A 55,764-nucleotide genomic window follows, 5' to 3' on the forward strand; every position below is an offset into this window, starting at 1 on the left:
AAAACGGCACTGACGGCACCATTAAGGTGGCTATCGACGCCATCAACGCAGCGGGCGCGCCACACTGCTTCCTCTCCGTGACCAAATGGGGTCATTCCGCCATTGTGAACACCAGCGGTAACGGCGACTGCCATATCATTCTGCGAGGCGGCAAAGAGCCAAACTACAGCGCTAAACATGTCGCGGAAGTGAAGGTCGGGCTGGAAAAAGCCGGACTGTCGCCGCAGGTGATGATCGACTTCAGCCACGCCAACTCCAGCAAGCAGTTTAAAAAGCAGATGGAAGTGGGGGCAGACGTTTGCCAGCAGATCGCCAGCGGTGAGAAAGCGGTGATCGGGGTGATGATTGAAAGCCATCTGGTTGAAGGTAACCAGAATCTGGAAGGCAGTGAACCGCTGGTTTACGGTAAGAGCGTCACCGATGCCTGTATTGGCTGGGACGATACCGACGCCATCCTGCGTCAGCTGGCGAATGCGGTAAAAGCGCGTCGCGGCTGAGTCCTCAGGCACAAATAAAAAAGCGCGGAAGGCTCCGCGCTTTTTTTATGCCTTGCGAAAATTACTTCGCTTTACCCTGGTTCGCGACAGCCGCTGCTTTCGCTGCGATCTCATCCGCGTTACCCAGATAGTAATGTTTGATTGGCTTGAAGTTTTCGTCGAACTCATACACCAGCGGTACGCCAGTTGGGATGTTCAGCTCGAGGATTTCGTCTTCACCCATGTTGTCCAGATATTTCACCAGCGCACGCAGGGAGTTACCGTGAGCGGCGATGATCACGCGCTCACCGCTTTTCAGGCGTGGCAGAATGGTTTCATTCCAGTATGGCACAACGCGGTCGATGGTCAGCGCCAGGCTTTCAGTTTGTGGCAGTTCTGCGTCGGTCAGTTTAGCGTAACGTGGGTCGTGACCCGGGTAGCGCTCGTCATCTTTGGTCAGCTCAGGCGGGGTTACCGCGAAGCCGCGACGCCACTGTTTAACCTGCTCGTCGCCATATTTCTCAGCGGTTTCCGCTTTGTTCAGACCCTGCAGCGCACCGTAGTGACGCTCGTTCAGTTTCCAGGATTTCTCAACCGGCAGCCAGGCCTGATCCAGTTCGTCCAGCACGTTCCACAGGGTGTGGATGGCACGTTTCAGCACAGAGGTGTAAGCAAAATCAAAGGTGAAGCCTTCATCCTTCAGCAGTTTACCTGCCGCTTTGGCTTCGCTTACGCCTTTCTCAGACAGATCAACGTCGTACCAACCGGTGAAGCGGTTTTCGTTGTTCCACTGGCTTTCGCCGTGGCGCACCAGAACCAGCTTAGTTACAGCCATATCGTACTCCTCATAAGCTTTATTGAATGATAACAATTCTCATTATATTGCCGTGGACGTGCCAGCAGCAACGCTTAACCCTAACCATAGCGAAAATAGTCTCTGAGTGTAAGATGCTTGTGAATCCAGGGTTATGATTTTGTCTGCGATCGGCGGTATTTTCAGCAAGACGAGCAGAAAAAAGCCCTCGCTGTGAGGGCTGGCATTTTTTGCCGGATGGCGCTTCGCTTATCCTGCCTACCCGTAGGCCCGTGCAAGCGTAGCGCCGCCGGGCATTAAGCGCGCGGAATGAAATGATACTCTGTGACGCTCACGTACTCTTCGCCGGGGCGCAGCACGCAGTCCGGCTGCGGCCATTCCGGATGATTCGGGCTGTCGGGCAGGAACTCGCTTTCCAGCGCCAGCCCTTGCCAGTCGCTGTACTCCTCGTGCTCGCGCGCCGTCGTGCCGCCGAGGTAGTTGCCTGAATAGAACTGCAGGGCAGGGGCGGTGGTATAGACCGTCATCTGCAGCTTCTCATCCGCAGACCAGACCTGTGCAGCAGGTTGCTTCACATCACCTTTGGCCTGCAGCAGGAAAGCGTGGTCATAACCTTTCACCTTGCGCTGATCGTCATCGCTCAGGAAATCCTGGGCGATAGTTTTCACGCTGCGGAAGTCAAAGCTGGTCCCGCCCACCTCTTTCAGCCCCTGATAAGGAATACCCATCTCATCAACCGGCAGATATTCATCCGCCAGGATCTGTAGCCTGTGGTGACGCACGTCGCACTGGTTACCGTCCAGGTTGAAGTACGCATGGTTAGTCAGGTTGACCGGACACGGCTTGTCGATCGTCGCACGGTATTCAATGGCGATACGGTTGTCGTCGGTCAGCGTAAAGCGCGCAGAGGCGATAAGGTTCCCCGGGAAGCCCTGATCGCCATCAGGTGAATCCAGCGAGAGCAGCACTTCCCCGTCGTTTTGACGAACAATCTTCCAGCGGCGTTTATCAAACCCGTCCGGTCCGCCGTGCAGCTGGTTCTCACCCTGGCTTGGCAGCAGGGTGTACTGCACGCCGTCGAGTTCAAAACGGCTCTTCGCGATACGGTTAGCATAGCGCCCAACGGACGCGCCCAGATAGGCGGACTGATTAATATACTGCTCAGGCGAGGCGCAGCCGAGCAGAGTCTCGCGTACGCTGCCGTCCGGCATCGGTACGCGGGCAGAAAGAAGGGTGGCACCCCAGTCCATCAGCGTAACGACCATCCCCGCGCTGTTGCGCAGGGTTAACAGGCGATACGGCAGACCATCCGGTGCAAGGGTAGGTGTTTCGTTTAGCACTGTCCGGCTCCTTGTGATGCTTTACAAACATAGAAGGTTTCTTTGATACCCGTTTTTGCTTCGTACTGCTTCGCCACGGCGTCCTGTACGGCTGGGACCAGCTCTTCAGGCACCAGCGCAACGATGCAGCCGCCAAAACCGCCGCCCGTCATGCGCACGCCGCCTTTGTCGCCAATGGTGGCTTTGACGATGTCCACCAGGGTGTCGATCTGCGGAACGGTGATTTCAAAATCATCGCGCATGGAGGCGTGAGATTCCGCCATCAGCTCACCCATGCGTTTCAGATCGCCTTTCGCCAGTGCGGACGCGGCTTCAACGGTACGGGCATTTTCCGTCAGCACGTGACGAACGCGTTTGGCGACAATCGGATCCAGCTCATGCGCCACTTTGTTAAATTCATTGAGCGTGACGTCGCGCAGGGCAGGCTGCTGGAAGAAGCGGGCGCCGGTTTCGCACTGTTCGCGGCGGGTGTTGTACTCGCTGCCCACCAGCGTGCGTTTGAAGTTGCTGTTGATAATCACCACGGCCGCGCCTTTTGGCAGGGGAACGGCTTTGGTACCCAGGGAACGGCAATCAATTAACAGGGCATGCTCTTTTTTGCCCAGCGCGGAGATCAGCTGGTCCATAATGCCGCAGTTACAGCCCACGAACTGGTTTTCTGCTTCCTGACCGTTCAGGGCGATTTGCGCGCCATCCAGCGGCAGATGATAAAGCTGCTGGAACACGGTTCCCACGGCGACTTCCAGAGACGCAGAGGAGCTTAAGCCCGCACCCTGCGGCACGTTGCCGCTGATCACTAAATCCGCACCGCCAACGTTCTTGTTACGCTTCTGCAGATGCTTCACCACGCCGCGCACGTAATTAGACCACTGCTGGCTGTCGTGCGTCACAATCGGGGCATCGAGGGAAAATTCGTCCGTCTCATTACCGTAATCTGCCGCAATCACGCGGACTTTACGGTCGTCGCGCTTCGCGCAGCTGATGACGGTCTGGTAATCGATGGCGCACGGCAGCACGAAACCGTCGTTATAGTCGGTGTGTTCACCGATCAGGTTAACGCGGCCAGGCGCCTGGATAACGTGGGTGGCAGGGTAGCCAAATTTCTCAGCAAACAGGGATTGTGTTTTATCTTTCAGACTCATTTTTTAGACTCCTGATTCGCGATAATGGACGTCGCTAACGGCACGCAGACGTTCTGCCGCCTGTTCCGCCGTCAGGTCACGCTGGGTTTCCGCCAGCATTTCATAGCCCACCATAAATTTACGCACCGTCGCAGAGCGCAGCAGCGGCGGATAGAAATGGGCGTGCAGCTGCCAGTGTTGATTCTCTTCGCCGTTAAACGGGGCGCCGTGCCAGCCCATGGAGTACGGGAAGGAGCACTGGAAGAGGTTGTCGTAACGGCTGGTCAGCTTTTTCAGCGCCAGGGCAAGGTCGTCACGCTGCGCGTCGCTGAGATCGGTAATGCGCTTCACGTGCGCTTTCGGCAGCAGCAGCGTTTCAAACGGCCAGGCGGCCCAGTAAGGGACAACGGCCAGCCAGTGTTCGGTTTCCACCACGGTGCGGCTGCCGTCGGCCAGCTCGCGCTGCGTGTAATCCACCAGCATCGGCGAACCGTTTTCCGCGTAATACGCTTTCTGCAGACGGTCTTCACGCTCGGCTTCGTTGGGCAGGAAGCTGTTCGCCCAGATCTGGCCGTGCGGGTGCGGGTTAGAGCAGCCCATCGCCGCGCCTTTGTTTTCAAACACCTGCACCCACGGATAGCTCTGCCCCAGCTCTGCGGTTTGCGCCTGCCAGGTGCTGACCACCTCTTTCAACGCGTCCACGCTCAGCTCCGGCAGCGTTTTGCTGTGATCGGGCGAGAAGCAGATCACGCGGCTGGTCCCGCGCGCGCTTTCGCAGCGCATCAGCGAATCGTGGCTTTCCGGCGCGTCCGGGGTATCGGTCATCAGGGCGGCAAAATCGTTGGTGAACACGAAGGTGCCTTTGTAGTCCGGATTTTTATCCCCGGTGACGCGCGTGTTGCCCGGACAGAGGAAGCAGTCCGGGTCGTGCTGTGGCAGCGTCTGTTTTGCAGGCATCTCCTGCGCCCCCTGCCAGGGGCGCTTGGCGCGATGCGGAGAGACCAAAATCCACTGCCCGCTTAGCGGGTTAAAACGACGATGCGGGTGATCGACGGGATTAAATTGCGTCATGACGAATCCTTAGTCCGGATAGCCCTGCGGATGGCGTGACTGCCAGTGCCAGGTATCCTGTGCCATTTCATCAAGCGTGCGGGTAACACGCCAGTTAAGCTCTTTATCGGCTTTGGTGGCATCGGCCCAGTAAGCAGGCAGGTCGCCATCACGACGCGGGGCGAAGTGGTAGCTCACCGGCTTACCGCAGGCTTTGCTGAAGGCGTTAACCACGTCCAGCACGCTGCTGCCGACTCCGGCACCGAGGTTGTAAATATGCACGCCCGGTTTGTCAGCCAGCTGCTGCATCGCCGCCACGTGGCCGTCTGCCAGATCCATCACGTGGATGTAGTCACGCACGCCGGTGCCGTCTTCGGTAGGGTAATCATTGCCAAAAATCGCCAGCGAGTCGCGGCGGCCTACGGCGACCTGGGCGATGTACGGCATCAGGTTATTCGGGATGCCCTGTGGATCTTCACCCATATCTCCCGACGGATGCGCGCCGACCGGGTTGAAGTAACGCAGTAACGCGATGCTCCACTCCGGCTGTGCTTTTTGCAGGTCGGTCAGGATCTGCTCCACCATCAGCTTGCTTTTGCCGTACGGGCTTTGCGGGGTGCCGGTCGGGAAGCTTTCAACGTAAGGGATTTTGGGCTGATCGCCGTAGACGGTGGCGGAGGAGCTAAAGATAAAGTTTTTGACGTTCGCTGCGCGCATGGCTGAGATGAGACGCAGGGTACCGTTAACATTGTTATCGTAATACTCAAGCGGTTTCGCAACGGATTCACCGACGGCTTTCAGACCCGCGAAGTGGATCACTGCTTCGATGGCGTGGTCGTGAAGGATCTCGGTCATCAGCGCTTCGTTGCGGATGTCGCCTTCCACGAAGGTCGGCTGTTTTCCACCAAGACGTTCAATCACCGGCAGCACGCTGCGCTTACTATTGCACAGGTTATCGAGGACGATCACATCGTGACCATTTTGCAGCAGCTGCACACAGGTATGACTTCCGATGTAACCGCTACCACCTGTTACCAGAACTCGCATAATTCGCTCCATTGGGCTTATGGTATGTAATAACCATAGCATAACAGAGACGCGAAAAGTGTGACATGGGATAAAATAGTGGAATCGTTTACACTCGGTTTTACACTCGCTTTTTCAATGACTGATGACATTCTAGATCAAAGGGATAGCGATGTATTGATGCAAGTTATCTGAAAAAGCGGAGGGCAGTGCCCTCCACGATTAATCGATTTTGCTGAGAAGGTAGCGATAGCGCTCGCCGTCGGGGACAAACTCAAGGCGATGCGTGATGCAGGTGGGCGCATCTTCGGCATGGTGTGAAACGAACAGCAATTGCGTTTCGCCCTCACTAATGAGGATATCGACAAAGCGACGGACCAGCTGGCGGTTTAGCGGATCCAGCCCCTGAAGCGGTTCGTCGAGAATCAACAGCGTCGGGTGTTTTACCAGCGCGCGAACAATGAGTGCCAGGCGCTGCTGTCCCCACGAAAGGCTATGGAACGGCGTGTCAGCAACCCGGCTGTCCATGCCCAGAATATCCAGCCACTGCTGAACCAGCTTGTGCTGTCTGTCCGACACCGCCTGATAAATGCCGATGGAGTCAAAATACCCGGAGAGGATCGCGTTGCGCACCGTGGTACTGACGCGGTAATCCAGATGCAGGCTGCTGCTGACGTAGCCAATGTGCTTTTTGATATCCCAGATGGTTTCACCGCTGCCGCGACGTCGGCCAAACAGCGTCAGATCGTTGCTGTAGCCCTGCGGGTGATCGCCGGTGACCAGGCTCAGCAGCGTCGATTTCCCCGCGCCGTTAGGGCCGACAATCTGCCAGTGTTCGGCGGGATTAACCGTCCAGCTAAGGTGGTTCAGGATCGGTCGATCGTCATAGGAGACCACGCCGTCGCGCAGAACGATAAGTGGCTGGTGGGGATCGAGCCCGTGGCGCGCCGCCGGGGCGTCGGGCTCCGGAAGCGTGATACCGTCCAGTTTTTCGCTGTGTGCTAGCTGAGCAATCAGCGCCTGCCTGAGCAATGCGGATTTTTCCCCGGTTTCGGTCAGATTGCAGTCTGCCAGTACGCCCGCGTTCTGCACGAAATCCGGAATTTCATCAAAGCGGTTAAGCACCAGTACGATGGTGTAACCATCCTGATTAAGCGTTCCTAACAGGGCGGCCAGCTGGGCACGGGAGTGCACATCCAGCCCGTCGAACGGCTCATCCAGAATCAGCAGTTCCGGCTGGCTCATCAATGCCTGGCACAGCAGCGTTTTGCGCGTCTCGCCGGTGGAAAGGTATTTGAAGCGCCGGTTCAGCAGGGCGGAGATGCCAAACTGCTCCGCCAGCTGTTGGCAGCGGGCTGGGTTTTTGACCTCGTCCTGAATAATTTCTGCTGTGGTGCGACCGGTATCATCTTCACCGGGGCTGAGCAGGTCGGTGTTGTTGCGCTGCCACTCATCGCTCACCAGCTTCTGGAGCTGTTCAAACGACAGGCGCGTCAGGCGGGTGAAGGTGTTCTGGCGTTCGCCTTTAAGCGGGGTTAGCTCTCCGGCCAGAGCTCGCGCCAGCGCTGATTTTCCGCTGCCGTTGGTTCCCACAAACGCCCAGCTTTCGCCTGCGCGCAGCGTTAAATCAGGAAGGGTCAGCGTTCGGGTATCGCTAAGACGAAACGTGCCTTGCGAAATATGCAATGATGACATGAGGTATCCCATTTTTTGCAGCGATAGATGTCAGGGATACTGGCTGTCGGCGCGATTGTCAATGCACTCAGCACAATGTGGCGATAATCACCCGGTCAGCGTTGAAATATGCGGTAACGACAGCACCTTCTTCTAGATCGTTCGCCTCCGCAACGGGGAGCGTCGCGCAGAGAGGTTGCCCATCCGGCAGCGTCATCAGTACTTCGCACTGTTCTTCGCCGCGTTCGATATGGCTGATGGTGCCCTGCAGCTGGTTATCTGCACCACTGGCCTGCTCCGGGTTGCGCGTAATGCTGACCCACGGCGCTTTGAGCAGCACCAGTACCTCTTTGCCTTCGTCCAGACCAAGGCGCTGCCCGCTCTGCGCGGTGATCGCGGCTTTCAGACGAGTAGTCCCATCCGCAAGCAGGATGTCGATATGCTGCTGCACCTGAGCGTCGTCACGAGCCGTGACCTTGCCAAACCACTGATTGCGGGCGCTGGTCTGCAGTGAAAAACGTGAAATGGCGGCCAGCAGACTGTCCAGCGGGACGTTGTCATCATCGCTCAGTACATCGAAGGCTTTTTGCTGGATCTGCGCCAGGAGATCGTAGAGCTGGATCAGACGCTGACCGTAACGCGTCAGGACGGCTCCACCGCCGCCTTTGCCGCCTGTTGCACGGTCAACCAGCGTTTGCTCGCTCAGGGTGTTCATCTCATTGATGGCATCCCAGGCGCTTTTGTAGCTGATGCCCGCGTTTTTGGCACCCTGGCTAATCGAGCCTGTTTGTTCTATTTGTTTAAGCAGGGCGATACGTCGCGGGTCGGCAAAAAGCTTTTGCTGAAGTCGTAAGGTGAGGAGAATTTCGGCCTGCATAACAGTGTCCTGGCAAAAAGTGTATTGTGACCCAAATGGCGCAGGGCGCAAAGTGCACCGCACAAAAGGGGATGTTTTTCTCACTTGAAAGGGTAGAATAAGCCGTTCACAATAACTGGAGAAAACCATGTTAGAGTTGTTGAAAAGTCTGGTATTCGCGGTAATCATGGTACCAGTAGTGATGGCCATCATCCTCGGTGCCATCTACGGCCTGGGTGAAGTGTTCAACGTCTTTTCGAACATTGGTCACCGAGACCAGGCAAAAAAGCAGCATTGATTCCCTCCAAAACGCCCGGTTAACCCGGGCGTTTTGCTCTCAAGTATTTCTTTCCATCGCCGATATCTTTCTTAGCAACAGGCCGTTTACTCATTAATCGGTACCATTTAACGCTGGGATCTCCCTGACGATACCGTTATATTAATATGTATATAACGATGATGACAGGAGCTACAGATGGCACGTACATGGGTACGCCTTTTTGCAGGGGCAACGCTGACGCTTTCTCTTACCGGGCATGCGCTGGCTGAAGAGGGGAAAATTACGGTGTTTGCGGCCGCCTCGCTGACCAATGCGATGCAGGACATCGCCGCTGAGTATAAAAAAGAGAAGAACGTTGATGTGATCTCGTCGTTTGCTTCCTCTTCGACGCTGGCGCGCCAGATCGAAGCGGGTGCACCTGCCGATCTGTTCATCTCTGCCGACCAGAAGTGGATGGACTACGCGGCTGAGAAAAAATCGATTGATACAGCAACCCGCGAAACGCTGCTGGGGAATAGCCTGGTGGTCGTGGCGCCGAAAGCCAGCGCTCAGGGCGATCTCACCATCAACAAGGCGACCGACTGGACCCGCTTGCTGAACGGGGGGCGTCTGGCGGTGGGCGATCCGGAACATGTGCCTGCCGGGATTTACGCCAAAGAAGCGCTGCAAAAGCTGGGTGCGTGGGAAAGCCTGTCTCCGAAGCTGGCCCCGGCGGAGGATGTTCGCGGCGCGCTGGCGCTGGTAGAGCGTAACGAGGCCCCGCTGGGGATCGTTTATGGCTCTGATGCCGTTGCCAGCAAAGGGGTGAAAGTGGTTGGTACGTTCCCGGAAGACTCGCACAAGAAAGTGGAATATCCTGTTGCGATTGTTGATGGACATAAAAATGCGACCGTGACGGCCTTCTATGACTATCTGAAGGGGCCAGACGCGTCTGCGATCTTTAAACGTTATGGATTTACGACTCACTGATGATATTGACCGATCCTGAATGGCAGGCTGTGCTGCTGAGCCTTAAAGTCTCTTCCCTCGCGGTTGCGCTGAGTTTGCCCTTTGGGATCTTCTTTGCCTGGTTACTGGTTCGCACCCGGTTTCCGGGCAAAGCCCTGCTTGATAGCGTTCTTCATCTTCCCCTTGTGTTACCGCCCGTGGTGGTCGGTTATCTTCTGCTCGTCTCGATGGGGCGACGCGGTTTTATCGGCGAGAAGCTCTACGACTGGTTTGGGCTGACGTTTGCTTTTAGCTGGCGCGGCGCGGTGCTGGCGGCGGCGGTGATGTCATTCCCGCTGATGGTGAGGGCTATCCGCCTCGCGCTGGAAGGCGTGGACATGAAGCTCGAACAGGCGGCACGCACGCTGGGCGCCGGACGTTTACGCGTCTTCTTTACCATCACGCTTCCGCTCACGCTGCCGGGCATTATTGTCGGAACGGTGCTCGCATTTGCCCGCTCGCTCGGCGAGTTCGGCGCGACCATCACCTTTGTCTCGAACATTCCCGGCGAAACGCGAACCATCCCGTCCGCAATGTATACCCTGATTCAAACCCCTGGCGGTGAGGGAGCGGCGGCGCGTTTGTGCATCATCTCGATAGTTCTGGCGCTGGCTTCTCTACTGGTATCTGAATGGCTGGCCCGGCTTAGCCGCGAGCGAATGGGGAAATAAGCATGCTTGAACTCAATTTCACCCAGACGCTGGGAAACCATACCCTGACGCTTAACGAGACGCTACCGGCTAGCGGCATTACCGCCATCTTTGGCGTTTCCGGTGCGGGGAAAACGTCGCTGATTAATGCCATCAGCGGCCTGACGCGCCCGCAGTCCGGGCGTATAGTTCTGAATGACCGCGTCCTGAATGACGTGGAGAATAAGGTTTACCTCTCGCCGGATAAGCGCCGCATCGGCTATGTTTTCCAGGACGCGCGCTTATTCCCGCACTACAGCGTGCGCGGCAACCTGCGCTACGGCATGGCGAAAAGCATGGCCGGGCAGTTTGATAAGCTGGTGACGCTGTTAGGCATTGAACCTCTACTTGACAGGCTGCCATCCTCGCTCTCGGGCGGAGAGAAGCAGCGTGTGGCGATAGGGCGTGCCATTTTGACCGCGCCGGAGCTGCTGCTGCTGGACGAACCGCTGGCCTCGCTGGATATCCCACGCAAGCGTGAGCTGCTGCCGTATCTGCAACGTCTGGCGCGGGAAATCAATATTCCGATGCTCTACGTGAGCCATTCCCTGGATGAGATTTTGCATCTGGCAGACAAGGTGCTGGTGCTGGAAGAGGGCAGCGTGAAGGCCTTCGGCAGCCTGGAAGAGGTGTGGGGCAGCAGCGTGATGCACCCGTGGCTCCCGAAAGAGCAGCAGAGCAGCATCCTGAAAGTGAGCGTACTGGAACACCATCCGCACTACGCGATGACCGCGCTGGCGCTGGGCGATCAGCATCTTTGGGTCAATAAGATCGACAAACCGTTACAGTCCGCGCTGAGAATTCGCATCCAGGCGTCGGACGTCTCGCTGGTGCTGCAGCCGCCGCTGCAAACCAGTATCCGAAATATTCTGCGCGCCAAAGTGGCCGAGTGTTTTGACGATAACGGGCAGGTGGAAGTGAAGCTTGAGGTTGGCAGCAGGACGCTCTGGGCGCGCATCAGCCCGTGGGCCAGGGATGAGTTAGGCATCAAGCCCGGCCTGTGGCTTTACGCGCAAATCAAGAGCGTCTCGATCACCGCCTGATTACAGCAGGTGGGTATAAATGTACTGCGCGATGCTGTCGGTGGTGTTATCGCCGATCACCACGTTAGCGCGCGCTTTGACCGCGTCGTCGGCATTGCCCATCGCCACGCCCGTTCCTGCGGCTTCCAGCATGCTGATGTCGTTGTAGTTATCGCCAAAGGCGATCACATCCTGCATCGACCAGCCTTGAGATTCCACAAACTGCGTCAGGCGTTTGCCTTTGCTGTTACCTTTGCGGGCAATATCCACCTGATCGTGCCAGGACCATTCGCACTCCAGACCCAGCGTCTCCTCGACGTGCTTCGCGAATGCATTCAGTTTGGTGGTGTCTTCATCCGTCAGGGCGAATTTCCAGATAGCCTCAACGTCCTGTGCCGCCTGACGCAGAGAGGAAACCTGCGTAAAGACGGGGCGCTGCGCTTCCGGCAGGGAAAGCGCCCAGTTGCTGGTGCGTACCACATGGCCGGTCGGGCGCTCGTACATCATCGCGTTATCCACGTACATCAGGCCGTGAATGGCGTGCTCATCCAGCAGATCAATTAATTGCAGCGCCTGAGGAACCGGCAGCGGATCGGATGCCAAAACCTTTTTTGCATGATAATCATACAAATAGGTGCCGTTACAACAAATTGCAGGTGTATCTAACGCCAGTGCCTGATAAAAAGGATGAATGGCAACGTGATGTCGACCCGTTACGATAAGGAGTTGATATCCCACTTCCTGCGCGCGCTTAAGCGCTTCAAGAGAAGAGGGGAGCAGGGTTTTCTGAGGGGTAAGTAATGTTCCGTCTAAATCCAGTGCAATCACACGCGAGGTCATTTGTTCTTCCGGGTTAATGTTGAATTTTAGGTCTCAGGGGATGTTACACCGAGAGTAAATCGCTGCAAAATTCCTGGCTAAAATTCAGCATTCACCGTTAAAAATAATCACTTTCACGTGCAGTGAGGAAAGGAGTATTCATGAAACAAACCGTTTATACCGCCAGTCCTGAAAGTCAGCAGATCCACGTCTGGCGTTTGAATGCAGAAGGTTCGCTCACGCTGGTTCAGGTTGTTGATGTTCCGGGGCAAGTACAGCCAATGGTCGTCAGCCCGGATAAACGTTTTCTCTACGTTGGCGTGCGCCCCGAGTTCCGCGTGCTGGCGTACCGTATCTCCCCAGATGATGGCGCACTGACCTACACCGCCGAAGCACCGCTGCCGGGTAGTCCTACCCATATCTCTACCGATCGCAAAGGGCGCTTCATCTTCAGCGGTTCCTATAATGCGGGCTGCGTCAGCGTGACCCGTCTGGAGGATGGTATTCCGGTGGATACCGTTGAGGTGGTGGAAGGGCTGGAAGGTTGCCACTCGGCGAATATCTCCCCGGACAACCGTACGCTATGGGTGCCTGCCCTGAAGCAGGATCGCATCTGCCTGTTTACCCTGAGCGATGATGGGCATCTGGTGGCACAAAACCCTGCCGAAGTGACGACCGTAGAAGGCGCGGGTCCGCGCCATATGGTCTTCCACCCGAATCAGCAATATGCATATGTGGTTAACGAACTGAACAGCTCAGTAGACGTGTGGGAATTGAAAGATCCAAACGGTCAGATTGAGTGCGTGCAAACGCTGGATATGATGCCATCTGACTTCTCCGACACCCGCTGGGCGGCCGATATCCACATTACGCCGGATGGTCGTCATCTGTATGCGTGCGATCGTACCTCCAGTCTGATCACCGTCTTTAGCGTCTCTGAAGATGGCAGCGTGTTGGCGATTGAGGGCTTCCAGCCAACGGAAACCCAGCCGCGCGGCTTTAATATCGATCGCAGCGGCAAATACCTGATTGCGGCGGGGCAGAAATCCCACCATATCGCGCTGTATGAAATCAAAGGCGAGCAGGGGCTGCTGGAAGAGAAAGGGCGTTATGCCGTCGGGCAGGGGCCAATGTGGGTAGTGGTAAACGCTCACTAAGCGGCTAAAAACAAAAAACCTCGCGAATGCGAGGTTTTTTTATGCCCGGTGGTAGCCGGGTGAGCACATCAAAACATAACCAACCTGATCATCATAATATTGGCTTAAGGCGATGTAAATTCATCGTCAACAAAGAAAAGAGAATACCGAATGATCAGAAATTATTAATTATAGAATAATCATTTGCTTAGGTGATATTACTTTATAAATTCCTAAACTGATTTTATCTGTTTTTATGTACAGTGGTGATTTGATATCATTCTGTCCGTTGGTTTGATGTGCTGCAGTTCCGCAATTCAGGCTCCTTTTTAAGTCCTGGCTGTCGGGTGGTGCCGACGGTGCCTAAACTGCGGAGCACCTCAAAACATAACCAACGCACCTCTGGTGACAGGCAGCGGAAAGGTAAATCAGAGGAGAAGTGCTCTATACCAAAGGAGTGGCGTATGAGCGGTGTGGAATGGGCAATTCTGTTCCTGGAACTCATGGTTGCGATTATGCAACTATTGGATGCGTATCTTAAGTTTGGTGCCTGACGCATTCAGTCGCAGTAAAAAGGGGGATTAAAACTCCCCCTTTTACTCTCATCTTACTGCTTCTGTTCAGCAACCACTTTGCTACCCACACCGCGGTTGTTGTATTCCCACATGCGGTTGAAGCTAGCGTCGTTCAGATTGCGCTGCACGATGCCTTTATCGTCCACCGTCCCGGTGGTGCCGGAGAACGGACGTTTGGAGATGGCCGCGTCCGCCCACGGTTTGGCGATGTTGAAGCCTTCGTTGATCACGCTGTCACGGATAACAACCTGGCCGTTAGTGGCAGAGTCCACATCCAGAGAACGACCCAACTGTGCAACGTTGTCACCTGCAGCAGTGAAACGGCTGTTCACCGCCAGGAAGCCGTAGAAGAGGTTTGACTGTGTCGCTGGCGCAAACACATAACCTTCCTGCTGCGTACGCGAGTTCACCACGCGGAAGTCGGTGTTATCAAACACCACTGCGCCACGACCAGAGACCAGATCCACGTCGCCTTCAACGTAGCTGTTGGTCACCAGGGTACGGGTCAGGCGGTTATTTTGCAGGGTATTCTGCACACCGCTATTGGTAACGAAGAAGGTGTTCTGGCGACCCAGAATATTCACGTTGTTAATCTGTACCTTGTCGCCATCGCTGCGCAGAGCCACGGCCTGATGATTACCCGCGTCAACGCTGTCACCCAGGGTATTTTGAATAGTCAGGTTCTGCAATTGCAGACCGTTATTCTGCGACCAGACCACCGCTGAGCACATCACGCCAATGGTGGCGGCGCGCTTGCTCTGGCAGTTATCAAACATATACCACGCAGGTTTACCCGGCATGTATTTACCGGCCGGGTTCACAAGGTGACGCCAGGTGGTGGTGTCGATTTCGGAATCAATCGCCAGGCCAATTTTCACGTCGAGCGCTTTTTCGCCCAAACCATAAATCGTAATGCTGCCCGGCGCCGCTGGTACGTAAACGGTACCTTCATATTCACCTGGCAGGATCGCGATGTACTGACGCGATGCGCTGTGTTTAGTGATAGCCGCGTCAACTGCCGCCTGGATAGAGGTATGGGTCACGCCCTGCGCCCCAGCCGGACCCACAACGAAGTTTGGCTGTTTTGGCAGAGTAATAGAAGACGGCGTCCACGGTGCAGCATTGGGATCCATCGCCGTGAAGTAACGCGCCTGGGTGAAGTTTTTCGCTTCATCGGCGGACAGGATCGGGCGAGATGAGGTCCCCGGCGCAACCTGCTCAGAAGGTCGCTGATCCGGCGGGGTTGAGCTGCAAGCGGATAAAGTCACGCCAAAGGCAAGTGCTAACGCCAGACGGGAAATCCTGGAAATGTTCAAGGTGAAGCTCCTGGGTATGCAAGTCTTAACGGGATAGACGAAATAGCCTGCTTTTTTATACTAAGTTGAGCGAAACGGGAAGATAAAAAGGGTAAAAGTTGCGTTTTTATCCTCAGGGGGCGGGGAAGTCATCACAAATAAATAACATTTTCCATGAATGCGGTTGACACCAGACAGCAGATGAAAATAAATGTCTATACAACCCATGACAAGTGGAATCCCCATGCAGCAGCTTCATCCCGACGATGTGATATGGCGAAATGCGCGGCTGGCAACAATGGTTGCTGGCGAGCCGGAACCTTATGGCCTGAAAGAACAACACGCTCTGGTGGTCAGGGGCCAAACCCTTCTGGCCGTTGTTCCAGAGTCTGAACTGCCTTCCGGACACCGTCACAGCGTCGATCTTCAGGGACGTCTGGTCACGCCAGGCCTGATTGACTGCCATACCCATCTGGTGTTTGGCGGCGACCGCGCGGCGGAGTGGGAGCAGCGTCTGAACGGTGTGTCTTACCAGGCCATCAGCGCGCAGGGGGGCGGGATTAACGCCACCGTGACGGCGACGCGCAGCAGCTCGCCGGAAACCCTGCTAGAACTGGCGCAACAGCGGCTCCAGCGTCTGATGAATGAAGGTGTGACGACGGTTGAAATCAAATCGGGATACGGGCTAAACGCCGAGGCCGAAGAGAAGATGCTGCAGGTCGCGCGCCAGCTGAGCCTCAATAATCCAATTGATATCAGCCCAACGCTGCTGGCGGCCCATGCGGTTCCGGCGGAATACCGGCAGGATCCGGATGCGTATCTCACGCTAGTCTGCGAGCAGATCCTGCCCACGCTGTGGCAAAAAGAGTTATATGAAGCAGTCGATGTGTTTTGTGAAAACGTCGGCTTTACCCCGTCGCAAACCGAGCGCCTCTTCCAGGCTGCTACCGCGCTCGGTATCCCGGTGAAAGGGCACGTCGAGCAGCTGTCGAATCAGGGCGGCGCGGCGCTGGTCAGCCGATACAAGGGGCTTTCTGCCGATCACATTGAGTATCTCGATGACGCAGGCGTACAGGCGATGGCGGAAAGCGGCACGGTTGCCGTCCTGTTGCCGGGTGCGTTCTATTTCCTTCAGGAGCGTCAGCGTCCGCCGGTTGAACAGCTCAGAAAACAGGGTGTCCCGATGGCCGTCGCCACCGACTACAACCCCGGCACCAGCCCGTTTACCAGCCTGCATCTGGCGATGAACATGGCCTGCGTCCAGTTCGGCCTCACGCCGGAAGAGGCCTGGGCTGGCGTAACGCGACACGCGGCGCAGGCGCTGGGGCGCGGCGCCACGCACGGGCAATTAAAGGCCGGATACGTGGCGGATTTTGTCGTCTGGGATGCAAAAAATCCGGTAGAAATGGTTTATGAACCGGGACGTAATCCTTTGTATCAACGCGTCTTTCGGGGGAAAACGCTATGACACTGTGGCGGTCCACATCACCGCAGATCTGGCAGGGGCGCGACGACAGCGCTGAAGCCACTAATGCAAAACGCATTTTCCAGACTATTCAGCAACGTGAAGCGTTTTCACCTGCGCCTTCAGGCATTGGCCTGATAGGCTTTGAATGTGATGAAGGGGTAAAGCGCAATCACGGCAGACCCGGCGCGGTGCAGGCACCCGATACACTTCGCCGGGCGCTCGCGAACATGGCAAGCCATCAGGGACATGAGCGGCTTGTGGATATGGGCTCAATTTATCTCGAGGGCACAGATCTTGAAGCCGCGCAGCGGGCATTAAGCGATGCGGTGGTGCAATGCCAGCAGTCCGGGATGCGTACGCTGGTCTTTGGCGGCGGGCATGAAACCGCGTGGGCGCACGGCCGCGGCGTGCTGGACGCTTTCCCGAACGCGCGGGTTGCCATTATCAACCTTGATGCCCATCTCGATCTGCGCAAAGCCGATCGGGCCACGTCAGGCACGCCGTTTCGCCAGCTGGCGAATTACTGCGATGGGCGCGGGCGGCAATTTCAGTACGCCTGCTTTGGCGTGAGCCGGGCGGCGAACACGCTGGCGCTGTGGGATGAGGCGGAACGTCTTAACGTCACGCTGGTGGAGGATCTGCATTTCAGGCGTGATGCGCTCTCTTCACTGGAAAAGGTGCTGGCGCAGGCCGATCGCGTTTATCTCACGATTGACCTGGACGTTCTCCCTGCTGGAGAAATGCCCGCCGTCTCGGCCCCTGCGGCACTGGGCATACCGGCGCTGGATCTTATGCCGATCATCGAACGCATCTGCCGCAGTGGAAAACTGCAGGCCGCCGATCTGGTAGAATTTAACCCGCAGTACGACCGCGATGGGCAGGGCGCAAAGCTTGCCGCCCGTCTGGCCTGGCAAATTGCTCACTGGTGGGCATAACACTATTCAAGGAGTCACGATGTTTTCACGCTCACCTCTGCCGCCGTCGAGCCCTCCCGCGCCTTTCTACGAAAAGGTGAAGCAGGCCATTAGCGAAAAAATTGCCACCGGCGTCTGGCGGCCGCACGACCGCATTCCCTCGGAGGCCGATCTGGTGGCGCAGTTTGGTTTTAGCCGCATGACCGTCAACCGGGCGCTGCGTGAACTGACCGACGAAGGGCTTCTGGTACGCCTTCAGGGCGTGGGGACGTTTGTGGCGGAACCAAAAGGGCAGTCAGCCCTGTTTGAGATCCGCAGTATTGCCGATGAGATAACCTCGCGAAATCACCAGCACCGCTGTGAGGTGCTGGTGCTCGAGGAGACTCAGGCCAGCGCCGAGCAGGCCGTAGAGCTGAATGTGAAAGAGGGAAGCCGCATTTTCCATTCGGTGATGGTGCATTTTGAGAACGACATTCCGGTGCAGATTGAAGATCGCTGCGTGAACGCTGAACGGATCCCGGACTATCTGAATCAGGATTACACCCACACCACGCCGCATGCGTATCTCTCGCTCGTCGCCCCGCTGACGGAAGGGGAGCACATTGTGGAGGCGGTTCGCGCCACGCCGCAGGAGTGTGAGTTGTTGCGCATTAAAGAGCACGATCCTTGCCTGCTTATTCGCCGCCGCACCTGGTCATCCTCGCAGATTGTGTCGCATGCCAGACTGCTGTTTCCCGGTAACCGTTACCGGCTGCAGGGCCACTTTATGTCATAAGTTTTATAAGCGTGATCGCTAACGCAATATAACAAAATTGTATCTTTTTTGTTAAATCTGACCTTGTGTGTGCTTGTCTATACAAGTATATCTTAATGCATCATCTGTCCCGTATGAGGAGCACACAATGTCGTCAGGTAAATACCGCCAGCAGGACGTTCGCGCGCCGCGCGGCACCACGCTTACCGCCAAAAGCTGGCTCACCGAAGCACCGCTGCGCATGTTAATGAACAATCTTGATCCTGAGGTAGCGGAAAATCCCCACGAGCTGGTGGTCTACGGCGGCATTGGCCGCGCCGCGCGCAACTGGGAGTGCTATGACGCCATTGTCGAGTCCCTCACCAACCTTGAAACTGACGAAACTCTGCTGGTGCAGTCCGGCAAGCCGGTAGGCGTATTTAAAACGCACAAAAACGCGCCGCGCGTGCTGATCGCCAACTCTAACCTCGTGCCGCACTGGGCCACCTGGGAACACTTCAACGAGCTTGATGCGAAAGGGCTGGCGATGTATGGCCAGATGACCGCCGGGAGCTGGATCTACATCGGCAGCCAGGGGATTGTGCAGGGCACATACGAAACCTTCGTGGAAGCCGGTCGCCAGCACTATAACGGCTCGCTGAAAGGCCGCTGGGTGCTAACCGCCGGTCTCGGCGGCATGGGCGGCGCGCAGCCGCTGGCCGCCACGCTTGCCGGTGCGTGCTCGCTGAACATTGAGTGCCAGCAGAGCCGCATTGATTTCCGTCTGCGTACCCGTTACGTCGATGAACAGGCAGCCGATCTGGACGATGCGCTGGCGCGCATCAAAAAATACACGTCCGAAGGCAAAGCGGTGTCGATTGCCCTGTGCGGTAACGCGGCGGATATTCTCCCGCAGCTCGTCGCCCGCGGCGTGCGCCCGGATCTGGTCACCGACCAGACCAGCGCCCATGACCCGCTGCACGGCTATCTGCCAAAAGGCTGGACGTGGGAAGAATATCAGCAAAAAGCGGAAACCGACCCGGAAGGCACCGTGCTTGCCGCAAAACGCGCCATGGCGGAACACGTTTCCGCGATGCTGGCCTTTAGCCAGATGGGCATTCCGACCTTTGATTACGGCAACAACATCCGCCAGATGGCGAAAGAGATGGGCGTAAATAACGCTTTCGACTTCCCGGGATTCGTTCCGGCCTATATCCGCCCGCTGTTCTGCCGCGGCATCGGTCCGTTCCGTTGGGTTGCCCTGTCCGGCGACCCGGAGGACATCTACAAAACCGACGCCAAAGTGAAGGAGATCGTCGCCGATGACGAACACCTGCATCGCTGGCTGGACATGGCCCGCGAGCGCATTAACTTCCAGGGCTTACCAGCGCGAATCTGCTGGGTAGGGCTGGAGTGGCGTCAAAAACTCGGCCTGGCCTTCAACGAAATGGTGCGCAGCGGTGAAGTTTCCGCGCCGATCGTCATTGGCCGCGACCACCTGGACTCCGGCTCCGTTGCCAGCCCGAACCGAGAAACGGAAGCCATGCGCGACGGTTCGGATGCGGTCTCCGACTGGCCATTGCTGAACGCCCTGCTGAATACCGCCAGCGGCGCGACCTGGGTGTCGTTGCACCACGGCGGCGGTGTAGGGATGGGCTTCTCCCAGCATTCCGGGATGGTCATCGTCTGTGACGGAACCGACGAAGCCGCCGCGCGTATCGCTCGCGTGCTGCACAACGACCCGGCCACCGGCGTGATGCGTCACGCGGATGCGGGTTATGAGATTGCCATTGACTGTGCCAAAGAGCAGGGCCTTAACCTGCCGATGATCCCTGCCACACAAGGAAAGCATTAATGAACGCGTTAACACTCACTCCCGGCTCGCTGACCCTCAAACAGCTGCGTAACGTCTGGCGCAATCCTGTCACCCTTTCGCTGGATGAAAGCGCCCACGCCGCCATTAACGACAGCGTGGCCTGCGTCGAAGCCATCGTCGCCGAAGGGCGCACCGCCTACGGGATCAACACCGGCTTTGGCCTGCTGGCACAGACCCGCATCGCGACACAGGATCTGGAAAACTTACAGCGTTCGCTGGTGCTGTCGCATGCGGCGGGCGTCGGCCAGCCGCTGGACGATGAAATTGTCCGTCTGATGATGGTGCTCAAAATTAACAGCCTGGCGCGCGGTTTCTCCGGCATTCGCCTGAGCGTCATTCAGGCGCTGATGGCGCTGGTCAATGCGGAAGTCTATCCGTGGATCCCGGCGAAAGGCTCAGTTGGGGCATCTGGCGATCTCGCGCCGCTGGCGCACATGTCCCTGCTGCTGCTGGGTGAAGGCAAAGCGCGCTGGCAGGGCGAGTGGCTTCCTGCGAAAGAGGCGCTGAAAAAAGCCGGATTAACGCCCATTACGCTGGCGGCGAAAGAAGGACTGGCGCTGCTGAACGGCACCCAGGCATCGACCGCTTTCGCTCTGCGCGGCCTGTTTGAAGCGGAAGATTTGTTTGCCTCGGCGGTGGTGTGCGGTGCGCTGACCACTGAAGCCGTGCTGGGCTCGCGTCGTCCGTTCGATGCCCGCATCCACGAGGTGCGCGGTCAGCGCGGGCAGATTGATGCCGCCGCGATGTACCGTCACGTGCTTACCGACACCAGCGAAATTGCCGATTCACACCATAACTGCGAAAAGGTGCAGGATCCGTATTCCCTGCGCTGCCAGCCGCAGGTGATGGGCGCGTGCCTGACGCAGCTGCGCCAGGCGGCCGAGGTGCTGCTGGTCGAAGCCAACGCGGTGTCCGATAACCCGCTGGTGTTCGCCGAGGAAAACGAGGTTATTTCCGGAGGCAACTTCCACGCCGAGCCGGTGGCGATGGCGGCGGATAATCTCGCGCTGGCGATTGCCGAAGTCGGCGCGTTGTCCGAGCGTCGCATTGCGCTGATGATGGATAAACATATGTCCCAGCTGCCACCGTTCCTGGTGCGTAACGGCGGGGTCAACTCGGGCTTTATGATTGCCCAGGTGACCGCTGCGGCGCTGGCGAGCGAGAACAAAGCCCTGTCGCACCCGCACAGCGTGGACAGCCTGCCAACGTCAGCGAACCAGGAAGATCACGTTTCGATGGCACCGGCTGCCGGGCGTCGTCTGTGGGAAATGGCCGCCAACACCCGCGGCGTGCTGGCGGTGGAATGGCTGGCGGCAAGTCAGGGTATCGACCTGCGAGAAGGGCTTAAATCCAGTCCGCTGCTGGAGCAGGCGCGTCATGCGCTGCGTGAGTATGTATCGCACTACGATGACGACCGCTTCTTTGCGCCGGATATTGATAAGGCGATGCAGCTTCTGGAAGAAGGGCGGCTGGTGGGGTTGTTACCTTCGGTGCTGTGATTTTTTGCCCGGTGGCGCTGCGCTTACCGGGCCTACGAGTGCGAAATGTAGGCCGGGTAAGGCGTAGCCGCCACCCGGCTTTTTTTTATGAATACATCGCCGTAATCGACGCGCTCCCCAGCGAATGGAAATGCACGTTAAACCCGACCATCGCGCCGCTCGCCCCTTCATCCACCTCAATCTTGTCCACATCCAGCGCGTGCACAGTGAAGATATAGCGGTGAGTTTCCCCTTTTGGCGGCGCTGCGCCGCCGTAGCCCGCTTTACCAAAGTCGGTGCGCGTCTGAATGGCACCTTCAGGCAGGGCAACCAGGTCAGAGCCGGAGCCCTGCGGCAGGACGCGCGTGTCGGCAGGCAGGTTCGCCACGATCCAGTGCCACCAGCCGGAGCCGGTCGGCGCGTCCGGGTCGTAGCAGGTCACGACAAAGCTTTTGGTTCCGGCCGGAACCTCGTCCCACGCCAGGTGCGGGGAGATATTGTCTCCCTGATACCCCATGCCGTTGAATACGTGACGTTCCGGCAGCTTTTCACCGTCGCGCAGATCTTTACTGATGATTTTCATACGGTTTACCCTCGTTAATCACTCGTTCAGGAAGTGTAACGCATGGGGTCAAATCGTGAAATGCGCGGGAATGTTAACGGCTGTAACGACCGCGTCGGTTAATTTACGCAGCTGCTCTGGCGTGATGCTGTACGGCGGCATCAGATAGATAAGCTTGCCGAACGGGCGCACCCAGACGCCCTGCTCAACGAAGAAGCGCTGCAGCGCCGCCATATTCACCGGATGGGTGGTTTCAATCACGCCGATGGCACCCAGCACGCGCACGTCCGCCACGAAATTCGCGCCCGAGGCGGCGCTCAGATCCTCTTTCAGCTGCGCCTCAATTGCCGCAACCTGCTTCTGCCACTCGCCGCTCTCCAGAATGGCGAGACTTTCGCTTGCGACGGCGCAGGCCAGCGGGTTGCCCATAAACGTCGGGCCGTGCATAAAGCAGCCCGCCTCGCCGTCGCTGATGGTGTCGGCAACGTGACGGGTCGTGAGCGTGGCGGAGAGCGTCATGGTGCCGCCGGTCAGCGCTTTACCCAGACACAGAATATCCGGCGCAATGCCCGCATGCTCGCAGGCAAACAGCCTGCCGGTGCGGCCAAAGCCGGTGGCGATCTCATCGGCAATCAGCAGAATGCCTTCGCGGTCGCACATCTTGCGAATACGTTTTAGCCACTCCGGATGGTACATCCGCATTCCGCCTGCGCCCTGCACGATAGGTTCAAGAATGACGGCAGCAATCTCGTGACGATGCGCCGCCATCAGCCGCGCGAAGCCGACCATGTCCATCTCGTTCCACTCGCCGTCGAAGCGGCTCTGAGGGGCCGGGGCAAACAGGTTTTCCGGCAGATAGCCCTTCCACAGGCTGTGCATGGAGTTATCCGGATCGCACACCGACATCGCCCCGAAGGTATCCCCGTGATAGCCGTTGCGGAAGGTGAGGAACCGCTGGCGCGTTTCGCCCAACGCATGCCAGTACTGCAGCGCCATTTTCATCGCCACCTCCACCGCCACGGAGCCGGAATCGGCCAGGAACACGCACTCCAGCGATTCAGGCGTCATCGCCACCAGGCGACGGCATAAATCCACCGCGGGCTGATGGGTTATCCCGCCAAACATCACGTGCGACATCTGGTCAATCTGCGCCTTCATCGCCGCATTCAGGCGCGGGTGGTTGTACCCGTGAATGGCCGCCCACCAGGAGGACATCCCGTCAACGAGCCGTTCGCCGCTAGCGAGATGCAGCTCGCAGCCGTGGGCCGAGGCCACCGGATAGACGGGAAGAGGGCGGGTGGTGGAGGTGTAAGGGTGCCAGATATGCTGCTTGTCGAAGGCGAGATCGTCCTGGGTCATAATCGACTTGTAAACCATTTTGAAAAGTTTTAGGTTTACGAGTATAAACCGAACCGAAAATTAACAAAACCCTTTGGAGAAGCCCAATGGCTCACCACGCACGCTGGACGATGTCGCAAGTCACTGAATTATTCAACAAACCTTTCCTTGAGCTGATGTTCGAAGCGCAGCAGGTGCATCGTCAGCACTTCGATCCACGCCATGTTCAGGTCAGCACGCTGCTGTCGATCAAGACCGGTGCCTGTCCCGAAGACTGCAAATATTGCCCGCAGAGCGCGCGCTACAAAACTGGCCTGGAATCCGAACGGCTGATGGAAGTGGAGCAGGTGCTCGACTCGGCGCGCAAGGCGAAAAACGCTGGCTCGACCCGCTTCTGCATGGGCGCGGCGTGGAAGAACCCGCACGACCGCGACATGCCGTATCTGGAGCAGATGGTGAAGGGCGTGAAGGAGATGGGCCTCGAAGCCTGTATGACGCTCGGTACGCTGAACGACGAGCAGGCGCAGCGCCTTTCCGCGGCGGGGCTGGACTACTACAACCACAACCTCGACACCTCGCCGGAGTTTTACGGCAACGTCATCACCACCCGTACCTATCAGGAGCGTCTGGATACGCTGGATAAAGTGCGTGACGCGGGGATCAAGGTCTGCTCCGGCGGTATCGTGGGCTTAGGCGAAACGGTGAAAGACCGCGCGGGCCTGCTGCTGCAGCTGGCGAACCTGCCGACTCCGCCGGAAAGTGTGCCGATCAACATGCTGGTGAAGGTTAAGGGCACGCCGATGGCGGACAACGACGACGTGGATGCGTTTGATTTTATTCGCACCATCGCGGTGGCGCGCATCATGATGCCGACCTCTTTCGTGCGCCTCTCCGCCGGTCGCGAGCAGATGAGTGAGCAAACTCAGGCCATGTGCTTTATGGCCGGAGCCAACTCCATCTTCTACGGCTGCAAGCTGCTGACCACGCCGAACCCGGAAGAGGACAAAGACGTTCAGCTGTTCCGCAAGCTGGGGCTCAACCCGCACCAGACCGAGGTGCTGACGGGCGATAACGAGCAACAGCAGCAGCTGGAGCAGCAGATTTTTAACGCCGACACCGACCAGTTCTACAACGCGGCAGCCGTATGACCTGGCAGGCACGAATACATACCGCGCTGGACGAACGCCGGGCGGCAGAGGCGTTTCGCGTTCGCAGGGTGGTGGAAAACGGCGCGGGCCGTTTTCTTACCCGCGAGGGGCGGCAGTTTTGTAATTTCTCCAGCAACGACTATCTCGGGCTGAGCCAGCATCCGGCCATCATTCGCGCCTGGCAGCAGGGCGCGGAGCGGTTTGGCGTGGGCAGCGGCGGCTCGGGACACGTCAGCGGATACACCGCGGCGCATCAGACGCTGGAGGAAGAGCTTGCCGACTGGCTCGGCTACCCGCGCGCGCTGCTCTTTATCTCCGGCTTTGCCGCGAATCAGGCGGTTATTACCGCGCTGATGGAAAAAGAGGACCGCATTGTCGCTGACCGCCTGAGCCACGCCTCGCTGCTGGAGGCGGCAAATTTAAGCCCGGCACAGCTGCGCCGCTTTGCCCATAACGATGCGGGGCAGCTCGCCGCGCTGCTGGATAAACCCTGCGACGGACAGCTGCTGGCAGTCACGGAAGGGGTGTTCAGCATGGACGGCGACAGCGCGCCGCTTGCCGCGCTGCACGAGGCCGCAAAACGGCAAAACGCCTGGCTGCTGGTGGACGATGCCCACGGTATTGGCGTGATGGGCGACGAAGGGCGCGGCAGCGCGCATCAGCAAAACGTGAAGCCGGAACTGCTGATTGTCACCTTCGGCAAGGGCTTTGGCGTCAGCGGTGCCGCCGTGCTGTGCAGCGATTCGGTCGCTGACTATCTGCTGCAGTTTGCCCGACACCTGATCTACAGCACCAGCATGCCTCCGGCGCAGGCCGTGGCGCTGTCTGCGTCGCTGGCGGTGATCCGCAGCGCAGAAGGGGATGAACGTCGCCAGCGGCTGGCAGAGCATATCTCATGCTTCCGTCAGGGGTTAGCGGCGCTGCCCTTCCACAGTCCCGATTCGCAGAGCGCTATCCAGCCGGTGATTGTCGGCGAAAACGGCCGCGCGCTGGCGCTGGCACAGACGCTGCGCGAGCGCGGCATCTGGGTGACCGCCATCCGCCCGCCAACGGTCCCGCCGGGTACCGCGCGGCTGCGCTTAACCCTGACGGCGGCGCATGAAGCACGGGATATCCAGACGCTGCTGGAGGCGCTCCATGTTGCCGGTGAATAAACAGGCCGTTGCGGCGGCATTTGGCCGGGCCGCGCAGAGCTATTCGCAGCACGATGAGCTACAGCGTCAGAGCGCGCAGGGGCTTCTGGCCGCGCTTGGCGAGAACCGTTTTCCGCAGGTGCTGGACGCCGGCTGTGGTCCCGGCAGCAACAGCCGCTACTGGCGCGGGGCGGGAAGCCAGGTCACGGCTATCGACCTCTCAGACCTGATGCTCGACGAGGCGCGTCAGAGGCAGGCAGCGGATTGCTATCTGCTGGCCGATATCGAGGCGATTCCGCTGGCGGATGCGCAGTTCGATCTGGTCTGGAGTCATCTGGCGGTCCAGTGGTGCAGCAGCCTGCCACAGGCCTTACGCGAGCTTTATCGCATGGCGCGACCGGGCGGGAAGGTGGCCTTTACCACCTTGCTGGAAAGCTCGTTGCCTGAGCTGAACCAGGCGTGGAAAGCGGTGGATGAGCAGCCGCACGCTAACCGCTTTTTATCGCATGAACAGGTGACGCAGGCGCTGGCAGGCTGGCGCTATCGCAGCACGGTACAGACCATCACCCTCAATTTTAGCGATGCGTTCAGCGCCATGCGCTCGCTGAAGGGCATCGGGGCCACGCATCTGCATGCCGGGCGGGAGAGAAAACTGCTCACCCGGGGACAACTGCAGCGTCTGGAGCTGGCCTGGCCGCAGCAGCGGGGTCATTTCCCGCTCTCTTATCAACTTTTTCATGGGATTATCGAACGTGACTGAACGTTATTTTGTGACCGGCACGGACACGGAAGTGGGCAAAACGGTTGCCAGCTCGGCGCTACTGCAGGCGGCGCAAAAGCTTGGGAAAAACACCGCCGGATATAAACCCGTTGCTTCCGGCAGCGAGATGACGGCGGAAGGGTTACGCAACACTGACGCGCTGGCGCTCCAGCGCAACAGCACGCTTGAACTTGCCTATTCAGCGGTGAATCCGTACACCTTTGCCGAGCCGACCTCGCCGCACATAATCAGCGCCGATGAAGGCCGTCCGATTGATTTCGCCGTCCTGTCTACCGGATTACGGACGCTGGAAAGCCAGGCCGACTGGGTGCTGGTGGAGGGGGCTGGCGGCTGGTTTACGCCGCTTTCCGAAGAAAACACCTTTGCTGACTGGGTGCAGACCGAGCAGCTTCCGGTCATTCTGGTCGTCGGCGTCAAGCTGGGCTGCATCAATCACGCCATGTTGACGGCGCAGGCCGTACAGCAGGCCGGGCTGCGTCTGGCGGGCTGGATAGCCAACGACGTGGTTGCGCCGGGGAAACGACACCAGGAGTATCTGGCGACCCTCAAACGCGTGCTCCCCGCGCCGTGCCTCGGGGAAATCCCCTGGCTTGCTGACGGCGCGGAAAATGCCGACACCGGGTGTTATCTTGACCTCAGCGTCTTGCTTCCCGCGACATCCAGTGGGCGATAAGCTCGTCATCCAGTTCGTTAACGTGGCCCTGCGCCACGTTACGCCCGCGATAGAGCATGCAGAAACGCTCCGCAACCCGGCGGATAAACGACAGCTGTTGCTCCGCTAATAACACCGTCATACCCAACTCCCGATTTAAGCGCACCAGCAGCTGCCCCAGCTTCTGGGCGAAGCTGTGTCCTGCGCCGTGCAGGGGTTCATCGAGGATCAGCAGGCGCGGGCGGTTCACCAGCGCGTTGGCCAGCGCCAGCTGATACTGGTCGTCCGGAGAGAGCGTGTTGGCGCGGGCCTGCCGCAGCGCATAGAGTGCCGGAAACAGGTCGTAAACGTCTCTTTTCGCCTCAGGGTCGGGTTTCCCCACGGCCTGCATCGCAATATGCAAATTCTCATCAATGGTCAGCTGGGAAAAGATCCGTCTGTCCTGCGGCACATAGCCTATGCCCGGCATGGAACGGTGCTCTGACGCCTGGTTGAGCAAATCGCGCGGCGGCGCACCGGCTTCATGCCAGATAATGGTGCCGCTTTCGACGGGCACTTTTCCGGTAATGCAGTTCATCAGGGTCGTTTTGCCCATTCCCGGCAGGCCAACGACGCCTGTACACATGCCTTGCGGAAAATCTAAATCCAGGTTCCATAGCGTATGTTGGCTTCCGTAAAACTGATTCACAGCACGCAGACTCAACATCTTTCTCTCCTTAAAAATGTTTATTGATGACGCTCGTAGTCGACTGTGCAAAACGCCTGCCAGAAACCATAAAGTGATTAAAAAAGGGGCTTTTTTAGGAATAGGTCTCTGCGGATCGTCGTGCGGATCCTTGAATTGCACATCAACGGTGCCGGAAGCGGTGAATTATGGTGCAGGGCGTGAAATGGCGGATTTGTGAGCGAGATCGCATGCGTTGGTTATGAATGACTCAACTGTTTATCATCAAAAAATAGCTATAAAAATTTTTTGTTGCCGCCTCGTGGGAAAAACCGGGAATTTGCCGAGTGGCGGTCTGTACGGGCTGGACGCAGTTATCCACTATTCCTGTGGATAACCATGTGCATTAGAGTTAGAAAACACGCGATAAGCGAGAGAATACGCGGGTTACGCCCGAATTGATGCGAAACACGGCTTTAGAAAATATCGCTTAGTAATTAAATGGTTAGATAAAATCAATTGCCGTCATGAAACTGTCACCCGTTGCCACAAAACTATCATTACCTGGCTTGACAAATGTTAAAAAAGGAAAAGTTCTGGGGATAACCGAGTCAGGCTGGTGTTTTATTTTGTCACAGTCTACATTTCAACCGGGATCGCGCTCATTCCCCGGGCGCTACTCTAAATATCCTGCCACGCTACTGGTTTTTCATCCAGTGTTTTTTACTGGCATTCCTGGCAACAACGAGTAAAATTACTCACCTGCCGCTTATAACGTCATCAGGTTGTCGCCCATGAGTAAACCGTTCAAATTGAATTCTGCTTTCCGTCCTTCGGGGGATCAGCCCGAGGCCATCCGCCGTCTGGAAGAGGGGCTGGAAGATGGGCTGGCGCATCAGACGCTATTAGGTGTGACGGGGTCAGGTAAAACCTTCACCGTCGCCAACGTGATTGCAGATCTCCAGCGCCCAACGATGGTGCTGGCACCCAATAAAACCCTGGCGGCGCAGCTTTATGGTGAGATGAAAGAGTTCTTCCCGGACAACGCGGTGGAGTATTTCGTCTCCTACTACGATTATTACCAGCCAGAAGCCTATGTGCCGAGCTCTGACACCTTCATCGAGAAGGATGCCTCAGTGAACGAACACATTGAGCAGATGCGTCTGTCGGCCACTAAGGCGCTTCTGGAGCGTCGCGATGTTGTGGTTGTCGCATCGGTTTCCGCGATCTACGGCCTGGGCGATCCGGATCTCTATCTCAAGATGATGCTGCACCTGACGCAGGGGATGATCATCGACCAGCGCGCCATCGTCCGTCGTCTGGCGGAGCTGCAATATGCCCGTAACGATCAGGCCTTCCAGCGCGGGACGTTCCGCGTGCGCGGTGAGGTGATCGACATCTTCCCGGCGGAATCAGACGATATGGCGCTGCGCGTCGAGCTGTTTGACGAAGAGGTTGAACGCCTGTCGCTCTTCGACCCGCTGACCGGACACGTTGAGTCGGTGATCCAGCGTTTCACTATCTACCCTAAAACGCACTACGTGACGCCGCGCGAGCGTATCGTGCAGGCGATGGAAGAGATCAAAGTGGAGCTGGCCGAGCGCCGGAAGGTGCTGCTGGCGAACAATAAGCTGCTGGAAGAGCAGCGCCTGAGCCAGCGTACCCAGTTCGACCTTGAGATGATGAACGAGCTGGGCTACTGCTCCGGCATTGAAAACTACTCGCGCTATCTCTCCGGGCGCGGGCCGGGCGAGCCGCCGCCGACGCTGTTTGATTACCTTCCGGCAGACGGTTTGCTGGTGATCGACGAATCCCACGTGACGATCCCGCAGATCGGCGGGATGTACCGCGGTGACCGGGCGCGTAAAGAGACGCTGGTGGAGTATGGATTCCGACTGCCGTCAGCGCTGGATAACCGTCCGATGAAGTTTGAAGAGTTTGAGGCGCTCGCGCCGCAAACCATTTACGTCTCGGCCACGCCGGGCAACTACGAGCTGGAGAAATCCGGTGACGACGTTGTCGATCAGGTGGTGCGTCCAACGGGTCTGCTCGACCCGATTATTGAAGTTCGTCCGGTGGCGACTCAGGTGGACGATCTGCTCTCGGAAATTCGGGCCCGTTCCGCCATCAACGAGCGCGTGCTGGTGACCACGCTCACCAAACGCATGGCGGAAGACCTGACCGAGTATCTGGAAGAGCACGGCGAGAAGGTGCGTTATCTGCACTCGGATATCGACACCGTCGAGCGCATGGAAATTATTCGCGATCTGCGTCTGGGCGAGTTTGACGTGCTGGTGGGGATCAACCTGCTGCGAGAAGGTCTGGATATGCCGGAAGTCTCGCTGGTGGCGATTCTGGATGCGGATAAAGAGGGCTTCCTGCGTTCCGAGCGTTCGCTGATCCAGACCATTGGCCGCGCCGCGCGTAACGTCAACGGGAAAGCGATTCTGTACGGTGACAAAATCACCCCATCGATGGCGAAAGCGATTGGTGAAACGGAGCGCCGCCGCGAGAAACAGCAGCGCTACAACGAAGAGCACGGCATCACGCCGCAGGGTCTGAACAAGAAGGTGGTGGATATCCTGGCGCTGGGCCAGAACATTGCCAAAACCAAAGCGAAAGGTCGCGGCAAGGCGCGCTCAGTGGTGGAAGAAGATACCGTCGTGCTGACGCCGAAAGCGCTGCAGCAGAAAATCCACGAGCTGGAAGGACAGATGATGCAGCACGCGCAGAATCTGGAGTTCGAAGAAGCGGCGCAGATCCGCGACCAGCTTCATCAGCTGCGGGATCTTTTCATCGCGGCATCGTGAGTGGGTTTTGCCCGGTGGCGCTGCGCTTACCGGGCCTACGGGGTTAGCGTCTTTTGTAGCCCCGGTAAGCGCAGCGCCACCGGGGGGTTGCTAGCCCAGCGCCTGAATCGCCTTCTCCAGCGCCTCGCGCAGCAGGTGACGGTCATGGCGATACTTAATATCACTCGCTTCTAGCGGCTCCTGCACCACCACGCGGTCGCCAATACCCGATACGTCCACCTTCGGCCCCACCACGACACCGTCGATAATTTTTTTACCGACGTACTGCTCCATTAAATCAAGCTTGTCCGCCAGCGACAGGCTCGCCGCCGCCGGGCTCAGTTCACGTCCCAGGTTACCGATGTAGACCATCGGGGCGGGGGTGCGGCGCAGCGCCTGCGCCAGCTCTTTCACCAGCAGAATCGGCATCAGGCTGGTGTAAAAACTACCAGGGCCAATCAGGATCAGATCCGCTTCACCGATGGCTTCTACCGCTTCGCGCGTGGCGGGGACGCTTGGATAGGTCATTAGCTCCGTTGGCGGCAGGATAAGCTGATCAATATTCACCTCACCGTAAACTTCATGCCCTTCAGCGTCGATAGCCATTAAATCGACCGGTTGTTCAGACATGGGGATCAGAAATGCATCCACTTTAAGCAGATTACGGATCAGGTTGATGGCTTCGAGAGGCCGCACACTCAGGTGATCTAAGGCCTTTAACATCAGATTTCCGAGGTTATGCCCGGAAAGTTCGCCATTACCGCCAAAACGGTACTCAAACATCGCCGATGCGACGCTCGGTTCGGTAATTAACTGGTTCAGACAGTTGCGCATATCTCCCCAGGCAATCCCGCCTTCGGCACGTCGGATCCGCCCCGTTGAGCCGCCGTTATCGGTGGTGGTCACTATCCCTGTCAGCCTTGACCCGAGTGACGACAATGAGGACATGACGCGGCCCAGGCCGTGGCCTCCGCCAAGAGCGACCACTCGGTCAAGATCCGCAAAAGTGCGATTGCGCATAGGTATTCCTTATCACGTTCGATCGCGTAACAGTAACCTAACTACCCCTAAAAGACGATGCCTCAGCCGATGCAAAATGACGTATATCAATGTGAAAGTGTGGTTTTTGGGTATCCTGTAGCGAAAATGCACGATTAAGTCGCTATATATATAATTATATAGCGAAATGCGAGAATGGCGAAGTGATGATTTCCGCGTTACTATCGCTATAACCACGTTTTCATTTTTGAAAACATACACTCTAGCCTTGGCGCCTGTGTCGAACGATATGGCGCCCTGGCCGTGGCAAATTAGCCACCAGGGTACAGAAAGAAATGACTGTGCCTCCCGATTTGGAAAGGTGTACATGGCTTCACAACTTACTGATGCTTTCGCGCGTAAGTTTTATTACTTACGTCTGTCGATTACCGATGTGTGTAACTTCCGTTGCACCTATTGCCTGCCCGATGGCTACAAGCCGGGTAAGGTCACCAATAACGGCTTTCTCTCCGTGGATGAAGTGCGCCGCGTTACGCGCGCCTTCTCTGAGCTCGGCACCGAAAAGGTGCGTCTGACCGGAGGCGAACCCTCTTTACGTCGTGATTTTCCCGACATCATTGCCGCCGTACGTGAAAACGAACGTATCCGCCAGATTGCGGTGACCACTAACGGTTACCGCATGGCGCGCGACGTGGCGAACTGGCGCGATGCGGGCCTGACGGCGATCAACGTCAGCGTAGATAGCCTCGATGCCCGTCAGTTCCACGCCATTACCGGACAGGACAAATTCCATCAGGTGATGGAAGGCATCGACGCCGCATTCACTGCGGGGTTCGACAAAGTCAAAGTGAATACCGTGCTGATGCGTGATGTAAACCATCATCAGCTGGACACCTTCCTGGCGTGGATCAAACCACGCCGCATTCAACTGCGTTTTATTGAGCTGATGGAAACCGGCGAGGGCAGCGAGCTGTTCCGTCGTCATCACATCTCTGGCATGGTGCTGCGCGACGCGCTGCTGAGACGCGGCTGGATCCACCAGATCCGCCAGCGCAGCGACGGCCCGGCGCAGGTCTTCTGTCACCCGGATTACGAAGGTGAGATAGGCCTTATCATGCCCTATGAGAAGGACTTCTGCGCCAGCTGCAACCGCCTGCGCGTCTCCTCCGTTGGCAAGCTTCATCTCTGCCTGTTTGGCGACGGCGGCGTAGACCTTCGCGATTTGCTGGAAGACGATGCGCAGCAGGACGCGCTTGAAGCACGCATTTCTGAAGCGCTGACGCATAAAAAACAGACCCACTTCCTGCATCAGGGCAATACCGGCATTACTCAGAACCTGTCTTACATCGGCGGGTAATCAGTCTTAAGAAGGAATCAGAAGATGAGTCAGGTAAGCGCAGAATTTATCCCGACACGCATTGCTATCCTTACCGTTTCCGACCGCCGTGGCGAAGAGGATGATACCTCCGGCCACTGGCTGCGCGAGGCGGCCCATGAGGCGGGGCATAGCATCGTCGATAAAGCGATCGTAAAAGAGAACCGCTACGCCATTCGCGCTCAGGTCTCTCAGTGGATCGCCAGCGATGAGGTGCAGGTGGTGTTGATTACCGGCGGCACCGGTTTTACCGCAGGCGATCAGACTCCCGAAGCGCTGATCCCGCTGTTCGACCGCGAAGTGGAAGGCTTCGGCGAAGTGTTCCGCATGCTCTCCTTTGAAGAGATTGGTACCTCCACGCTCCAGTCACGCGCCGTGGCGGGCGTGGCAAACAACACGCTGATTTTCGCCATGCCGGGCTCGACCAAAGCCTGCCGTACCGCGTGGGAAAACATCATCGCCCCGCAGCTGGATGCTCGTACCCGTCCGTGTAATTTCCACCCCCATTTAAAGAAATAAGCTATGTCACAACTGACCCACATTAACGCCGCCGGTGAAGCGCATATGGTGGATGTTTCCGCCAAAGCGGAAACGGTGCGCGAGGCGCGCGCGGAAGCGTTCGTCACTATGCTGCCAGAAACCCTGGCGATGATTCTCGACGGCAGCCACCACAAAGGTGATGTCTTTGCGACCGCGCGCATCGCCGGTATTCAGGCCGCGAAACGCACCTGGGACTTAATTCCGCTGTGCCATCCGCTGATGCTGAGCAAGGTGGAAGTGAACCTGCAGGCGCAGCCGGAGCACAGCCGGGTGCGTATTGAGTCACTCTGCCGCTTAACCGGCAAAACCGGCGTGGAGATGGAGGCCCTGACGGCGGCCTCCGTCGCCGCGCTGACCATCTACGATATGTGTAAAGCAGTGCAGAAAGATATGGTCATTGGCCCGGTGCGCCTGCTGGCGAAAAGCGGCGGCAAATCCGGTGATTTTAAGGTGGACAGCCATGATTAAGGTGCTCTTTTTTGCCCAGGTGCGCGAGCTGGTCAATACCGACAGCCTGACGCTGGATGCGTCCTTCGAAAACGTCGCTGCCCTGCGCGCGCATCTGGCGGCACAAAGCGACCGCTGGGCGCTGGCGCTCGAGGAAGGCAAGCTGCTGGCCGCCGTGAATCAGACGCTGGTTGAATTCACCCATCCGCTGAACGCAGGGGATGAAGTGGCCTTCTTCCCGCCGGTGACAGGGGGCTAAGATGGCTGAAACACGAATTCTGGTGAGTCCCGAGCGTTTTAACGTGGGGACCGAATACAGCTGGCTGGCGGAACGCGATGAAGACGGCGCGGTCGTGACCTTCACCGGCAAAGTGCGCAACAACAACCTCGGCGACAGCGTGAAGGCGCTGACGCTGGAGCACTATCCGGGGATGACCGAGAAATCGCTGGCGGCGATTGTCGACGAGGCGCGGGGCCGCTGGCCGCTTGGCCGCATCACGGTTATTCACCGCATTGGCGAGATGTGGCCTGGCGAGGAGATTGTCTTCGTCGGGGTGACCAGCGCGCACCGCGGCAGTGCGTTTGCGGCAGGGGAGTTCATTATGGACTATCTCAAAACCAAAGCCCCGTTCTGGAAGCGTGAAGCCACGCCGGAAGGTGACCGCTGGGTGGAATCGCGCGACAGCGATAAACAAGCCGCCAGCCGTTGGTAGTCGGTTTACGTGGATGTGTTAATCTTAACGTGTGTGTCTACTTAATCTTAATCAGGAGTGAATCATGGACCGATTTCCGCGTTCCGATTCAATAGTACAGCAGACCCGTAGCGGCCTGCAGACGTATATGGCTCAGGTGTACGGCTGGATGACGGTCGGCCTGCTGCTTACCGCGTTTATCGCGTGGTATGCGGCGAACACGCCTGAACTGATGATGTTTATCTTTTCCAGCAAAATCACCTTCTTTGGGCTGATTATCGCGCAGCTGGCGCTGGTGTTTGTGCTTTCTGGCCTGGTGCAAAAGCTGAGTGCCGGAATGGCGACCACGCTGTTTATGCTCTATTCAGCGCTAACCGGACTGACGCTTTCCAGTATTTTCATCGTTTACACCTACTCCTCCATCGCCAGCACCTTTGTGGTGACCGGCGGGATGTTCGGCGTGATGAGCCTGTACGGTTACACCACCAAACGTGACCTGAGCGGCTTAGGCAACATGCTGTTTATGGGGCTGATTGGGATCGTGCTGGCGTCGCTGGTGAACCTGTGGCTCAAGAGTGACGCGCTGATGTGGGCTGTGACCTACATCGGGGTGGTGGTCTTCGTTGGCTTGACGGCCTACGACACCCAGAAGCTGAAAAACATCGGCGAGCAGATTGACGTGCGCGACAGTTCTAACCTGCGCAAATACTCGATTCTGGGGGCGTTGACGCTGTATCTGGACTTCATCAACCTGTTCCTGATGCTGCTGCGTATTTTCGGCAACCGTCGTTAAGGTTGCTTTGCCGGGTGGCGGCTTCGCCTTACCCGGCCTACGAAACGCGAACCGTAGGTCGGGTAAGGGGAAGCCGCCACCCGACTTGTTCACTTCGCTAACATCCTCTCGTTCTTCGCCCGCAGCTTCTTCGCCCGACTCTCCAGAACCAGATAGCAGACCGTTGCCAGCGCCAGCGGCAGGAAGTAATAGATCATGCGGTACGCCAGCAGGGCGGCGATAATCGTTCCCTGAGAGACATGCTCCCCCGCAAGCAGCGCGATAAACACCGCCTCCAGCACGCCGATGCCCGCCGGGATATGCACAATCACGCCTGCAATACTGCTCACCAGCAGCACGCCCAGCACGAAGAAGTAATTTACGTCCTCGCCAATCAACAGCCAGATAATCGCCCCCATCGCCATCCAGTTGGCGCTGGAGACCACCATTTGCAGCACCGCGAACTTCCATGAGGGCAACACCAGCTTTTGCCCCTTGATGGTCATATGGCGGCGTTTAGCAAAGGCGCAGGCCCACAGATACACGGCGATGATCAGCAGCAGCACGATGCCCAGAATGCGCAGCGTGGCCTCGTCGATATACCAGTGCGCGGGCAACTGCACCACGCCGATGGTGAAGATCACCCCGCCGAGCAGAATATAGCCCAGCCAGTTCGTGGTGATGCTTAACGAGAAAATGCGCGTGATGGTCCCGCCCGGCAGGCCAAGGCGCGAGTAAAGGCGATAGCGCATGCCAATGCCGCCGACCCAGGTGCTCAGCGTCAGGTTAAAGGCGTAGCAGATAAACGACACCAGCATCACCTGACGCTTTGCCAGCTTGTGTCCGCAGTAGGCGCGGCCCAGTAGGTCATAGCAGCCGTATATCAGGTAGCTGACGATGACCAGCCCAATGGCGCTCAGGAGCACCATCCGGTTATAGTTGCGGATGACCTTCCACACCTCTTCCCAGTCGACTTTTTGCGCGTACACCACCAGCAGTACCGCGACGGCGATGAAGAACAGCCAGGTGAGGATTTTCTTTGCCAGCTTCCAGCGAGGATGCGATTTCGACATCAGGTTTTCCCTCCGTCTTCCGCTTCAATGCGGTCCTGAGTTTCCATTTCGGGTTGAACCGGCGGGTCCACCTGCGCAAGCTTTGGCGTATGCGCGGGCAGCCAGCCGACCATCGCCGGGAAATGACGCAGGAAGTGGAACACCACCACGCCAATGCCAAGGTTCCACCAGGTGCGTTTCGGTACCATGGACTCATCTACGCGCACGCAATCATTGACGATCAGTCCCTGAAGGTTATCCCGCAGGGTTTGATTAAACTGCCGATCGTGAATGATCAGATTCGCTTCCAGATTCAGCGACAGGCTCAGCGGATCGAGATTGCTGGAGCCGACGGTTGCCCAGTGATCGTCCATCAGCGCCACTTTGCCGTGCAGCGGTCGGCGGCGATATTCGTAGATCTGCACGCCGCCTTTCACCAGATAGTTATAGAGCAGGCGTGCGCCCACTTTGACAATCGGCATATCCGGCTCGCCCTGCACAATCAGTTTCACCCGCACGCCGCGTCGGGCCGCATTGCGCATGGCATGCAGAATACGGTAGCCGGGGAAGAAGTAAGCGTTGGCGATAATCACCTCGCGCTTCGCGTTCGCCAGCATCTTCAGGTAATGACGTTCAATGTCATCCCGGTGCTCGCCGTTGTCGCGCCAGACGAAAAGCGCCTGCGCTTCGCCGGGCTGTCGGTTTTCCTCCGGGCGATGGCGACGCCGCCACCAGTGGCGAACGGCCGCTTTACCCGGCAGGTTCTCCAGCTCAAACAATAAAATGTCCTGAACCACCGGGCCCTCAATGCGGATCGCGTAATCCTGCTTGGCTTCTGGGCCATAGTCGGACATATGTTCAGCGGAGTAGTTAATGCCGCCGACGAACGCCACCGTCTCATCCACCACCACAATTTTGCGGTGCATCCGACGAAAAAGGTTCGTGCGCATGCCAAATAAGCGGGGACCGGGATCGTAGTAGCGGAAGACCACGCCTGCGGCGGTCAGTTCGTTGACGAACTCATCGCTCAGGTCCGGTGAGCCATAGCCGTCGAGCAGCGCTTCAATTTTGACCCCGCGCCGGGCAGCACGCAGCAGCACGCTGTGCAGCTGCTTGCCAACCTCATCTTCGAACCAGATAAAGGTTTCGAGGATCACTTTCTGCTGTGCGTTATCAATCGCTTTAAACACGGCCGGATAATATTGATCGCCATTCTCCAGCAGCGTAATGCGGTTTCCTTCCTGCCATGTACATTTCATAAGTGGATCTCCGCGCTGAGCGGGGCATGGTCTGATAAATGTCGCCAGTTGAGTAACGCCAGCGCGGTAGGGCTGCTGGCATGGGCGTTTTTGACGTAGATTCGATCAAGGCGCAGCAGGGGGAAGCGCACCGGGAACGTGCGTGCGGGGCGTCCGTTGGCGCGGGTGAAAATCTCCTCCAGCCCGGCGTTCACCTTAAGCGGATGGTTGGCGCGCTGCCGCCAGTCGTTGAAATCACCGGCGATGACCACGGGCTCGCCTTCCGGAAGCGCATTGCTCCATTCGGCGAGCATCTGCAGCTGTGCCTGACGGTGGGCTTCACGCAGGCCAAGATGCACGCAGCCAACGTGAACAGGAAATTCCAGATCGGGTGGCGCGATACGACAGTAAAGCAGGCCGCGTTTTTCACTTTCGCCCACCGACACGTCGCGGTTTTCATAGTGCTCAATCGGAAAACGCGACAGCACCGCATTACCGTGGTGCCCTTCGGGGTAAACTGCGTTGCGTCCGTAGGCGTAATCGCTCCACATGGTATCGGCCAGAAACTCGTAGTGAGGGGTATCCGGCCAGTTTTCGACATGCATTGGATGCACTTCGTGCGCGCCCATCACTTCCTGCAGGCAAACAATGTCCGCGCTGACGGTGCGAACGGCGTCGCGCAGCTCCGGTAAAATGAAGCGGCGGTTAAATGCTGTGAAGCCCTTATGAATGTTTATCGTCAGCACCTTAAGCGAGAAATGCTGCGTTTTAATGGTCATAAACACCTTCCTGGGTGACTATCCCGATGAAAATAAAGTGTAGTCGGCGTCACAAAAAGATGCGGCGTTACGGAATTTTCCGTAAAGTGCGGTAGTCTGAACTAGCAGAGAAAAATCCTTCAGGAGAGAAGCCATGAAGTGGCAACAACGTGTTCGTGTCGCAACGGGTTTGAGTTGCTGGCAGATAATGTTGCATTTACTGGTCGTGGCCGTACTGGTGATGGGCTGGATGAGCGGCACGCTGGTGCATGTTGGTCTGGGGCTATGCGTGCTTTACGGCGTCACCGTGCTGTCGATGCTGTTTTTACAGCGTCACCACGAGGCGCGCTGGCGTGAAGTGGGTGATTTGCTCGAAGAGCTCACCACCACCTGGTATTTTGGTGCCGCGATGATTGTGCTTTGGCTGCTGTCGCGCGTGCTGCAAAACAACCTGCTGCTGGCCCTGGCGGGTCTGGCAATCCTCGCAGGGCCTGCGGTTGTCTCTTTACTCACCAAAGAGAAAAAGCTACGCAATGTTGCGTCTAAACATCGCGTACGCCACTGATCCCGTCGTGGCCGCGATAACCAGTAGCGGCCACAAACTTCCCCATACAATGTCCAGACTCGCATCCTTCAGATAGATTTGCTTGGTGATATCCGTAAAGTGTCGAATCGGGTTTACCCACGTCAGATCCTGTAGCCACACCGGCATATTCTCGACGGGCGAAACATAACCCGAGAGCAAAATTGCGGGCATCATAAAGACGAATACCCCGATAAACGCCTGCTGCTGCGTCGAGCAGAGCGCCGAGATCAGCAGTCCAAACCCCACCAGCGACAGCCCGTAAATCACCATCGTGAAGTAAAACAGCGCCAGCGAACCGGCGAACGGGATCTGGTAGGCCCAAATACCTACTCCCAGCACGATGGTGGCCTGGAATGTCGCGACAATCAGCGCCGGAACCGCTTTGCCGACGAAAATCTGCCAGGTGGCGAGCGGGGAGACCAGCAGCTGGTCCAGCGTGCCCTGTTCGCGCTCGCGGGCGACGGACAGGGAGGTGACGATCATCACCCCGATGGTCGTGATCATGGCGATCAGCGACGGTACCACGAACCACTTATAGTCCAGATTCGGGTTGTACCAGTTGCGCACTACCAGCTCGCTGTTGTTAGGCTTCGGTTTGCCCTCCATCAGCTCCTGCTGGTAATCCTTCACCACCTGCTGCAGATAGTTCGCTGCGATCTGGGCGCTGTTGGAGTTACGCCCGTCGAGGATCAACTGCATCGGCGCGGTCTGGAAGGTATCCAGATTGCGGGAGAAATCCGCCGGGAACCGCACCAGCAGCAGCGCTTTTTGCGTGTCGATGGTGGGCTGGATCGCCTGCGGGCTTTTCAGCAGCAGGATGTGAGTAAAGGCCTTCGCGCGGGCAAAGCGCTGCGTTAACTCGACGGAATGTTTGCCGTTGTCTTCGTTATAAATCGCGATGGTGGCGTTGGTCACCTCAAGGGTGGCGGCAAACGGGAACAGTAAAACCTGGATCAGCACCGGCAAAACCAGAATGGCGCGGGTTTGCGGCTCGCGCAGCAGGGATTGCAGCTCTTTGCGGATCAATGTCCATAAACGGTGAAACATGCGCGCTCCTTAATCTAACCGCCGTTTGGTTTTCATCCACGTCAACCCTATAAACATCACCGCCGACGCCATCAAAAACAGGGTGTTGATAATCAGCACCACTGGAATATTACCCGCCAGGAACAGGCTTTGCAGCGTGCTCACAAAGTAGCGAGCCGGAATAACATAGGTCACGGCGCGGATCACCGCAGGCATACTGTCTATCTGAAAGATAAACCCGGAGAGCATAATCGACGGCAGGAAAGCGGCGTTGAGGGCCACCTGCGCGGCGTTAAACTGGTTGCGGGTGATGGTGGAGATGAGCAGCCCCATGCCCAGCGTGCTGAGTAAAAACAGGCTGGTGATAAAGAACAGCACGACCAGCGAGCCGCGATACGGCACGCCGAGGATAAAGACTGCGACAAGCATACAGAGCAGCATCGCCAGCATGCCGAGGAAGTAGTAGGGGATGAGCTTGCACAGTAGCAGCTCGACGCGCGTGACTTCGGTAGAGAGCAGCGCCTCCATGGTGCCGCGCTCCCACTCGCGGGCGATCACCAGCGAGGTCAGTATCGCGCCGATTACCGTCATGATGATGGTCACCGCGCCCGGAATAATAAAGTGCTGGCTGATGGCGGCGGGGTTAAACCAGTAGCGCGTCTGCACGTCGATCAGCGGTTCAAACGTCTCGCCCCGGTCTTCGGCGCGCTGCATCTGCCAGAGCTGCCAGATCCCCTCCGCGTAGCCCTGCACGAAGTTCGCGGTGTTCGGCTCGCTGCCGTCGGTGATCACCTGGATCGGCGCATCGGTTTCAGCGCGTGCCATATTGGCGGCGAAATCCACCGGAATGACGATCAGACCGCGAATTTTCCCGGCCTGCATTTTCTGGATCAATTCCTGCCGGTTGTCGCTGATGGTGGCGTCAATGTAGGGCGAGCCGGTCATGGCATGAGTGAAGTCCAGCGCCTCCTCGCTCTGCTGCTCCAGCAAAATCCCGACCCGCAGCTTGCTGGAGTCCAGGTTAATGCCGTAGCCAAAGATAAACAGCAGCAGCAGGGGGATCACCACCGCAATCAGCCAACTGCTGGGGTCACGCACGATCTGCCGCGTCTCTTTAATGCATAGCGCGCGCACCCTGCGCCACGAAATCGCATTACTGTGCATGGGCATTCTCCTTATCCCAGTCGTGGATGAGGGTGATAAACGCCTGCTCCATGGTCGGGTCTGGCTGTGCGTCGTCGGCGGCCTGGTTTTTCAGGTCGTCCGGCGTGCCGTGGGCAATCAGCTTGCCGCGATAGACCAGCCCGATGCGGTCGCAGTACTCCGCCTCGTCCATGAAGTGGGTGGTCACCATCACGGTGACCCCTTTTTCCACCATGCTGTTGATGTGCAGCCAGAACTCGCGGCGGGTAATGGGATCCACCCCGGATGTCGGTTCATCCAGAAACAGAATATCCGGCTCGTGCATCAGCGAGCAGGCCAGCGCCAGCCGCTGCTTAAAGCCGAGCGGCAGCTCGTCGGTGGCGTGGGACGCAATGTTGGTTAACGCGAAGGCGTCGCTCATGCGGCGGATTTTTTCGTTCTGCGCCCGCCCGCGCAGGCCGTACACGCCGGAGAAAAAGCGCAGATTCTGCTCGACCGTCAGGTTGCCATACAGCGAAAACTTCTGCGCCATATACCCGAGATGCTGGCGCGCCTTGCCGGAGCTGACCTTCAGATCCATATCCAGCACCAGCGCCTTGCCGGATGTCGGCACCAGCAGGCCGCACATCATCTTAAAGGTTGTCGATTTTCCCGCGCCGTTTGGTCCAAGCAGGCCAAAAATCTCGCCGCGTTTAACCGCGAAATTGACGTTATCGGTGGCGGCGAAATCCCCGAACTTTTTGGTGAGGGATTTGGCTTCAATGACCGTTTCGCCCGGCGTGCCTTCCACCGTATGCAGAATGGCGGCAAGCGGCGACTCTGATGTACCCGCGCCGCCCAGCAGGTCGATAAACGCGTCCTCAAAGCGCGGCGCGGTCTCTTCTATCTCGATCTCAGGCATGCCTTGCGCCTGGCGAATATCGTCGGCGGTGGCCTCTTTTTTGAGAATAATGCGCACCGAGCGGCCCTGGATCATCCCGTCGCTCACCTGCGGCAGCCTGAGAACCCGCTGCAGCAGCTTACGGTTGGACTCCTGCGGGCTATGCAGCAGGAAGCTGCGCCCGGCCATGCTCTGCGTCAGCGTCGTCGGCTCGCCCTGATAAAGCAGTTCACCTTCGTTCATCAGCAGCACGTCCCGGCACTGTTCCGCTTCGTCGAGGTAGGAGGTGCTCCAGAGGATCAGCATCCCGTCGCCCGCCAGTTCGTGCACCATCTGCCACAATTCACGGCGAGAAATCGGGTCAACGCCCACGCCGGGCTCATCCAGCAGCAGCACCTTTGGCTCGCCGACCAGCGTACAGGCCAGCCCCAGCTTCTGCTTCATCCCGCCGGAGAGCTTGCCGGCCAACCGGTCGGTGAACGGGCCGAGGGAGGTAAACTCCAGCAGGCGGGCGAAGGTTTTCTGCCGCGTTTCGCCGGTGACGCTGCGCAGATCGGCGTACAGGTTCAGGTTTTCCATCACCGTCAGGTCTTCATACAGGCCAAACTTCTGCGGCATATAGCCGAGCATGGCGTGGAGCGCACCGTCGTCTTTTATCGGGTCAAGACCGAGCACGCTGGCCGTACCTTCATCCGACTTGAGCAACCCCGCCAGCATCCGCATCAGCGTAGTTTTCCCCGCGCCGTCCGGACCGACCAGCCCGGTCACGTAGCCTTTCTGGATGGTGCAGTTCAGCGGCGCGACGGCCGGTTTGTCCATTCCCTTAAAGCGTTTGACCAGATTGTTGAGCTGGATAACCGCGTCATTCATGTCGTTCCCCGTCGCTGACTGTTACGGTTACGGGCATACCCTGACGCAGCGCGTCGTCCGCATCGGTGACGATGATGCGCAGGCGATACACCAGGTCGGTTCGCAGGTCCGGTGTTTCAACCGTTTTCGGGGTGAATTCGGCGGTAGGGGAGACAAAGCCCACTTTGCCGTGATACGGCTTGTCCGGGCGACCATCGGTATAGAGCAGCAATTCGCGGCCCGGCTGCATCTGCCCGAGGTTCGGCTCGTCAATGTAGGCGCGCACCCACACCGGGTGGGTCAGGGAGAGCGTTAAGACGGTGCTGCCCGCGCTGAGCATGCTGCCTGGCTCCACGGCGCGGGTCATCAGCGTGCCATCGGACGGGGCGATTAACGTGGTGTCGCGCAGGTCCAGCTCCGCCTGGGCCAGCTGCGCCTGTGCCTGTTCAAGGCTGGCTTTCGCCTGGGCAATATCCTGCGCGCGGTTACCGGTGCGGTACTGGCTTAATTTATCCTGTGCGGATTTCAGCGTCGCCTGCGCCTGGTCACGGGACGAGCGCGCATTTTCCAGATCGTTAGCGGAAATGGTGCGGCTTTTCCACAGCCCCTGCTGGCGCGCGTAGAAGTTCTGCGCGTAGTCATAGGCGGCTTTCGCCTGCTTAACGGCGGCGGCGGCCTGGGCGATCTCTTCATCGCGATAGCCTGCCAGCATCAGGTCATACTGCGCCTGAGCCACGGATACGCCCGCTTTGGCCTGCATCAGCGCGTTCTCGTAGGGCGCTTTATCCAGCATCCCCAGCGTCTGCCCGCTTTTGATGGCATCGCCTTCGTCAACGCTCAGCGAGGCGAGACGTCCGCCGACGCGGAAGCTCATGTTCACCGTGCGAATATCCACGTTACCGTACAGCGTCAGGCCTTTATCCTGCTGGCTCTGATACCACAGCCAGCCACCTATTCCAGCAGCAAGCAACACAACAACCACCAGAACGATGGCGACAGGTTTTTTCATGACTTCAGGCTCCTTTGCGTTAAGCCTTGCAGGATCAGATCGACGTGACAGGCGATCACCTTGCTAATCTGCTCGGCTTTATCCTCATCAAATTGTGTCCAGCCCGTGCGTAACAGGATGGTCTCCCGCCCCAGACGGAAGGCGAGTACTTCGCCCAACAGGGCATGGGTATGCAAAATCATTTCGGTGTCGCGTGCATCGCGTCCGGTATAGGCCGCGATAAGCCGGGTCAGGTGCGAGTGCATCGGCGCGATCACCCGATCGTGTACCCGCTGGTAGGCAGCCGTAGGGGAGAGCTGCTCGCGGGAAATAAACTTGCTCAGGTTCAGCGTATCGTCGTGCGTCAGCAGGCGGATCATATTATGGCAGGCGTTGAGAATAAGCTGGCGAACGGCGGCGCGATCGGGCGACGGCTGGCCGAGCAGCGCGGTGGCTTCCTCAACGTGCGGGTGAAACTGCGTGCCGATAAAATCGGCGATCCACTCGGCGCAGGCGAGGTATAAATCCTCTTTTGAGCCAAAATAGTAGGTAATCGCCGCAATGTTCTGCCCGGCCAGCGCGGCAATATCGCGCGTGGTCGCATGCAGCCCGTACTCGCCAAACTGCGCCAGCGCGGCGGCGATAAGCTGATTTTTGGCCTGTTCACCTTTGGTCGTTGTGGGTGTCGTATTCATGGCGGCATTAATAATTAATCAATCGATTGATTAAGATTATGTCTGATTCACTCTCCCGTCGAGGGAATGTTGAGGGATATTTTATGCGCCACGTCACAAAAGCTGCTACACTCCGCCCCTTCGCGACATTGTGGTTTTTGTCCTCCCCTATTCGTTATATCTCCCTGAAAACTACACCTGTGATGGTCGGGGCGGTTCGGAGTTTTTATGTCTTTTGATTCCCTTGGCCTGAACCCGGAAATTCTGCGCGCGATCGCAGAACAGGGCTACGTTGAGCCAACCCCAATCCAGCAGCAGGCGATCCCCGCCGTGCTTCAGGGTCGTGACCTGATGGCCAGCGCCCAGACCGGCACCGGCAAAACCGCGGGCTTTACCCTGCCGCTGCTGGAACTGCTGGTAAAAAACCAGCCGCACGCCAAAAGCCGTCGTCCGGTTCGTGCCCTGATCCTGACGCCTACTCGTGAGCTGGCCGCGCAGATTGGTGAGAACGTGCGTGACTACAGCCGCTATCTCAACATTCGCTCGCTGGTGGTTTTCGGTGGCGTCAGCATCAACCCACAGATGATGAAGCTGCGCGGCGGTGTGGACGTGCTGGTGGCAACGCCGGGCCGTCTGCTGGATCTGGAACACCAGAACGCGGTTAAGCTGGATCAGGTTGAAATTCTGGTACTGGACGAAGCCGACCGCATGCTCGACATGGGCTTCATCCACGATATTCGTCGCGTGCTGGCTAAGCTGCCTGCGCGCCGTCAGAACCTGCTCTTCTCCGCGACCTTCTCCGACGAGATCAAGGCGCTGGCGGAAAAGCTGCTGCATAACCCGCTGGAAGTGGAAGTGGCGCGTCGCAACACCGCCTCTGAACAGGTGACGCAGCACGTTCACTTTGTTGATAAAAAGCGCAAGCGGGAACTGCTCTCCCAGATGATCGGTCAGGGCAACTGGCAGCAGGTGCTGGTCTTTACCCGCACCAAACATGGTGCCAACCACCTGGCGGAACAGCTGAATAAAGACGGTATCCGCAGCGCGGCGATCCACGGTAACAAGAGCCAGGGCGCGCGTACCCGTGCGCTGGCGGACTTCAAATCCGGCGACATCCGCGTGCTGGTGGCGACAGACATTGCCGCCCGTGGCCTGGATATCGAAGAGCTGCCGCACGTGGTGAACTACGAGCTGCCAAATGTGCCGGAAGACTACGTTCACCGTATCGGTCGTACCGGCCGAGCGGCGGCAACCGGTGAAGCGCTTTCTCTGGTCTGCGTGGATGAACACAAGCTGCTGCGCGACATCGAACGTCTGCTGAAGAAAGAGATCCCGCGCATTGAAACCCCGGGCTACGAAGTGGACCCGTCGATCAAAGCCGAGCCGATTCAGAACGGTCGTCAGGGCGGCGGTGGACGTGGTCAGGGTGGTGGCGGTCGCGGTCAGCAGCCGCGTCGTGCGGAAGGTGGCGCACCGAAATCATCCGGCAAACCGCCGCGTCGTAACAACGACAGCAAACCGGCGGGTGAAAACCCGTGGCGCAGCGGCGAAGGGAAACCGGCAGGGGAAGGGCAGCGTCGACGCCGCCCGCGTAAACCTGCTAACCCGCAGTAATCTGGAAGCCCGGTCGTAAAGCCGGGCTTTTCTTTTTGCGGCAGCGAAGAGAAAGTGCCACAATAGTGGCTGTTTATACAGTATTTCAGGTTTTCCAATGGCTTTAACCGCTGCGCTCAAGGCGCAAATTGGCGCATGGTATAAGGCGCTACAACAGCAGATCCCCGACTTTATCCCCCGAGCGCCGCAGCGGCAGATGATTGCTGACGTGGCCAAAACGCTCGCCGGGGATGACGGGCGACATCTGGCGATTGAAGCCCCGACCGGCGTCGGGAAAACCTTGTCGTACCTTATTCCCGGCATCGCGATCGCGCGGGAAGAGGACAAAACGCTGGTGGTCAGCACCGCCAACGTGGCGCTGCAGGATCAGATCTTCAGCAAAGATTTACCGCTACTGCGCAAAATCATCCCCGACCTGCGGTTTACGGCGGCCTTTGGGCGCGGGCGTTACGTGTGCCCGCGTAACCTGGCGGGGCTGGCCAGCAGCGAGGCGACGCAGCAGGATCTGCTGGCCTTCCTCGACGACGATCTCACGCCGAACAACAAAGCCGAGCAGGAACTCTGCGCCACGCTCAAGATCGATCTTGACGGCTATAAGTGGGATGGCCTGCGCGATCATACTGATAAGGCCATCAGCGACGATTTATGGCGCAGGCTCAGCACCGACAAAGCGAGCTGCCTGAACCGCAACTGCCACTACTATCGCGAGTGCCCGTTCTTCGTCGCCCGGCGTGAAATTCAGGAGGCGGAAGTGGTGGTGGCTAACCACGCGCTGGTGATGGCCGCGCTGGAGAGCGAAGCGGTGCTGCCGGAACCCAAAAACCTGCTGCTGGTGCTTGATGAAGGCCACCATCTGCCGGACGTGGCGCGGGACGCGCTGGAGATGAGCGCCGAAATTACCGCGCCGTGGTTCCGCCTGCAGCTGGATCTGTTCTGCAAGCTGATTGCCACCTGCATGGAGCAGTTCCGCCCGAAAACCACGCCGCCGCTGGCGGTGCCGGAGCGGCTGAGCGACCACTGCGAAGAGGTCTACAGCCTGATTGCCTCGCTCAACAACATTTTGAATCTTTATCTTCCGCAAACGCAGGAAGCCGAACACCGCTTTGCGATGGGTGAGTTACCTGAAGAGGTGATGGAGATTTGCCAGCAGCTGGCGAAGCATCTGGAAAAACTGCGCGGGCTGGCGGAGATGTTCCTGAACGATCTTAGCGAGAAAACCGGCACCCACGACGTGGTGCGTCTGCACCGCATTCTGCTGCAGATGAACCGCGCGCTGGGGATGTTTGAAGCGCAGAGCAAGCTCTGGCGGCTGGCCTCGATGGCGCAGGCGTCCGGCGCGCCGGTCACCAAATGGGCCACCCGCGAAGAGCGGGACGGGCAGGTGCACCTCTTTTTCCACTGCGTGGGCATCCGCGTGGCCGATCAGCTGGAAAAGCTGATCTGGCGCAGCGTGCCGCACGTGGTTGTCACCTCCGCCACGCTGCGCTCCCTGAACAGTTTTTCTCGTTTGCAGGAGATGAGCGGGCTGAAAGAGAAAGCGGGCGACCGTTTCGTAGCGCTGGACTCGCCGTTTAACCACTGCGAACAGGGCAAGCTGGTTATTCCGCGCATGAAATTCGAGCCGCTTATCGACAGCGAAGAGCAGCACATTGCGGAGATGGCGGCCTACTTCCGCGAGCAGGTCGAGAGTAAAAAGTACCCCGGCATGCTGGTGCTGTTTGCCAGCGGGCGCGCGATGCAGCGCTTCCTGGAGCACGTCACCGACCTGCGTTTACTCCTGCTCGTGCAGGGCGATCAGCCTCGCTACCGGCTGGTCGAAACCCACCGCAAGCGCATCGATAACGGTGAACGTAGCGTGCTGGTGGGGTTACAGTCGTTTGCTGAAGGTCTGGATTTGAAAGGGGACTACCTGACGCAGGTACACATCCATAAAATCGCTTTCCCGCCTATCGACAGCCCGGTGGTGATCACCGAAGGGGAGTGGCTGAAAAGCCTCAACCGCTATCCGTTTGAGGTACAGAGTTTACCTGCGGCATCGTTCAACCTTATTCAACAGGTCGGGCGTCTGATTCGTAGCCACGGCTGCTGGGGAGAGGTGGTGATTTATGACAAGCGTTTACTCACTAAAAACTACGGTCAGCGGCTGCTGAACGCGCTGCCCGTATTCCCGATTGAACAACCGGATGTGCCGGAAGTAAAAAAACGCCCGGCAAAATCCTCTGCCGGGCGTACAAAAAGCATCCGTGCTAAGAGGCGCGGTCCTACTGGTAAATAAACGTGACCTGAACGACGCTGCTGAATGTGCCGGCGGTAACGGGCAGGGCGGTAGCGTAATAGCGGGCAGAAAGCGGGAAATCAGCGGTATGATCGTCCTGATTCACCAGAACGCTGAAGCTTGCCTGCGGGGCGATGAGCATCTTATCCGGGCGATCGGCCAGCTCCAGCGCCAGCCCACTGGCCGTGCCGGTGTTAGCGAATTTATTCGGGTGCGCGCCGTCGGCCTGGCCGATAAATGTCGCCGTCGCAAGCGTGGTGGTTGACGGGCATTTTGAGAGCGTCAAATCAAACGCTTTCCACTCGCCGGTATCCCCCACGTCCTTAAAATTACCCGCGACAGCCTGACCCAGATTGACCGTCAGGTTCTGGCTGGCGCTATCGACCGTACAGGTATTGGCGTAAATATTGCCGGTCATTTCTATCTGAATATCCTCCGCATAAGCGTTGGCCAACAGGCCGAGGGTCAGGAAAATCAAATATCTCTTCATTGTGAGCCTACTTATACGCAACGGTAATGGTCGCGACGGTATTGGCCGGTCCGGGGGTGACGGTATCGCTTATCTGCTCGTAGCGTACCTTGAAGGGAATGTTTAGCGTTTCGTTGGCGTTTGCGGGGCTTGAGGTGGTGAAGTATTCATCAAAAGCCGGAACCCTGTTATCGGAGACGATAGATACCCCCACCCCTGTTGCCACGCCGCTTTCCGGGGTCAGCTTAATAACCCCTTCGTAGCCGGGGACATAGCCGTTCGCGCTGCTGATCTTCAGCTCCGGCTGTACCGTCGTATTACAGTTCAGGCTGACGTTAAAGTCCTTTTCGTCGGTGAGCAGGCCGGTTGAGAAAAACTGGCTCACGGGAAAATCGCCCAGCACTACGGTCAGGCTTTTTGGCGAGACGGAGCAGGTCACCTGCTGGACATTGATATTCCCTGCGTAGGAGACAGAGTTTGGATCACCGATGCCATCGTGGTGATAAACACCAATCCCAAAACGGGTCTGGCTTTGGTTCAGCGTGCCTGACGTCACCGTATCGCTGGTTTTGACCAGCTCAAGCGTAACGTCAAAGTTAAAAGAGAGATTGCCGTCACTGGAGACATAACCGACAGGCGTTCCCGTTGAGATGCAGTTTACGCCTCCGGCTCCGCTGATGCGTTGGCCCTGATCGTTCATCAATGCAACACCGACACCTGGTACGCCAGAATCGTAGACGCCTTTCAGGCCCGGGATTTCTGCGCCAGTGCCGTAATAGCAAGAGACAATTTCCTGTCCGCTTTCTACCGCCTGATCGCAATGACCGGCGACATGGGTGATCTGTTCGGTGCCGGGAATGGTCTCGCCAACCGCCAGCGTCGTTGGGACGGAGATGGATGCCACATTGATCATTTTGGGCAGATCCGGCGTGGTGCATGTCGCTTTTGCATGCGGCATAAATAACGCGGCGGTTCCCAGAACCAGTAACAAGAAGCACTGTTTAATCATTTGCATAATATTTGCCTGAAGGATGCATCAATGACACTGCGCCGCAGCGTTGATGATGCTGGATTTGTCTTTCTCATCCGTTAGCGCATAGTCCGCGACGCAATGCTCGCTCACATCCTCTCCCCAGGAGACGGCGAGATGCCCTTGCTGTGGCAGACCTGAGAGGTACGTCTGTCCGTCGTTACCGACAATAAACTCGCTGTCCTTATCCTCCGTGGTTACCGTTGCGCCGAAGGGCAGCGGTTTACCGTTGTGGGTGAGCGTCATCAGCACGCGACTGCCCACGCGGGTGTTAAAGCTGGCGCGCACCACGGCGCCGCGCGTTGGGGTCACCACCTGTGCCGCGTGCGTCACGTCGGCGTTGTCCGGCAGCGTTTCGGTATCCAGCGCGATGGTGTTATGGCGATACGCGGTAACAAACGGCACGACGGTATAGCCGCGGAAGTCGGTCTCCACGCCCGTCTGGTTAGCGATATGCGTTCCGTGCGTGCCGGGTGCTTTCACCAGTGCGATGGTTTCACCCAGCGGCTGGCTCAGGGTGATGCCATTGGCATGGGCAATGACGCCGCCCTGCAAACCAACGTTAACGGTCTGCTGATACTTATCCTGACTGACGCCTGCGCTCACCTCGCCGTAGGTCGCTTTGTAATCGGCATTCATGCTGGTTGAGTTCCCGCTGCCGGTGCTGCTCAAACCTTCCTGAATATTCCAGTTCAGGTTGTCTTCCTTCAGCGCCGTGCCGTTCAGGCCGATATTCTGCGTCGTACCGTCTTTGGTATTGTTGAGGTTGTAGGTGGCCCAGGTGTTATGCATCCAGTGGTCCAGCGGAACGGAAACGTTCAGCGAGAACTGGTTGTCGTTCGTCACCTCTTCACCGTTTTCATCGCTGTCGTGGGTGTTTTTGTTCATGCTGTAGCTCAGGCTGTAGCTCACGCCGTGCCAGCTGTTGTTGTAGCTGACGCCCATAGAGGTCATGTCCTGGCTCTGACTCCAGTAGGTTTCTTTCACCAGGCTCAGGGTGACGGATCCCCAGCCTTCGGGCAGCGTCTGGTCGATGGTGGCTTCGGTACGGGCGCGGCGCTGCTGGGGGGCGGACCAGTCGTCAGAGCGGGTATATGACTCCATGGTGTCTTCGAGCGTGTAGAACCCTTTGCTGTTGTAGCGATAGCCCGCGAGCGAGAAGTTGGTGCCCGAACCGGCAAAATCTTTGCTGTAGCGCACGCGCCAGGACTGGCCTTTGCTGGACTGCTGCTTCTTCAGCAGGGCTTTCGCGCGGGTCACGTCAATGGAGAATGCGCCTAAATCGCCCATGTTTTTCCCGGTACCGAGCGCCTGGGACTGATAGTGGCTGCTCTGCTGTACGCCGCCGTAAGCGGTGAAACCATAGGGCAGGCCGTAAATCGCGCTCCCCTGAGCAAACGGCGTCTTCTCGACGTCTTTGTCGTAAGAACGGTACCGCCCGGCGGTGACGCTGTAGCGCAGGTTTTTTTCACGCTGCAGTACCGGCACGGAGGCATACGGCACCACGAAATGGCTTTCGCTGCCGTCGGTCTCTTTCACGGTGACCTGCAGGTCGCCGCTGCTGCCGGTAGGGTAGAGATCGTTAATTTCAAACGCGCCGGGCGCGACCGTGTTCTGGTAAATGACATAGCCGTTCTGGCGGACCATCACCAGCGCGTTGCTGTGGGCAGTGCCACGTATAATCGGAGCAAAGCCTTTTTCGCTGTCCGGCAGCATGTCGCTGTCGGAGTTAAGCTGCACGCCGGTATAAGGCACGCTGTCAAAAACATCGGAAGGCGAAGAGCTTTGCCCGACGGTGAGGTCGCTCTTCATCGCCACGATATCGCGCTGGGCATAGGTATAAACGGAGGAGAATTTTTGCTGCTCTTCCTTGCCCGTCGTGCTGCGGTTCCATGTGGAATAGTTACGCACGCGCCAGGCACCGATGTTAAAGCCAGGGCGCAGGTTGACGTACTGGCTGCTGTTATCCTGTTCACCCTGCTGGCGTGCGTGGCTCTGGCTGGCGGTGGCGCTGTAATTGAGCAGTCCTGCGGTGATCCCTTCGTCGAACTCTTTCGGGTCGATATAGCCGCGTGGAACCTGGCCCAGGGCCAGCTGTGGAATACTGAGCAGCAGCTGCTGATTGCGAACGTGAAACGTAGCGGATGCCGCAGGGATGGCGTTTAAATCGGCGCACTGGCCTTTTGCCATCAGCTGCGGGTATTTTTGGGTTTTAATGCCGAGGCTTTTTAAATCCTCAAGCGAGAAACAGGGTTGGAGTGAATTATCCCCGTGGGCGTTTTTTTCTAATGTAAAGGTGACATTGCGGGTATCAATTTTATTGTTATTAATAAAAATAGCGACCTGATATTTACCCGGTGCTTGCCCTGGCCCTTTTTCATATACAGAGAGATCAGTCTTACCCTGTTGCGGATTATCAATATCCAGCAGCGCCGGGTTGAAATAATCATCAGCCATAACCTGCTGCGCAAAGATCGCCAGTGCCAGGCCACAGAGAATGACCAGCAGTGATGAAATTCGGCAGGTGAAAGGCTTTTTATGGCTGTACATGATTATTATAATTGTCTGCGTGAGGTATTAGTGGACTGATTTCGACCAGGTCTGGCTGATGCTGCCGTAATCCGTAATAATGGAATACGCGACGGTTGAACCACTCACATTGCCGGGTAATGCAAAGTGCGTTTCAGTTTCAGGAACGGCCCAGGTGGCTTTATCCACTTTATGGCCGTTCAGCGTCACCTTCTGGAAATTCATATAAAAAGGCGTTGGGTTATTGACGACCAGATCGTTGCCTTCACGATGCCATTCAAGCTTATCCGCGACCTCTTCAGGTTTGCCTTTAACCGATGACGGGCGATACAGCAATTTAATGCGCGTATTAATCGCAATTTGTAGCGTGTTTATTCCTTCTACGTGTTTTGAGGAAGGGATGGCTTTGATATTCAGCCAGTACAAGGATTCACGATCTTCCGGCAAATTACCGCCGGTGCGCAGCACGCGCAGCACGTTATCTTCTTTTGCATCAAGGCGGAACAGCGGTGGGGTAATCAGGAACGGGGCTTTGGCCAGGTTTTTACCGCCGGAATCAACCCAGGACTGCACCAGATAATCCGTCGCATCTGGATTTGAAAGACCAAGAGAGGATTCCTTCTTATCTCCCTGGTAAACCAGTCGTGTGCCATTAATAATGACACCTGCATGTGCAGTGGCGGCTACCAGTAAAAGTGTGCTCAGTAAATAACCATGGCGCATAAAGATTTCTCAATAAATAGATGAGATATTAATGCTCGCAAAAGCATTAATATCTCAGGATTGATAAGATCAGTTATAAATAACGGTGAAGGTTGATACGGAGTTAGCCGGGCCTGCGGTGATCGCGGATCCCGTTTGAATATAACGTGCACCAAACTCCAGGTTGTTAACCGCCGTGCCGGAAGTTAATGGATACTGCTGAGACGGGGTATACAAGCTGACCGGTTGTTCTGAAGAATCAACCAGCTGAATAGCGACACCCGTTGCCGCATCGACATCAGGAGTTAACGCCAGCGCAGCATTGTTATTTGAATCCGGGGTCCCGCCGAAGTTAATCGCTGCGGAGGTGACCGTTTCCGGGCAATTAGTTAACTGAATATCAAACTTGGTTAATGTGCTGGTGGAGCCAGTTCCGGAAAATACCGTTTTAGAGACTTTACCTAACTGAACGTTTAACGGGTTGCTTAACCCATTAACAACCTGACAAGCCGAATCGATAATTTCACCGGTGAAGTTAATTTGCCCTTCACCGTTTGTTGCCGCAAATGCGGATGCAGAACATCCCACCGCGGCGGCGATCAATAAACCTAAAGCAACCTTGTTCATAATAAATCCTGGTATGTTTCTGGCGCGAACGTTGCCTGGACGTTTTCACCGTTGACCTTTAATGACTTTCCGCTGGTTATTTAATCAAAAAAAATATGAATAAGATTCTTCTATAGAAATCACAAATAATTGAAAAAGTGCTTGAGTTTATTTTTTGTCATAAAAACAGCAGGTTGATTCCGTAGATAAAAGACTAACGGCAAGGCGTTCTTCAGGGCTATATTGTTAATAAGATGATGCTGTCAGGAGAGAAGTCGTGGATTATCGCAAAATTATCAAAGAGGTAGGGCGAGGGAAAAATCACGCCCGTGACCTGGACCAGGAAACGGCCCATGCGCTGTACACCCATATGCTGAACGGCGACGTGCCAGAACTTGAGCTGGGCGGCATCCTGATCGCGCTGCGTATTAAAGGTGAAGGTGAAGCCGAGATGCGCGGTTTTTATGACGCGATGCAGGCGAAAACGATGCGCTTAACGCCGCCCGTTACGAAGCCGATGCCGATTGTTATTCCCAGCTATAACGGGGCACGTAAGCAGGCGAACCTGACGCCGCTGCTGGCCATTTTGCTTAACAAGCTTGGGTTTCCGGTTGTCGTACACGGCGTCAGCGACGATCCAACGCGCGTGCTGACGGAAACGATCTTTGCGCTGCTGGGTATCGAACCGACCCTGCATGCGGGTCAGGCGCAGGCGAAGCTGGACGGGCATCAGCCAGTCTATATTCCGGTACGCGCGCTCTGCCCGCCGCTGGAAAAACAGCTTGAAATGCGCTGGCGTATGGGGGTGCGTAACAGTGCCCACACGCTGGCGAAACTGGCCACGCCGTTTAGTGAAGACGCGGCTCTGCGTCTTTCCAGCGTATCGCACCCGGAGTACGTGACGCGTGTTGGCAAGTTCTTTGAGGAGATTGGCGGACGGGCGTTATTGATGCATGGAACGGAAGGGGAGGTGTATGCCAACCCACTGCGCTGCCCGCAAATCATGTTGATTGATTCTGCTGGCTCGCGTGCAGTGCTTGAACGAGGGGAAGAGAACAGGGATGTGGCCCTGCCACAGGCAAAAGATCCGCACACCACCGCGCACTGGATCGTTGAGTGTCTGGCGGGCAATGTCCCTGTTCCGCACGCCATCAGGTTGCAAATGGCCTGCTGTTTACTCGCTACGGGCGAGGTAGAAACCGTCGAAGCCGGGCTGCAGCGCGTGGCGCAGTCGTTTTAAGCAAAAAAAAAAGCCCGTCCAGTGGCGGACGGGCAAACAAAGGGTAACAACAGGGTCAATGAGGGTGGAGCATCTCACCAGAGGGTACGGTGAGGGTGGAGCATAATTCGTTCGATTATTTGTAGATAACCGCAGTGCCGCTCAGTTTGTTATTGCCGTTAGCGGAGGTGATGGTGTATCCGCTTGCGCCTGCAGCAGCAGCTTTCTCAGCCAGTTTGGCTTCAAGACCGTCCAGCGTGGTTGCGCCTTCAGCACTTACCACACCCACTTTGTTCATGTTCTGTGCCTGAGTAGAAGACACTGGCTCTACAGCGAAAGCGCCGAAAGACAGAGCAGACAGGGCAACAGCAGCTACAGCATATTTGATGGTTTTCATAATTAATCTCTCGCAGGTTATTCTGATAAAGGGACGATGTTCCGTCGATGTGATAAGTATCACGGTTTTTCTTAAGAGATAAAATCGAAGAGAATTGACGTGGTCAATCAAAAAAATTGAATGACAAATAAGTTATTGAATATTAATAAATTCAGAGCGGCGCTTTACAGTTCTTATCGATGCGCTTTACAGAGAGAAGATGAAGGGC

The 55,764-nt window shown here is 57.3% G+C and carries 54 protein-coding genes and 1 riboswitch (1 of these 55 cut by a window edge); of the genes, 27 read left to right on the top strand and 27 right to left on the bottom strand.

The features are described 5' to 3' along the window. On the top strand, positions 1–497 hold the end of the coding sequence (gene aroG / locus HV355_RS15960) for a 3-deoxy-7-phosphoheptulonate synthase AroG (protein WP_010428756.1). It extends 556 nt beyond the left edge of the window; the window shows 497 of its 1,053 coding nt (coding positions 557–1,053); its start codon lies off the left edge, out of view; its stop codon occupies positions 495–497. A gap of 61 nt (positions 498–558) precedes the next feature. Here aroG and gpmA read toward each other — a convergent pair whose 3' ends face one another. The 7 genes from gpmA to modE all read right to left on the bottom strand — a co-directional run bounded on the left by gpmA (position 559) and on the right by modE (position 8,378). After that, positions 559–1,311: a 2,3-diphosphoglycerate-dependent phosphoglycerate mutase gene (gene gpmA / locus HV355_RS15965; protein ID WP_089598926.1), complete on the bottom strand. Its 753-nt coding sequence runs from the start codon at positions 1,309–1,311 to the stop codon at positions 559–561. A gap of 275 nt (positions 1,312–1,586) precedes the next feature. Beyond that, the gene (gene galM, locus HV355_RS15970) at positions 1,587–2,630 is read right to left on the bottom strand and encodes a galactose-1-epimerase (RefSeq protein ID WP_182402597.1); all 1,044 of its coding nucleotides are present in this window, start codon (positions 2,628–2,630) and stop codon (positions 1,587–1,589) included. Continuing rightward, positions 2,624–3,772, bottom strand: coding sequence for a galactokinase (gene galK / locus HV355_RS15975; RefSeq protein ID WP_089598928.1), 1,149 nt, complete (start codon positions 3,770–3,772; stop codon positions 2,624–2,626). The genes galM and galK overlap by 7 nt, the downstream gene beginning before the upstream one ends. 3 nt (positions 3,773–3,775) lie before the next feature. After that, on the bottom strand, positions 3,776–4,822 hold the full coding sequence (galT, locus tag HV355_RS15980) for a galactose-1-phosphate uridylyltransferase (RefSeq protein ID WP_182402599.1): 1,047 nt from the start codon (positions 4,820–4,822) through the stop codon (positions 3,776–3,778). 9 nt (positions 4,823–4,831) lie between these two features. Beyond that, on the bottom strand, positions 4,832–5,848 hold the full coding sequence (gene galE, locus HV355_RS15985) for a UDP-glucose 4-epimerase GalE (RefSeq protein ID WP_042719422.1): 1,017 nt from the start codon (positions 5,846–5,848) through the stop codon (positions 4,832–4,834). A gap of 201 nt (positions 5,849–6,049) precedes the next feature. Beyond that, positions 6,050–7,522: a molybdate ABC transporter ATP-binding protein ModF gene (gene modF, locus HV355_RS15990; protein ID WP_182402601.1), complete on the bottom strand. Its 1,473-nt coding sequence runs from the start codon at positions 7,520–7,522 to the stop codon at positions 6,050–6,052. Between the two features lie 67 nt (positions 7,523–7,589). After that, positions 7,590–8,378: a molybdenum-dependent transcriptional regulator gene (gene modE, locus HV355_RS15995; RefSeq protein ID WP_182402603.1), complete on the bottom strand. Its 789-nt coding sequence runs from the start codon at positions 8,376–8,378 to the stop codon at positions 7,590–7,592. Positions 8,379–8,505: 127 nt separating this feature from the next. Here modE and HV355_RS16000 point away from each other — a divergent pair, with 127 nt between their 5' ends. The 4 genes from HV355_RS16000 (at position 8,506) to modC (ending at position 11,356) form a co-directional block, all read left to right on the top strand. After that, positions 8,506–8,655: an AcrZ family multidrug efflux pump-associated protein gene (locus HV355_RS16000; RefSeq protein WP_008501118.1), complete on the top strand. Its 150-nt coding sequence runs from the start codon at positions 8,506–8,508 to the stop codon at positions 8,653–8,655. A 177-nt stretch (positions 8,656–8,832) separates the two neighbouring features. Then, positions 8,833–9,606, top strand: coding sequence for a molybdate ABC transporter substrate-binding protein (gene modA, locus HV355_RS16005; RefSeq protein ID WP_182402605.1), 774 nt, complete (start codon positions 8,833–8,835; stop codon positions 9,604–9,606). Next, positions 9,606–10,295 (top strand): molybdate ABC transporter permease subunit, encoded by a 690-nt coding sequence (gene modB, locus HV355_RS16010; RefSeq protein WP_010428783.1) that lies wholly within the window; start codon positions 9,606–9,608, stop codon positions 10,293–10,295. The genes modA and modB overlap by 1 nt, the downstream gene beginning before the upstream one ends. Before the next feature lie 2 nt (positions 10,296–10,297). After that, entirely contained in the window at positions 10,298–11,356 is a 1,059-nt protein-coding gene (modC, locus tag HV355_RS16015; protein WP_182402607.1) for a molybdenum ABC transporter ATP-binding protein ModC, read from the top strand. Here the strand turns inward: modC and HV355_RS16020 are convergent, their stop codons facing one another. After that, a complete protein-coding gene (locus HV355_RS16020) occupies positions 11,357–12,175 on the bottom strand; it encodes a pyridoxal phosphatase (protein WP_100165259.1) in 819 nt (272 codons plus the stop codon). A 140-nt stretch (positions 12,176–12,315) separates the two neighbouring features. Here HV355_RS16020 and pgl point away from each other — a divergent pair, with 140 nt between their 5' ends. Further along, on the top strand, positions 12,316–13,311 hold the full coding sequence (pgl, locus tag HV355_RS16025; RefSeq protein WP_182402609.1) for a 6-phosphogluconolactonase: 996 nt from the start codon (positions 12,316–12,318) through the stop codon (positions 13,309–13,311). Positions 13,312–13,754: 443 nt separating this feature from the next. After that, on the top strand, positions 13,755–13,844 hold the full coding sequence (gene tisB / locus HV355_RS16030) for a type I toxin-antitoxin system toxin TisB (protein ID WP_182402611.1): 90 nt from the start codon (positions 13,755–13,757) through the stop codon (positions 13,842–13,844). 53 nt (positions 13,845–13,897) lie between these two features. Here tisB and HV355_RS16035 read toward each other — a convergent pair whose 3' ends face one another. Beyond that, on the bottom strand, positions 13,898–15,181 hold the full coding sequence (locus tag HV355_RS16035; RefSeq protein ID WP_108415886.1) for a putative acyl-CoA thioester hydrolase: 1,284 nt from the start codon (positions 15,179–15,181) through the stop codon (positions 13,898–13,900). Between the two features lie 223 nt (positions 15,182–15,404). Between HV355_RS16035 and hutI the strand changes: the two genes are divergently transcribed. From hutI to hutH, 5 genes are all read left to right on the top strand, one after another. Beyond that, entirely contained in the window at positions 15,405–16,628 is a 1,224-nt protein-coding gene (gene hutI, locus HV355_RS16040) for an imidazolonepropionase (protein WP_182402613.1), read from the top strand. Next, a complete protein-coding gene (hutG, locus tag HV355_RS16045) occupies positions 16,625–17,563 on the top strand; it encodes a formimidoylglutamase (RefSeq protein WP_182402615.1) in 939 nt (312 codons plus the stop codon). The genes hutI and hutG overlap by 4 nt, the downstream gene beginning before the upstream one ends. Positions 17,564–17,582: 19 nt before the next feature. Then, positions 17,583–18,317: a histidine utilization repressor gene (locus HV355_RS16050; protein WP_029485009.1), complete on the top strand. Its 735-nt coding sequence runs from the start codon at positions 17,583–17,585 to the stop codon at positions 18,315–18,317. 127 nt (positions 18,318–18,444) lie between these two features. Further along, complete coding sequence (gene hutU, locus HV355_RS16055) at positions 18,445–20,130, top strand: urocanate hydratase (protein WP_148399830.1); 1,686 nt, start codon at positions 18,445–18,447, stop codon at positions 20,128–20,130. Then, complete coding sequence (gene hutH / locus HV355_RS16060; RefSeq protein WP_182402617.1) at positions 20,130–21,650, top strand: histidine ammonia-lyase; 1,521 nt, start codon at positions 20,130–20,132, stop codon at positions 21,648–21,650. The genes hutU and hutH overlap by 1 nt, the downstream gene beginning before the upstream one ends. A gap of 85 nt (positions 21,651–21,735) precedes the next feature. Here hutH and HV355_RS16065 read toward each other — a convergent pair whose 3' ends face one another. Continuing rightward, on the bottom strand, positions 21,736–22,212 hold the full coding sequence (locus HV355_RS16065) for a kinase inhibitor (protein WP_063143124.1): 477 nt from the start codon (positions 22,210–22,212) through the stop codon (positions 21,736–21,738). A gap of 48 nt (positions 22,213–22,260) precedes the next feature. Then, positions 22,261–23,568: an adenosylmethionine--8-amino-7-oxononanoate transaminase gene (bioA, locus tag HV355_RS16070; protein WP_182402619.1), complete on the bottom strand. Its 1,308-nt coding sequence runs from the start codon at positions 23,566–23,568 to the stop codon at positions 22,261–22,263. Between the two features lie 68 nt (positions 23,569–23,636). Here bioA and bioB point away from each other — a divergent pair, with 68 nt between their 5' ends. From bioB to bioD, 4 genes are read left to right on the top strand one after another with little or no spacing between them, the layout of a single operon-like run. Beyond that, complete coding sequence (gene bioB / locus HV355_RS16075; protein ID WP_080327842.1) at positions 23,637–24,677, top strand: biotin synthase BioB; 1,041 nt, start codon at positions 23,637–23,639, stop codon at positions 24,675–24,677. Continuing rightward, positions 24,674–25,831 (top strand): 8-amino-7-oxononanoate synthase, encoded by a 1,158-nt coding sequence (gene bioF, locus HV355_RS16080; RefSeq protein WP_182402621.1) that lies wholly within the window; start codon positions 24,674–24,676, stop codon positions 25,829–25,831. Before bioB ends, bioF begins: the two co-directional genes overlap by 4 nt. Beyond that, a complete protein-coding gene (gene bioC / locus HV355_RS16085) occupies positions 25,815–26,570 on the top strand; it encodes a malonyl-ACP O-methyltransferase BioC (RefSeq protein ID WP_182402623.1) in 756 nt (251 codons plus the stop codon). Before bioF ends, bioC begins: the two co-directional genes overlap by 17 nt. Continuing rightward, positions 26,563–27,264 (top strand): dethiobiotin synthase, encoded by a 702-nt coding sequence (gene bioD / locus HV355_RS16090; RefSeq protein WP_182402625.1) that lies wholly within the window; start codon positions 26,563–26,565, stop codon positions 27,262–27,264. Before bioC ends, bioD begins: the two co-directional genes overlap by 8 nt. Here bioD and HV355_RS16095 read toward each other — a convergent pair. Next, positions 27,227–27,949, bottom strand: a complete 723-nt coding sequence (locus HV355_RS16095) for an ATP-binding cassette domain-containing protein (RefSeq protein ID WP_010428831.1) — start codon at positions 27,947–27,949, stop codon at positions 27,227–27,229. The two genes, bioD and HV355_RS16095, sit on opposite strands and share 38 nt — an antisense overlap. Before the next feature lie 752 nt (positions 27,950–28,701). Between HV355_RS16095 and uvrB the strand changes: the two genes are divergently transcribed. Next, complete coding sequence (gene uvrB / locus HV355_RS16100) at positions 28,702–30,717, top strand: excinuclease ABC subunit UvrB (RefSeq protein ID WP_182402627.1); 2,016 nt, start codon at positions 28,702–28,704, stop codon at positions 30,715–30,717. A gap of 90 nt (positions 30,718–30,807) precedes the next feature. On the opposite strand, the gene yvcK is transcribed toward uvrB, so the two are convergent. Continuing rightward, a complete protein-coding gene (gene yvcK, locus HV355_RS16105) occupies positions 30,808–31,716 on the bottom strand; it encodes a uridine diphosphate-N-acetylglucosamine-binding protein YvcK (RefSeq protein WP_010428835.1) in 909 nt (302 codons plus the stop codon). Between the two features lie 225 nt (positions 31,717–31,941). After that, positions 31,942–32,075, top strand: a riboswitch (molybdenum cofactor riboswitch). Between yvcK and moaA the strand changes: the two genes are divergently transcribed. From moaA to HV355_RS16135, 6 genes are all read left to right on the top strand, one after another. After that, positions 32,063–33,052, top strand: a complete 990-nt coding sequence (gene moaA / locus HV355_RS16110; protein WP_100165247.1) for a GTP 3',8-cyclase MoaA — start codon at positions 32,063–32,065, stop codon at positions 33,050–33,052. (Overlaps the previous riboswitch by 13 nt.) Positions 33,053–33,076: 24 nt before the next feature. Then, complete coding sequence (gene moaB / locus HV355_RS16115) at positions 33,077–33,589, top strand: molybdenum cofactor biosynthesis protein B (RefSeq protein ID WP_182402628.1); 513 nt, start codon at positions 33,077–33,079, stop codon at positions 33,587–33,589. Positions 33,590–33,592: 3 nt separating this feature from the next. Next, positions 33,593–34,078 (top strand): cyclic pyranopterin monophosphate synthase MoaC, encoded by a 486-nt coding sequence (gene moaC / locus HV355_RS16120; protein ID WP_089598948.1) that lies wholly within the window; start codon positions 33,593–33,595, stop codon positions 34,076–34,078. Then, the gene (gene moaD, locus HV355_RS16125) at positions 34,071–34,316 is read left to right on the top strand and encodes a molybdopterin synthase sulfur carrier subunit (RefSeq protein WP_042719364.1); all 246 of its coding nucleotides are present in this window, start codon (positions 34,071–34,073) and stop codon (positions 34,314–34,316) included. Before moaC ends, moaD begins: the two co-directional genes overlap by 8 nt. A gap of 1 nt (position 34,317) precedes the next feature. Beyond that, a complete protein-coding gene (moaE, locus tag HV355_RS16130) occupies positions 34,318–34,770 on the top strand; it encodes a molybdopterin synthase catalytic subunit MoaE (RefSeq protein ID WP_182402631.1) in 453 nt (150 codons plus the stop codon). Between the two features lie 64 nt (positions 34,771–34,834). Continuing rightward, positions 34,835–35,542: a Bax inhibitor-1/YccA family protein gene (locus HV355_RS16135; protein ID WP_010428846.1), complete on the top strand. Its 708-nt coding sequence runs from the start codon at positions 34,835–34,837 to the stop codon at positions 35,540–35,542. Between the two features lie 89 nt (positions 35,543–35,631). Here HV355_RS16135 and HV355_RS16140 read toward each other — a convergent pair whose 3' ends face one another. From HV355_RS16140 to HV355_RS16150, 3 genes are read right to left on the bottom strand one after another with little or no spacing between them, the layout of a single operon-like run. Next, the gene (locus HV355_RS16140; protein WP_182402633.1) at positions 35,632–36,594 is read right to left on the bottom strand and encodes a YbhN family protein; all 963 of its coding nucleotides are present in this window, start codon (positions 36,592–36,594) and stop codon (positions 35,632–35,634) included. Continuing rightward, positions 36,594–37,832 (bottom strand): cardiolipin synthase ClsB, encoded by a 1,239-nt coding sequence (gene clsB / locus HV355_RS16145; protein ID WP_182402635.1) that lies wholly within the window; start codon positions 37,830–37,832, stop codon positions 36,594–36,596. The genes HV355_RS16140 and clsB overlap by 1 nt, the downstream gene beginning before the upstream one ends. Beyond that, positions 37,829–38,590, bottom strand: coding sequence for an endonuclease/exonuclease/phosphatase family protein (locus HV355_RS16150; protein WP_182402637.1), 762 nt, complete (start codon positions 38,588–38,590; stop codon positions 37,829–37,831). Before HV355_RS16150 ends, clsB begins: the two co-directional genes overlap by 4 nt. Positions 38,591–38,723: 133 nt before the next feature. Between HV355_RS16150 and HV355_RS16155 the strand changes: the two genes are divergently transcribed. Beyond that, positions 38,724–39,134, top strand: a complete 411-nt coding sequence (locus HV355_RS16155; RefSeq protein WP_126815587.1) for a YbhQ family protein — start codon at positions 38,724–38,726, stop codon at positions 39,132–39,134. Here HV355_RS16155 and HV355_RS16160 read toward each other — a convergent pair. From HV355_RS16160 to cecR, 5 genes are read right to left on the bottom strand one after another with little or no spacing between them, the layout of a single operon-like run. Next, positions 39,096–40,202 carry an ABC transporter permease gene (locus HV355_RS16160; protein ID WP_042715003.1) on the bottom strand — a complete coding sequence of 369 codons (1,107 nt, stop codon included), beginning with the start codon at positions 40,200–40,202 and terminating at the stop codon, positions 39,096–39,098. The genes HV355_RS16155 and HV355_RS16160 overlap by 39 nt on opposite strands. Positions 40,203–40,211: 9 nt before the next feature. Then, complete coding sequence (locus HV355_RS16165) at positions 40,212–41,345, bottom strand: ABC transporter permease (protein ID WP_148399821.1); 1,134 nt, start codon at positions 41,343–41,345, stop codon at positions 40,212–40,214. Beyond that, entirely contained in the window at positions 41,335–43,074 is a 1,740-nt protein-coding gene (locus HV355_RS16170) for an ATP-binding cassette domain-containing protein (RefSeq protein WP_182402639.1), read from the bottom strand. Before HV355_RS16170 ends, HV355_RS16165 begins: the two co-directional genes overlap by 11 nt. After that, positions 43,067–44,062 carry a secretion protein HlyD gene (gene hlyD, locus HV355_RS16175; protein WP_182402641.1) on the bottom strand — a complete coding sequence of 332 codons (996 nt, stop codon included), beginning with the start codon at positions 44,060–44,062 and terminating at the stop codon, positions 43,067–43,069. The genes HV355_RS16170 and hlyD overlap by 8 nt, the downstream gene beginning before the upstream one ends. Beyond that, a complete protein-coding gene (gene cecR / locus HV355_RS16180) occupies positions 44,059–44,736 on the bottom strand; it encodes a transcriptional regulator CecR (RefSeq protein ID WP_182402643.1) in 678 nt (225 codons plus the stop codon). Before cecR ends, hlyD begins: the two co-directional genes overlap by 4 nt. A 207-nt stretch (positions 44,737–44,943) precedes the next feature. Here cecR and rhlE point away from each other — a divergent pair, with 207 nt between their 5' ends. Both rhlE and dinG read left to right on the top strand, forming a co-directional pair. Beyond that, the gene (gene rhlE, locus HV355_RS16185) at positions 44,944–46,329 is read left to right on the top strand and encodes an ATP-dependent RNA helicase RhlE (protein ID WP_089598958.1); all 1,386 of its coding nucleotides are present in this window, start codon (positions 44,944–44,946) and stop codon (positions 46,327–46,329) included. Between the two features lie 97 nt (positions 46,330–46,426). Further along, positions 46,427–48,604 (top strand): ATP-dependent DNA helicase DinG, encoded by a 2,178-nt coding sequence (gene dinG / locus HV355_RS16190; RefSeq protein WP_182402645.1) that lies wholly within the window; start codon positions 46,427–46,429, stop codon positions 48,602–48,604. On the opposite strand, the gene HV355_RS16195 is transcribed toward dinG, so the two are convergent. The 5 genes from HV355_RS16195 to HV355_RS16215 all read right to left on the bottom strand — a co-directional run bounded on the left by HV355_RS16195 (position 48,591) and on the right by HV355_RS16215 (position 53,961). After that, positions 48,591–49,094 (bottom strand): fimbrial protein, encoded by a 504-nt coding sequence (locus HV355_RS16195; protein ID WP_108415909.1) that lies wholly within the window; start codon positions 49,092–49,094, stop codon positions 48,591–48,593. The two genes, dinG and HV355_RS16195, sit on opposite strands and share 14 nt — an antisense overlap. A gap of 7 nt (positions 49,095–49,101) precedes the next feature. Beyond that, positions 49,102–50,088: a fimbrial protein gene (locus HV355_RS16200; RefSeq protein ID WP_182402647.1), complete on the bottom strand. Its 987-nt coding sequence runs from the start codon at positions 50,086–50,088 to the stop codon at positions 49,102–49,104. A 21-nt stretch (positions 50,089–50,109) separates the two neighbouring features. Then, positions 50,110–52,653: a fimbria/pilus outer membrane usher protein gene (locus HV355_RS16205; protein WP_182402649.1), complete on the bottom strand. Its 2,544-nt coding sequence runs from the start codon at positions 52,651–52,653 to the stop codon at positions 50,110–50,112. Positions 52,654–52,680: 27 nt separating this feature from the next. Further along, positions 52,681–53,355 (bottom strand): molecular chaperone, encoded by a 675-nt coding sequence (locus HV355_RS16210; RefSeq protein WP_182402651.1) that lies wholly within the window; start codon positions 53,353–53,355, stop codon positions 52,681–52,683. Between the two features lie 69 nt (positions 53,356–53,424). Next, positions 53,425–53,961 (bottom strand): fimbrial protein, encoded by a 537-nt coding sequence (locus tag HV355_RS16215; RefSeq protein ID WP_120158391.1) that lies wholly within the window; start codon positions 53,959–53,961, stop codon positions 53,425–53,427. A gap of 256 nt (positions 53,962–54,217) precedes the next feature. Here HV355_RS16215 and ybiB point away from each other — a divergent pair, with 256 nt between their 5' ends. Beyond that, on the top strand, positions 54,218–55,180 hold the full coding sequence (ybiB, locus tag HV355_RS16220) for a DNA-binding protein YbiB (RefSeq protein WP_182402653.1): 963 nt from the start codon (positions 54,218–54,220) through the stop codon (positions 55,178–55,180). A gap of 115 nt (positions 55,181–55,295) precedes the next feature. Here ybiB and ybiJ read toward each other — a convergent pair whose 3' ends face one another. Next, positions 55,296–55,556 (bottom strand): DUF1471 family protein YbiJ, encoded by a 261-nt coding sequence (gene ybiJ, locus HV355_RS16225; protein ID WP_029485014.1) that lies wholly within the window; start codon positions 55,554–55,556, stop codon positions 55,296–55,298. Positions 55,557–55,764 lie beyond the last annotated feature (208 nt).

The organism is Enterobacter sp. RHBSTW-01064 (genome assembly GCF_014103035.1).
Taxonomy (GTDB): Bacteria; Pseudomonadota; Gammaproteobacteria; order Enterobacterales; family Enterobacteriaceae; genus Enterobacter; species Enterobacter mori.

What these genes read in the sequence shown, in the direction of transcription:
- dinG (WP_182402645.1), top strand. Translation starts at nt 46,427, where the DNA reads ATGGCTTTAACCGCTGCGCTCAAGGCGCAAATTGGCGCATGGTATAAG.
- bioC (WP_182402623.1), top strand. Translation starts at nt 25,815, where the DNA reads ATGTTGCCGGTGAATAAACAGGCCGTTGCGGCGGCATTTGGCCGGGCC.
- HV355_RS16135 (WP_010428846.1), top strand. Translation starts at nt 34,835, where the DNA reads ATGGACCGATTTCCGCGTTCCGATTCAATAGTACAGCAGACCCGTAGC.
- bioB (WP_080327842.1), top strand. Translation starts at nt 23,637, where the DNA reads ATGGCTCACCACGCACGCTGGACGATGTCGCAAGTCACTGAATTATTC.
- HV355_RS16215 (WP_120158391.1), bottom strand. Translation starts at nt 53,961, where the DNA reads ATGAACAAGGTTGCTTTAGGTTTATTGATCGCCGCCGCGGTGGGATGT.
- cecR (WP_182402643.1), bottom strand. Translation starts at nt 44,736, where the DNA reads ATGAATACGACACCCACAACGACCAAAGGTGAACAGGCCAAAAATCAG.
- galT (WP_182402599.1), bottom strand. Translation starts at nt 4,822, where the DNA reads ATGACGCAATTTAATCCCGTCGATCACCCGCATCGTCGTTTTAACCCG.
- modE (WP_182402603.1), bottom strand. Translation starts at nt 8,378, where the DNA reads ATGCAGGCCGAAATTCTCCTCACCTTACGACTTCAGCAAAAGCTTTTT.
- clsB (WP_182402635.1), bottom strand. Translation starts at nt 37,832, where the DNA reads ATGAAATGTACATGGCAGGAAGGAAACCGCATTACGCTGCTGGAGAAT.
- moaA (WP_100165247.1), top strand. Translation starts at nt 32,063, where the DNA reads ATGGCTTCACAACTTACTGATGCTTTCGCGCGTAAGTTTTATTACTTA.
- hutI (WP_182402613.1), top strand. Translation starts at nt 15,405, where the DNA reads ATGCAGCAGCTTCATCCCGACGATGTGATATGGCGAAATGCGCGGCTG.
- modA (WP_182402605.1), top strand. Translation starts at nt 8,833, where the DNA reads ATGGCACGTACATGGGTACGCCTTTTTGCAGGGGCAACGCTGACGCTT.
- moaD (WP_042719364.1), top strand. Translation starts at nt 34,071, where the DNA reads ATGATTAAGGTGCTCTTTTTTGCCCAGGTGCGCGAGCTGGTCAATACC.
- rhlE (WP_089598958.1), top strand. Translation starts at nt 44,944, where the DNA reads ATGTCTTTTGATTCCCTTGGCCTGAACCCGGAAATTCTGCGCGCGATC.
- galK (WP_089598928.1), bottom strand. Translation starts at nt 3,772, where the DNA reads ATGAGTCTGAAAGATAAAACACAATCCCTGTTTGCTGAGAAATTTGGC.
- HV355_RS16195 (WP_108415909.1), bottom strand. Translation starts at nt 49,094, where the DNA reads ATGAAGAGATATTTGATTTTCCTGACCCTCGGCCTGTTGGCCAACGCT.
- tisB (WP_182402611.1), top strand. Translation starts at nt 13,755, where the DNA reads ATGAGCGGTGTGGAATGGGCAATTCTGTTCCTGGAACTCATGGTTGCG.
- yvcK (WP_010428835.1), bottom strand. Translation starts at nt 31,716, where the DNA reads ATGCGCAATCGCACTTTTGCGGATCTTGACCGAGTGGTCGCTCTTGGC.
- HV355_RS16000 (WP_008501118.1), top strand. Translation starts at nt 8,506, where the DNA reads ATGTTAGAGTTGTTGAAAAGTCTGGTATTCGCGGTAATCATGGTACCA.
- HV355_RS16200 (WP_182402647.1), bottom strand. Translation starts at nt 50,088, where the DNA reads ATGCAAATGATTAAACAGTGCTTCTTGTTACTGGTTCTGGGAACCGCC.
- HV355_RS16210 (WP_182402651.1), bottom strand. Translation starts at nt 53,355, where the DNA reads ATGCGCCATGGTTATTTACTGAGCACACTTTTACTGGTAGCCGCCACT.
- HV355_RS16160 (WP_042715003.1), bottom strand. Translation starts at nt 40,202, where the DNA reads ATGTTTCACCGTTTATGGACATTGATCCGCAAAGAGCTGCAATCCCTG.
- galE (WP_042719422.1), bottom strand. Translation starts at nt 5,848, where the DNA reads ATGCGAGTTCTGGTAACAGGTGGTAGCGGTTACATCGGAAGTCATACC.
- hutH (WP_182402617.1), top strand. Translation starts at nt 20,130, where the DNA reads ATGAACGCGTTAACACTCACTCCCGGCTCGCTGACCCTCAAACAGCTG.
- HV355_RS16020 (WP_100165259.1), bottom strand. Translation starts at nt 12,175, where the DNA reads ATGACCTCGCGTGTGATTGCACTGGATTTAGACGGAACATTACTTACC.
- modC (WP_182402607.1), top strand. Translation starts at nt 10,298, where the DNA reads ATGCTTGAACTCAATTTCACCCAGACGCTGGGAAACCATACCCTGACG.
- HV355_RS16095 (WP_010428831.1), bottom strand. Translation starts at nt 27,949, where the DNA reads ATGTTGAGTCTGCGTGCTGTGAATCAGTTTTACGGAAGCCAACATACG.
- HV355_RS16155 (WP_126815587.1), top strand. Translation starts at nt 38,724, where the DNA reads ATGAAGTGGCAACAACGTGTTCGTGTCGCAACGGGTTTGAGTTGCTGG.
- HV355_RS16170 (WP_182402639.1), bottom strand. Translation starts at nt 43,074, where the DNA reads ATGAATGACGCGGTTATCCAGCTCAACAATCTGGTCAAACGCTTTAAG.
- HV355_RS16165 (WP_148399821.1), bottom strand. Translation starts at nt 41,345, where the DNA reads ATGCACAGTAATGCGATTTCGTGGCGCAGGGTGCGCGCGCTATGCATT.
- bioA (WP_182402619.1), bottom strand. Translation starts at nt 23,568, where the DNA reads ATGGTTTACAAGTCGATTATGACCCAGGACGATCTCGCCTTCGACAAG.
- bioF (WP_182402621.1), top strand. Translation starts at nt 24,674, where the DNA reads ATGACCTGGCAGGCACGAATACATACCGCGCTGGACGAACGCCGGGCG.
- HV355_RS16050 (WP_029485009.1), top strand. Translation starts at nt 17,583, where the DNA reads ATGTTTTCACGCTCACCTCTGCCGCCGTCGAGCCCTCCCGCGCCTTTC.
- moaE (WP_182402631.1), top strand. Translation starts at nt 34,318, where the DNA reads ATGGCTGAAACACGAATTCTGGTGAGTCCCGAGCGTTTTAACGTGGGG.
- modB (WP_010428783.1), top strand. Translation starts at nt 9,606, where the DNA reads ATGATATTGACCGATCCTGAATGGCAGGCTGTGCTGCTGAGCCTTAAA.
- modF (WP_182402601.1), bottom strand. Translation starts at nt 7,522, where the DNA reads ATGTCATCATTGCATATTTCGCAAGGCACGTTTCGTCTTAGCGATACC.
- ybiJ (WP_029485014.1), bottom strand. Translation starts at nt 55,556, where the DNA reads ATGAAAACCATCAAATATGCTGTAGCTGCTGTTGCCCTGTCTGCTCTG.
- HV355_RS16065 (WP_063143124.1), bottom strand. Translation starts at nt 22,212, where the DNA reads ATGAAAATCATCAGTAAAGATCTGCGCGACGGTGAAAAGCTGCCGGAA.
- HV355_RS16205 (WP_182402649.1), bottom strand. Translation starts at nt 52,653, where the DNA reads ATGTACAGCCATAAAAAGCCTTTCACCTGCCGAATTTCATCACTGCTG.
- gpmA (WP_089598926.1), bottom strand. Translation starts at nt 1,311, where the DNA reads ATGGCTGTAACTAAGCTGGTTCTGGTGCGCCACGGCGAAAGCCAGTGG.
- pgl (WP_182402609.1), top strand. Translation starts at nt 12,316, where the DNA reads ATGAAACAAACCGTTTATACCGCCAGTCCTGAAAGTCAGCAGATCCAC.
- moaC (WP_089598948.1), top strand. Translation starts at nt 33,593, where the DNA reads ATGTCACAACTGACCCACATTAACGCCGCCGGTGAAGCGCATATGGTG.
- HV355_RS16140 (WP_182402633.1), bottom strand. Translation starts at nt 36,594, where the DNA reads ATGTCGAAATCGCATCCTCGCTGGAAGCTGGCAAAGAAAATCCTCACC.
- hutG (WP_182402615.1), top strand. Translation starts at nt 16,625, where the DNA reads ATGACACTGTGGCGGTCCACATCACCGCAGATCTGGCAGGGGCGCGAC.
- hlyD (WP_182402641.1), bottom strand. Translation starts at nt 44,062, where the DNA reads ATGAAAAAACCTGTCGCCATCGTTCTGGTGGTTGTTGTGTTGCTTGCT.
- uvrB (WP_182402627.1), top strand. Translation starts at nt 28,702, where the DNA reads ATGAGTAAACCGTTCAAATTGAATTCTGCTTTCCGTCCTTCGGGGGAT.
- hutU (WP_148399830.1), top strand. Translation starts at nt 18,445, where the DNA reads ATGTCGTCAGGTAAATACCGCCAGCAGGACGTTCGCGCGCCGCGCGGC.
- HV355_RS16150 (WP_182402637.1), bottom strand. Translation starts at nt 38,590, where the DNA reads ATGACCATTAAAACGCAGCATTTCTCGCTTAAGGTGCTGACGATAAAC.
- moaB (WP_182402628.1), top strand. Translation starts at nt 33,077, where the DNA reads ATGAGTCAGGTAAGCGCAGAATTTATCCCGACACGCATTGCTATCCTT.